This is a genomic window from Kribbella sp. NPDC056345, assembly GCF_042262745.1.
In the GTDB taxonomy this organism is placed as follows: domain Bacteria; phylum Actinomycetota; class Actinomycetes; order Propionibacteriales; family Kribbellaceae; genus Kribbella.
In genome coordinates, this window is record NZ_JBHJQQ010000020.1 from 56893 (window position 1) to 112642 (window position 55750).

54 protein-coding genes and 1 pseudogene (1 of these 55 cut by a window edge) are annotated in these 55750 nt (G+C 66.8%); 23 read left to right on the plus strand and 32 right to left on the minus strand.

What is annotated here, in order from left to right; translation table 11 throughout:
• On the plus strand, positions 1-556 hold the 3' end of the coding sequence (locus tag ACFCV3_RS39490; RefSeq protein ID WP_376039737.1) for a glycoside hydrolase family 43 protein. Its footprint begins 809 nt before the window's first position; 556 of the gene's 1365 nt are visible here — the last part of the coding sequence; its start codon lies off the left edge, out of view; its stop codon occupies positions 554-556.
• 119 nt (positions 557-675) lie between these two features.
• Positions 676-1044: a hypothetical protein gene (locus tag ACFCV3_RS39495; RefSeq protein ID WP_376039739.1), complete on the plus strand. Its 369-nt coding sequence runs from the start codon at positions 676-678 to the stop codon at positions 1042-1044.
• 46 nt (positions 1045-1090) lie between these two features.
• Here the strand turns inward: ACFCV3_RS39495 and ACFCV3_RS39500 are convergent, their stop codons facing one another.
• The gene (locus ACFCV3_RS39500) at positions 1091-2545 is read right to left on the minus strand and encodes a cytochrome bc complex cytochrome b subunit (protein WP_376039742.1); all 1455 of its coding nucleotides are present in this window, start codon (positions 2543-2545) and stop codon (positions 1091-1093) included.
• A gap of 301 nt (positions 2546-2846) precedes the next feature.
• Between ACFCV3_RS39500 and ACFCV3_RS39505 the strand changes: the two genes are divergently transcribed.
• Positions 2847-3278: a hypothetical protein gene (locus tag ACFCV3_RS39505; protein ID WP_376039745.1), complete on the plus strand. Its 432-nt coding sequence runs from the start codon at positions 2847-2849 to the stop codon at positions 3276-3278.
• Here ACFCV3_RS39505 and ACFCV3_RS39510 read toward each other — a convergent pair.
• A complete protein-coding gene (locus tag ACFCV3_RS39510) occupies positions 3258-4826 on the minus strand; it encodes an MFS transporter (protein WP_376039747.1) in 1569 nt (522 codons plus the stop codon). The genes ACFCV3_RS39505 and ACFCV3_RS39510 overlap by 21 nt on opposite strands.
• Positions 4827-5000: 174 nt before the next feature.
• Between ACFCV3_RS39510 and ACFCV3_RS39515 the strand changes: the two are divergent.
• A pseudogene (locus ACFCV3_RS39515) lies at positions 5001-5150 on the plus strand (winged helix-turn-helix transcriptional regulator); the annotation flags it as partial.
• A gap of 246 nt (positions 5151-5396) precedes the next feature.
• Here the strand turns inward: ACFCV3_RS39515 and ACFCV3_RS39520 are convergent.
• Complete coding sequence (locus ACFCV3_RS39520) at positions 5397-8378, minus strand: family 16 glycoside hydrolase (RefSeq protein ID WP_376039749.1); 2982 nt, start codon at positions 8376-8378, stop codon at positions 5397-5399.
• A 159-nt stretch (positions 8379-8537) separates the two neighbouring features.
• Between ACFCV3_RS39520 and ACFCV3_RS39525 the strand changes: the two genes are divergently transcribed.
• Positions 8538-9182: a hypothetical protein gene (locus tag ACFCV3_RS39525; protein ID WP_376039752.1), complete on the plus strand. Its 645-nt coding sequence runs from the start codon at positions 8538-8540 to the stop codon at positions 9180-9182.
• A 55-nt stretch (positions 9183-9237) separates the two neighbouring features.
• Entirely contained in the window at positions 9238-9708 is a 471-nt protein-coding gene (locus ACFCV3_RS39530; protein ID WP_376039754.1) for an ATP-binding protein, read from the plus strand.
• 165 nt (positions 9709-9873) lie between these two features.
• Here ACFCV3_RS39530 and ACFCV3_RS39535 read toward each other — a convergent pair whose 3' ends face one another.
• Positions 9874-11085: an acyl-CoA dehydrogenase family protein gene (locus tag ACFCV3_RS39535; RefSeq protein WP_376039756.1), complete on the minus strand. Its 1212-nt coding sequence runs from the start codon at positions 11083-11085 to the stop codon at positions 9874-9876.
• Complete coding sequence (locus ACFCV3_RS39540) at positions 11085-12389, minus strand: acyl-CoA dehydrogenase family protein (RefSeq protein ID WP_376039759.1); 1305 nt, start codon at positions 12387-12389, stop codon at positions 11085-11087. Before ACFCV3_RS39540 ends, ACFCV3_RS39535 begins: the two co-directional genes overlap by 1 nt.
• Before the next feature lie 168 nt (positions 12390-12557).
• On the opposite strand from ACFCV3_RS39540, the gene ACFCV3_RS39545 reads away from it, so the two are divergent.
• Both ACFCV3_RS39545 and ACFCV3_RS39550 read left to right on the plus strand, forming a co-directional pair.
• Positions 12558-13475: a bacteriocin fulvocin C-related protein gene (locus ACFCV3_RS39545; protein WP_376039761.1), complete on the plus strand. Its 918-nt coding sequence runs from the start codon at positions 12558-12560 to the stop codon at positions 13473-13475.
• A complete protein-coding gene (locus tag ACFCV3_RS39550; protein WP_376039764.1) occupies positions 13476-14744 on the plus strand; it encodes a peroxidase family protein in 1269 nt (422 codons plus the stop codon).
• Here the strand turns inward: ACFCV3_RS39550 and ACFCV3_RS39555 are convergent.
• Complete coding sequence (locus tag ACFCV3_RS39555) at positions 14712-15947, minus strand: RNA polymerase sigma factor (RefSeq protein ID WP_376039767.1); 1236 nt, start codon at positions 15945-15947, stop codon at positions 14712-14714. The genes ACFCV3_RS39550 and ACFCV3_RS39555 overlap by 33 nt on opposite strands.
• A complete protein-coding gene (locus tag ACFCV3_RS39560; protein ID WP_376039769.1) occupies positions 15944-16564 on the minus strand; it encodes a TetR/AcrR family transcriptional regulator in 621 nt (206 codons plus the stop codon). The genes ACFCV3_RS39555 and ACFCV3_RS39560 overlap by 4 nt, the downstream gene beginning before the upstream one ends.
• A gap of 96 nt (positions 16565-16660) precedes the next feature.
• Between ACFCV3_RS39560 and ACFCV3_RS39565 the strand changes: the two genes are divergently transcribed.
• Entirely contained in the window at positions 16661-18403 is a 1743-nt protein-coding gene (locus ACFCV3_RS39565) for an ABC transporter ATP-binding protein (RefSeq protein WP_376039772.1), read from the plus strand.
• On the opposite strand, the gene ACFCV3_RS39570 is transcribed toward ACFCV3_RS39565, so the two are convergent.
• The 7 genes from ACFCV3_RS39570 to ACFCV3_RS39600 form a co-directional block, all read right to left on the minus strand.
• The gene (locus ACFCV3_RS39570; RefSeq protein ID WP_376039775.1) at positions 18391-19395 is read right to left on the minus strand and encodes a DUF4037 domain-containing protein; all 1005 of its coding nucleotides are present in this window, start codon (positions 19393-19395) and stop codon (positions 18391-18393) included. The genes ACFCV3_RS39565 and ACFCV3_RS39570 overlap by 13 nt on opposite strands.
• 58 nt (positions 19396-19453) lie before the next feature.
• Positions 19454-19858 carry a TIGR03668 family PPOX class F420-dependent oxidoreductase gene (locus tag ACFCV3_RS39575; protein WP_376039778.1) on the minus strand — a complete coding sequence of 135 codons (405 nt, stop codon included), beginning with the start codon at positions 19856-19858 and terminating at the stop codon, positions 19454-19456.
• The gene (locus ACFCV3_RS39580) at positions 19855-21450 is read right to left on the minus strand and encodes a phytoene desaturase family protein (RefSeq protein WP_376039781.1); all 1596 of its coding nucleotides are present in this window, start codon (positions 21448-21450) and stop codon (positions 19855-19857) included. The genes ACFCV3_RS39575 and ACFCV3_RS39580 overlap by 4 nt, the downstream gene beginning before the upstream one ends.
• Positions 21451-21942: 492 nt before the next feature.
• Positions 21943-22194, minus strand: coding sequence for a type II toxin-antitoxin system RelE/ParE family toxin (locus tag ACFCV3_RS39585; protein ID WP_376039783.1), 252 nt, complete (start codon positions 22192-22194; stop codon positions 21943-21945).
• Positions 22191-22445 carry a type II toxin-antitoxin system Phd/YefM family antitoxin gene (locus ACFCV3_RS39590; protein ID WP_376039785.1) on the minus strand — a complete coding sequence of 85 codons (255 nt, stop codon included), beginning with the start codon at positions 22443-22445 and terminating at the stop codon, positions 22191-22193. The genes ACFCV3_RS39585 and ACFCV3_RS39590 overlap by 4 nt, the downstream gene beginning before the upstream one ends.
• 36 nt (positions 22446-22481) lie before the next feature.
• Positions 22482-22898 carry a YkvA family protein gene (locus ACFCV3_RS39595; protein ID WP_376039788.1) on the minus strand — a complete coding sequence of 139 codons (417 nt, stop codon included), beginning with the start codon at positions 22896-22898 and terminating at the stop codon, positions 22482-22484.
• Between the two features lie 170 nt (positions 22899-23068).
• Positions 23069-24202 (minus strand): methyltransferase, encoded by a 1134-nt coding sequence (locus ACFCV3_RS39600; protein WP_376039790.1) that lies wholly within the window; start codon positions 24200-24202, stop codon positions 23069-23071.
• A gap of 142 nt (positions 24203-24344) precedes the next feature.
• Between ACFCV3_RS39600 and ACFCV3_RS39605 the strand changes: the two genes are divergently transcribed.
• Both ACFCV3_RS39605 and ACFCV3_RS39610 read left to right on the plus strand, forming a co-directional pair.
• Positions 24345-24542, plus strand: a complete 198-nt coding sequence (locus ACFCV3_RS39605) for a hypothetical protein (protein WP_376039793.1) — start codon at positions 24345-24347, stop codon at positions 24540-24542.
• Entirely contained in the window at positions 24542-24907 is a 366-nt protein-coding gene (locus ACFCV3_RS39610) for a hypothetical protein (RefSeq protein ID WP_376039795.1), read from the plus strand. The genes ACFCV3_RS39605 and ACFCV3_RS39610 overlap by 1 nt, the downstream gene beginning before the upstream one ends.
• Positions 24908-24999: 92 nt before the next feature.
• Here ACFCV3_RS39610 and ACFCV3_RS39615 read toward each other — a convergent pair whose 3' ends face one another.
• The 3 genes from ACFCV3_RS39615 to ACFCV3_RS39625 form a co-directional block, all read right to left on the minus strand.
• Positions 25000-25920 carry an inositol monophosphatase family protein gene (locus tag ACFCV3_RS39615; RefSeq protein ID WP_376039797.1) on the minus strand — a complete coding sequence of 307 codons (921 nt, stop codon included), beginning with the start codon at positions 25918-25920 and terminating at the stop codon, positions 25000-25002.
• Between the two features lie 27 nt (positions 25921-25947).
• Positions 25948-26733 (minus strand): hypothetical protein, encoded by a 786-nt coding sequence (locus tag ACFCV3_RS39620; RefSeq protein WP_376039799.1) that lies wholly within the window; start codon positions 26731-26733, stop codon positions 25948-25950.
• A 709-nt stretch (positions 26734-27442) separates the two neighbouring features.
• A complete protein-coding gene (locus ACFCV3_RS39625; protein WP_376039801.1) occupies positions 27443-27613 on the minus strand; it encodes a hypothetical protein in 171 nt (56 codons plus the stop codon).
• A 297-nt stretch (positions 27614-27910) separates the two neighbouring features.
• Here ACFCV3_RS39625 and ACFCV3_RS39630 point away from each other — a divergent pair, with 297 nt between their 5' ends.
• The 5 genes from ACFCV3_RS39630 to ACFCV3_RS39650 all read left to right on the plus strand — a co-directional run bounded on the left by ACFCV3_RS39630 (position 27911) and on the right by ACFCV3_RS39650 (position 32119).
• On the plus strand, positions 27911-28315 hold the full coding sequence (locus ACFCV3_RS39630; protein WP_376039803.1) for a hypothetical protein: 405 nt from the start codon (positions 27911-27913) through the stop codon (positions 28313-28315).
• Between the two features lie 203 nt (positions 28316-28518).
• Positions 28519-30327, plus strand: a complete 1809-nt coding sequence (locus ACFCV3_RS39635) for an albusnodin/ikarugamycin family macrolactam cyclase (protein ID WP_376039805.1) — start codon at positions 28519-28521, stop codon at positions 30325-30327.
• On the plus strand, positions 30320-30625 hold the full coding sequence (locus ACFCV3_RS39640; RefSeq protein ID WP_376039807.1) for a PqqD family protein: 306 nt from the start codon (positions 30320-30322) through the stop codon (positions 30623-30625). The genes ACFCV3_RS39635 and ACFCV3_RS39640 overlap by 8 nt, the downstream gene beginning before the upstream one ends.
• An 8-nt stretch (positions 30626-30633) precedes the next feature.
• Positions 30634-31044: a lasso peptide biosynthesis B2 protein gene (locus tag ACFCV3_RS39645; RefSeq protein WP_376039860.1), complete on the plus strand. Its 411-nt coding sequence runs from the start codon at positions 30634-30636 to the stop codon at positions 31042-31044.
• Complete coding sequence (locus ACFCV3_RS39650) at positions 30962-32119, plus strand: protein-L-isoaspartate O-methyltransferase (RefSeq protein WP_376039810.1); 1158 nt, start codon at positions 30962-30964, stop codon at positions 32117-32119. Before ACFCV3_RS39645 ends, ACFCV3_RS39650 begins: the two co-directional genes overlap by 83 nt.
• 75 nt (positions 32120-32194) lie before the next feature.
• On the opposite strand, the gene ACFCV3_RS39655 is transcribed toward ACFCV3_RS39650, so the two are convergent.
• Complete coding sequence (locus ACFCV3_RS39655) at positions 32195-33715, minus strand: hypothetical protein (protein ID WP_376039812.1); 1521 nt, start codon at positions 33713-33715, stop codon at positions 32195-32197.
• Positions 33716-33800: 85 nt separating this feature from the next.
• Between ACFCV3_RS39655 and ACFCV3_RS39660 the strand changes: the two genes are divergently transcribed.
• Entirely contained in the window at positions 33801-34316 is a 516-nt protein-coding gene (locus tag ACFCV3_RS39660) for a hypothetical protein (RefSeq protein WP_376039815.1), read from the plus strand.
• A gap of 138 nt (positions 34317-34454) precedes the next feature.
• Positions 34455-34688, plus strand: a complete 234-nt coding sequence (locus ACFCV3_RS39665) for a hypothetical protein (protein ID WP_376039817.1) — start codon at positions 34455-34457, stop codon at positions 34686-34688.
• Positions 34689-35251: 563 nt separating this feature from the next.
• Here the strand turns inward: ACFCV3_RS39665 and ACFCV3_RS39670 are convergent.
• From ACFCV3_RS39670 to ACFCV3_RS39715, 10 genes are read right to left on the minus strand one after another with little or no spacing between them, the layout of a single operon-like run.
• The gene (locus ACFCV3_RS39670; protein WP_376039820.1) at positions 35252-36133 is read right to left on the minus strand and encodes an HpcH/HpaI aldolase/citrate lyase family protein; all 882 of its coding nucleotides are present in this window, start codon (positions 36131-36133) and stop codon (positions 35252-35254) included.
• Positions 36134-36151: 18 nt separating this feature from the next.
• A complete protein-coding gene (locus ACFCV3_RS39675) occupies positions 36152-37339 on the minus strand; it encodes a CaiB/BaiF CoA transferase family protein (protein ID WP_376039822.1) in 1188 nt (395 codons plus the stop codon).
• Positions 37336-39324, minus strand: a complete 1989-nt coding sequence (locus ACFCV3_RS39680) for an SUMF1/EgtB/PvdO family nonheme iron enzyme (RefSeq protein WP_376039825.1) — start codon at positions 39322-39324, stop codon at positions 37336-37338. The genes ACFCV3_RS39675 and ACFCV3_RS39680 overlap by 4 nt, the downstream gene beginning before the upstream one ends.
• A complete protein-coding gene (locus ACFCV3_RS39685; protein WP_376039827.1) occupies positions 39321-40220 on the minus strand; it encodes a ribokinase in 900 nt (299 codons plus the stop codon). Before ACFCV3_RS39685 ends, ACFCV3_RS39680 begins: the two co-directional genes overlap by 4 nt.
• On the minus strand, positions 40210-41499 hold the full coding sequence (locus ACFCV3_RS39690) for an ADP-ribosylglycohydrolase family protein (RefSeq protein ID WP_376039830.1): 1290 nt from the start codon (positions 41497-41499) through the stop codon (positions 40210-40212). The genes ACFCV3_RS39685 and ACFCV3_RS39690 overlap by 11 nt, the downstream gene beginning before the upstream one ends.
• Positions 41496-42626 (minus strand): ADP-ribosylglycohydrolase family protein, encoded by a 1131-nt coding sequence (locus tag ACFCV3_RS39695; RefSeq protein WP_376039833.1) that lies wholly within the window; start codon positions 42624-42626, stop codon positions 41496-41498. The genes ACFCV3_RS39690 and ACFCV3_RS39695 overlap by 4 nt, the downstream gene beginning before the upstream one ends.
• The gene (locus ACFCV3_RS39700) at positions 42626-43903 is read right to left on the minus strand and encodes an ABC transporter substrate-binding protein (protein WP_376039835.1); all 1278 of its coding nucleotides are present in this window, start codon (positions 43901-43903) and stop codon (positions 42626-42628) included. The genes ACFCV3_RS39695 and ACFCV3_RS39700 overlap by 1 nt, the downstream gene beginning before the upstream one ends.
• A 22-nt stretch (positions 43904-43925) precedes the next feature.
• On the minus strand, positions 43926-44759 hold the full coding sequence (locus tag ACFCV3_RS39705) for a carbohydrate ABC transporter permease (protein ID WP_376039837.1): 834 nt from the start codon (positions 44757-44759) through the stop codon (positions 43926-43928).
• 14 nt (positions 44760-44773) lie between these two features.
• The gene (locus ACFCV3_RS39710) at positions 44774-45667 is read right to left on the minus strand and encodes a carbohydrate ABC transporter permease (protein WP_376039839.1); all 894 of its coding nucleotides are present in this window, start codon (positions 45665-45667) and stop codon (positions 44774-44776) included.
• Positions 45664-46728 carry a LacI family DNA-binding transcriptional regulator gene (locus ACFCV3_RS39715; protein WP_376039842.1) on the minus strand — a complete coding sequence of 355 codons (1065 nt, stop codon included), beginning with the start codon at positions 46726-46728 and terminating at the stop codon, positions 45664-45666. The genes ACFCV3_RS39710 and ACFCV3_RS39715 overlap by 4 nt, the downstream gene beginning before the upstream one ends.
• 308 nt (positions 46729-47036) lie before the next feature.
• On the opposite strand from ACFCV3_RS39715, the gene ACFCV3_RS39720 reads away from it, so the two are divergent.
• Complete coding sequence (locus tag ACFCV3_RS39720) at positions 47037-48353, plus strand: MFS transporter (RefSeq protein ID WP_376039844.1); 1317 nt, start codon at positions 47037-47039, stop codon at positions 48351-48353.
• Positions 48350-49489, plus strand: coding sequence for an LLM class flavin-dependent oxidoreductase (locus ACFCV3_RS39725; protein ID WP_376039846.1), 1140 nt, complete (start codon positions 48350-48352; stop codon positions 49487-49489). The genes ACFCV3_RS39720 and ACFCV3_RS39725 overlap by 4 nt, the downstream gene beginning before the upstream one ends.
• Before the next feature lie 217 nt (positions 49490-49706).
• On the opposite strand, the gene ACFCV3_RS39730 is transcribed toward ACFCV3_RS39725, so the two are convergent.
• The 4 genes from ACFCV3_RS39730 to ACFCV3_RS39745 all read right to left on the minus strand — a co-directional run bounded on the left by ACFCV3_RS39730 (position 49707) and on the right by ACFCV3_RS39745 (position 52800).
• The gene (locus tag ACFCV3_RS39730; RefSeq protein ID WP_376039863.1) at positions 49707-50657 is read right to left on the minus strand and encodes a potassium channel family protein; all 951 of its coding nucleotides are present in this window, start codon (positions 50655-50657) and stop codon (positions 49707-49709) included.
• Positions 50629-51741, minus strand: a complete 1113-nt coding sequence (locus ACFCV3_RS39735) for a GNAT family N-acetyltransferase (RefSeq protein ID WP_376039848.1) — start codon at positions 51739-51741, stop codon at positions 50629-50631. Before ACFCV3_RS39735 ends, ACFCV3_RS39730 begins: the two co-directional genes overlap by 29 nt.
• A 143-nt stretch (positions 51742-51884) precedes the next feature.
• Complete coding sequence (locus ACFCV3_RS39740) at positions 51885-52289, minus strand: hypothetical protein (protein WP_376039850.1); 405 nt, start codon at positions 52287-52289, stop codon at positions 51885-51887.
• A gap of 16 nt (positions 52290-52305) precedes the next feature.
• Positions 52306-52800, minus strand: a complete 495-nt coding sequence (locus tag ACFCV3_RS39745; RefSeq protein ID WP_376039853.1) for a MarR family winged helix-turn-helix transcriptional regulator — start codon at positions 52798-52800, stop codon at positions 52306-52308.
• Positions 52801-52882: 82 nt separating this feature from the next.
• Between ACFCV3_RS39745 and ACFCV3_RS39750 the strand changes: the two genes are divergently transcribed.
• The 3 genes from ACFCV3_RS39750 to ACFCV3_RS39760 form a co-directional block, all read left to right on the plus strand.
• The gene (locus ACFCV3_RS39750; protein ID WP_376039856.1) at positions 52883-53332 is read left to right on the plus strand and encodes a pyridoxamine 5'-phosphate oxidase family protein; all 450 of its coding nucleotides are present in this window, start codon (positions 52883-52885) and stop codon (positions 53330-53332) included.
• A 37-nt stretch (positions 53333-53369) separates the two neighbouring features.
• Complete coding sequence (locus tag ACFCV3_RS39755) at positions 53370-53975, plus strand: hypothetical protein (protein WP_132401466.1); 606 nt, start codon at positions 53370-53372, stop codon at positions 53973-53975.
• 1029 nt (positions 53976-55004) lie between these two features.
• Positions 55005-55750 (plus strand): hypothetical protein (locus ACFCV3_RS39760; RefSeq protein WP_376039858.1); only part of this gene is annotated, 746 nt, incomplete at its 3' end.

Here is a 55750-nt window from a genome sequence, read left to right on the forward strand (position 1 = left end):
CTACTACGCCGACAGCGCGAACCTGAACTCCTTCGGCGGCAAGGTCGAGATGCCCGGTCTATCCGGAGTCGCGCGACACTTCACCGTGTTGCGAGAGGACTCCGGCGACAGCACCGCCGTACCGACAGGTAATCGGTCCCTGCGCTCGGTAAGCCACACCGACCGCTACGTCCGGCACCGCGACAACCTCGCCTACGTCGAGCCGGTGAGCTCAGCCAGCAGCCTGACGGTTCGCCAGGACGCGACGTTCACCATCGTGCCAGGACTGGCGAACAGCAACTGCTACTCGTTCCGTTCGCTGAACTTCCCGGACCGCTACCTACGGCACTACGCCTTCCGCGTCCGGCTGGAAGCCAATCCCGGTGACTCGTCATTCGCCCGCGACGCCACCTTCTGCGGTCGCGCCGGTCTGGCCGGCGGTACGTCGTTCGAGTCCTACGCTCATCCCGGCCGCTACTTGCGCCACTACAACTTCGAGGTGCGCGTCGACTGGCGCACCTCCGACGCGGCCTTCGCCCGTGACGCGTCGTTCACCCTTTCCGCACCACTGGCCTGAAAGGACACTGATCGCGCCGCTCCGCGCGAGCCAGGTCAAGGTTCTCCGAAGCTTTTTCGAAGGGCCGGCTGGTTGAGTCGCTCCACCGAGCAGGAAACAACGCCCTGAAGGAGCACATCATGAGCAGGTTGGTACAGATCGGCCGCGTGGTTGCCGGGACAGCCTTGGCTGCCTCGTCACTTGCTGTCATCAACGTCAGTTCGGCGTACGCGATCGACTGCAGTCAGTCCTTCGTCGACAACTCCCCGAACAGCACTCTGATCGCGAAGCCGAATTCGCCCTACCGCAAGGGCCCAGGGGCCGCGTGTGCCGAGGTGCCCGGCAGCCCCCGCTCCGGCCAGGCGAACGTCTACTGCTACAAGCTCAACGAGTTCGGCCACCGCTGGTTCTACGCGAGAGATCTCAGCGAGCCGCAAATCACCGGCTGGATCTGGGAAGGCAACACCGAGGGAATCGCCGGGGTCCAGCCCCGCCGCTGCGGGGCCTAGAGCGCACCTGCCCGGCCGTCGGATCATCGACGGCCGGGCAGTCCCGTCATCGGGGGTCGTCGAAGAGCGTGGCGAGGCGGAAGCGGAGGCGCCGTACCAGTGAGATCTTGAAGCCTGTCGGTGGCTCCGGTACGGCGTGGGTGTGGCCGGCGAGGGCCCAGCGGCGGTAGGGGGTGAGGGTGCGATGGTCCTCGACGTAGCCGCCGTCCGGCAGGCGGACGACCCGGCCGGTCTCCACCCCGTGCTCGGCGAGATCCAGGTCCGCTCGCTCCAGGCCGATGCAGATGCGGCGGGTCACCACCAGCGCGATCGGGGGGCCGATGATCAGCAGCACCTGGAACAGGTGGATGAGCATGTTGAAGGACCGGTGGAACGTGAGCGCGAGGGTGTCGGCGCCGGCGGCCGCCCAGAGGACGCCGTAGAAGACGATGCCGGCCACGCCGATCCCGGTGCGGGTCGGGTTGTTGCGGGGGCGTTCGAGCAGGTTCTGATCCGTGCGATCGCCGAGAATCCAGTCCTCGATGAACGGGTACGCCGCGAACCCGACGAGGAACAGAGTGCACAACGTGACCGGGAGCAGGACGGCCAACGTGAGAGTCCTGCCCCACAGCTCGATCTCCCACCCCGGCGTGAGCCGCAGGGCGCCGTCGAGGAAGGCGAGGTACCAGGCCGGGCCGATGCCCGCCGAGGCGTCCGCCGGGTCGGCCGGGCCGTACATCCAGATCGGGTTGATGGTTGCCGTGGCACCCATCAGCAACGAGATGCCGGCCACGAATGCGAACAGCCCGGCGCCCTTCACCGCGGCCACGATCGCCGGGCGACCGACGATGTTGCCGTTCGTCCGCCCCGGGCCCTCGAACTGCGCGGGCCGGTGTTTGAGCGCGAGGGCCGCGAGGACGATGAAGAGCACGATCATGACGGCGGGCAGTACGTACACGTGCAGCGGGTAGAAGAGCGCGATCACGTCGCCGGGGAACTGGCCACCGAACATCAGCGACGACAGCTCCGAGCCGATGAACGGGATCGACTTCACCACGCCGTCGATCACGGCGAGACTCGATCCCGACAGCATGTCGTCCGGGAGCGACGTACCGGTCAGTGCCGCGCCCAGCATCACGAGGAACAGCGTGAACACGACGACCCAGCTCAGCCGCCGCGGCCGGCGGAACCCACCGGTGAAGAACAGCCGCAAGAGGTGCAGCATGATCGCCGCCACCATCAGCAGTGACGCCCAGTGGTGAACCTGCCGCACCAGCAGTCCGCCGCGAACCTCGAAGCTGATCGCCAACGTCGAGTCCAACGCCCGCGACACGATCACCCCGCGCAGTGGCGCATACGGACCGTCGTACACGACCGGATCGAGCGACGGTTCGTACGGCACCATCAGCACCAAACCGCTGACCGACACCACAACGAAGCTGTAGAACGCGATCTGCCCGAACAACAACGACCAGTGATCGGGGAAAACCCTCCCCCGCAACCCGTCCAACCAGCGGCGCATCAGCTCGACCTCCCGCCACAGAGCCCTCTCAGCCGCAACCCGCGGCCATACACAGGACCCCGCGACCGGCCGCTTTGTGACGCCCTATGAGTCAAGTCACAGACTCGGTCTCGTAGTTTGGGTTCATGTTGATCTGGCTCAACGGCGCATTCGGTGCCGGCAAGACGCAGACGGCCCACGAACTGAACCGTCGTGTCTCCGGCGGGCACGTAGCCGATCCGGAACTGCTCGGCTTCGCGCTGCACAAGATGCTGCCCCCGTCACAGCGAAGCGACAGGACTTGCCACAATGGCGTACCAGTGTGGTCGCTACGCTTCTCCAAGCCGAGGCGGCCCACGAGGGACCGGTGATCGTTCCGATGTCGATCGTGCGCGACGACTACTTCGACGAGATCGTCGGCGGGCTGAGATCTCAGGGTGCCGACGTGAGGCACTACGCGCTGACTGCGTCGGCGGAGACGCTTCGCGCGCGGTTGCGGCATCGGTCCGCCTATGTCGTCGGCCGGCTGCTCAGGCGCGAGGAGACCTGGGCACTGCAGCAGGTCGACCGATGCGTTGCCGCGCTGGCCGAACCGCGTTACGCGACCCAGGTGCCCACCGATCACGCGACCGTCGACGAGGTCGTCGAGACCGTCGCACAGGACGCAGGCCTCACTCTCACAGCTCCCCGCCTGTCACCGCTCCGGCATCAGGTACGCCGCATCGCCGTTGGCCTACGCCACATTCGCCTCTGACCGACGCTCCTGAAGCGGCGGTTCGCCCACCCGCTTGAGGAGGAGCACAGCTACCCCAGCCAGTACAAGCAGGACGGGGATCGCGATAGCGGCGGTGAGCTGCAGCCCATCCGCGAACGCGTTTCGGGCGTGAGCGACAAGCTCATCACCGGCAGAGCCGGGAATGTGCTGGGCGGCCGCGAGAGTTGCCGGGAGTGTGTCTGCGGCTGCAGGGAGATGATCGGGGACCACGGGCGCCATCTGGTGGTGGTAGACCGCGTTGACCAGGCTGCCGATCAAGGCGATACCGAGAGCTCCACCCAGTTCCTGCGTGGTCTCCCCCACGGCCGCCGCCGATCCGGCCTGCTGGGGAGGAGCGGAACTGACGATCATGTCGATCCCGAGTCCGGACACCGGCATCAGCCCGGCGAACAGCAGGACCGAACCGGTCACGACGATCGGAAGACCGGCTGATGCGTCGGCTTGGGTGAGCACGGCGAAACCTGCGGCGGCCACGACCAGCGCGGCTCCGAAGACGTAGGCCCGGTCGATCCTGGTCGCTGCTGCCGACGCGACGAAGATCGCGACAGTGCCCGCGATCACCAGAGGCAGTCCCCACAGACCAGCCGTGAGCGGGGAAAGGCCCAGCACCAGCTGCATGTATTGGGCCATCAGGAACTGAGTGCCGAGCATGAAGATCACCGTGATGGTCAGCGTGCTCAACGAGACGGTGAAGTTCCGGTTGGAGAACAGCGACAGGTCCAGCAGCGGTTGGGTCAGCCGCCGCTGCCGACGGACGAATTGCAGGCCGGTCAACAGCCCGAGGACGATAGCCGCCGCGGGCACCCAGGCGACGCCATCCTTCGCCAATTCCTTGATGCCGTACACCACCGTCAACGCTGCGGTCAGCGACAGCACCGCGCTCGGCAGATCCAGCCGAGCCGGCCGCGGGTCGCGGTACTCCGGCAGCAGGATCGGACCGAGGACCACCAGCAGCACCATGACCGGAACCGCCGCCAGGAACACCGAACCCCACCAGAAGTACTCCAGCATGACGCCACCCACCAGCGGACCAACAGCGCCGCCTGCCATGAAGCTGGCCATCCAGATGGTGATGGCCATCGTGCGCTGCCGCGGATCGTGGAACATAACGCTGATCAACGAGAGCGTGGATGGCCCCAGCGCCGCCCCGGCGAGACCGAGCAGGGCCCGAGCGGCGATCAGTGTCTCGGCACTCGGAGCGTAGGCGGCCAGCACGGAGGCGACTCCGAACGCCGCCGCTCCGATCAGCAGCACCCGCCGCCGACCGACGCGATCGCCCAACGCACCCATCGGGATCAACGCACCGGCGATGAGGAAGCCGTAGATGTCGGTGATCCACAACAACTCGGAGGCACTGGGAAGCAGATCAGCACTGAGCCGAGGTATGGCCAGGTGCAACACGCTCATGTCGATCATCACGAGCATGGCGGGCAGCGCGAGGACCGCAAGCCCGGCCCACTGCCGCCACGTCGCCCGTTCAGCAACATCAGTACGCATCAGGTCTCCTTGACCGTCGGTGATGGGCATGTGCTCACCGTAGGAACCGGGCTTACTTTTGGTAAGGACCCACCTTCAGGTAAGCTCCCGGGCATGCAGGTAGGTGCCCAGGTGGCACGGGATCAGCCCGACCCGATGAGTGACGTGTTCAACAGCGACTGCCCCGGACGAACGGTGTTCACCCACGTGAGCAGCCGCTGGGGCATGCTGATCCTGGCCGCCCTGCGCAACGGGCCGTTGCGCTTCTATCTCCTGCGCGATCAGATCGGCGGGATCAGCGAGAAGATGCTGTCCCAGAACCTCCGCGACCTCGTCCGGGACGGCCTGGTCCATCGTGAGGTCGAGCCCGCCGTACCGCCCAAGGTCTCCTACTCCCTGACACCGCTCGGCGAAGGCCTCGCCGAAGCACTCCAGGGGCCTGCTGTCCTGGATCGGATCGCACACCGCCGACGTCATGGCTGCTCAGATCAACCACGACGAGCTCTCGGCCAAAGCGGGCCTACCGCAACGACCGACCGCCGGCCGAACCTAAGGCTGCTGCGGGCCGTCGAGCCGGTGCCGCTGGCCCGGCTCCCTTACGGGAGCCGGGGACGGGTGGGGTCAGGAGATGGGTTCTATCCAGATGTTGCGGAAGCGGGGGTTGTCGCCTGGGTCGTTGTGGTCTTGGAGGCGGATGCCGGCGGGAGCGGAGGTTTCGGCGATGCCGCCGCCGGTGCCACCGTCGATGGCGACGTCGTTGTGGACGGCGGTGCCGTTCCAGACGACGGTGGCTCGGGCGTTGTCGACCTTGCCCGCGGCGTCGTAGCGGGCGGCGCGGAAGGTGATGTCGTAGGTCTGCCAGGTGCCGGAGGGTGTACCGACGTTGGCGTCTGCGGCCTTCTTGTTGTAGATCGCGCCGGCGATGTTGTTCGCCGTTGGCTGACCTGCGGACTCCAGGACCTGGATCTCGTAGCGTTCCTGGAGATAGACACCGCTGTTACCGCGAGCCTGTCCGGTCTGTTCGGGCGGATAGCTGGGTTCGTACCACTCGACGTGCAGCTTGAAGTCGCCGTACTGCTGCTTGGTGCGGATGTCACCACCCAGGGTCTCCATCGAGCCGCCGCTGATCGGCCAGGTTGCCGCCCCGCCGCCGACCTTCTCCCAGGCATCCAGGTTGGTGCCGTTGAAGAGCTGGATGCGCTGACGGGCGGTGATGGTGAGGTTGTCGAGGTTCACGTGGCCGCCGTCGCCCGCGTCGTACCGGTACGAGATCGTGTTCGTGCCGGCGGCCAGTTGCAGCGGCTCGGCCTCGACTGCCCAGCTGTTCCAGACACCGGTGCTCGCCAGCCGCGTCTGTTTCACCTTGGTGCCGTTCACGTACAGGCTGAGCGTCTTGTTGCCGACCGGGTTCGGTCCGTTCGAGTAACGCAGGCCCGCGTTGTAGACCCCCGCCGACGGAACCGACACGGTGAAGGTCGTCGAGGCCCCCTGGTTCCAGTAGCCGTCGACGAACCCGGTCCCCGTGTATCCCGCGTGGTTGTTGTTCGTTCCGGCGTTGCCGGCCAGAGCAGCCTTCTCTGCCTCGTACGTCGTACTTGCGGCCGGACCGTCCACCAGGGAATTCAGCGTGTACCAGGCCTCGGTACTCCACAACGGCGTACCGGATTCGGAAGCGAACGGGCGCGGCGAACGGAGGTGGACGACGCGACCGGCCTTCAGACCGGCGATCTGCAGGTTGACCTTCTTGCGGTCGGCCGACACGGAGGTCGAGGTCACGTTCAACGTCTCCTCGTCGACCTTCGGGCCGCCGTACTCGATCGTCGGGTGGTAGCGCCACTGTTGCGCCCGGTACTTCGTGGCCAGGTTCGTCGCGGTCTCAGTGGAGATCGGTTGCGTGTACTCGAGTTCGAAACCACCGGCCACCGCACGCATCGCGCGGATGTCGAAGGTGCTGGTGCTGTTCGGCGTCAGCTTCTGCAGACCGAACTGCAGCTTGCCCTCCTGACCCCAGTTGCCTCCGGCACCGATCCCGCCGGTGTAGATCGAGCCGTCGGGACCGAGGCTGATGTGACTGACACCGGACTCGAGTCCCTGGGTCAGGCGGAACACCGCACCCTGGTACTCACCGTTGATCTTCTCCAGGAACACTCGCTGGAGGCCGCCGTACGTGACATCGCCGTACACCATCTGGCCGCTGAACACCCCGCTCGGCAGCAGGACCGGATTGCTCGGCGAGTTGGCGATCTCGTTGTGCGGCAGCCAGACGACGGGCGCGGTGACAGGCCTGGAGTCGAACTGGCCGGACGGATTCGTGTAGTGGTTGAAGAAGCGGTTCTGCTGGATGCGGACCAGTTTGTTCGCCGGCAGCCAGCCACCCTGGTTGTCGGTCACGAAGAGGTCGTTCTCGGGACCCCAACCGAGTCCGTTCGGAGTGCGCAGGCCGCCGGCGACATAGGTGACTGCGCCGGTGGCCTTGTCGACCCGGATGGACGTACCACGGTTGGCCGCGGGTTGCGGATCGGTCGTGGCTCCGCCTTGGTTGATGGCGACGGACAGGTTGATGTAGAACGATCCGTCGCGATACAGGAGGCCGAACGCGAACTCGTGGAAGTTCCCGCCGTACGGCCAGGTCGCGACCGTGCGGTAGTTATCGGTCACCCAGTCGCCATTGGTGTCGTTCAGCTCGACGAGGCGGTTCTTCTCCGAAACGTAAAGCTTGCCGTCGACGTACTTGATGCCCATCGGCTCCCGCAGACCGGTGGCGATGCGCTGGGTCCGGACCTGCGCCGGGTCGGTGTTCCCGGTGACGTTGCTCAGCAGGTGAACCTCCCCCAGTACGACGCCTGAGCCGCCCCAGGTCGTGATCGCGAGCCGCCCGTCAGGCAGCCAGTCCATACCGGTGACCTGTGGTTCGAATCCAGCCGGCCGCAGGTTGGTGAGGGTGTAGCCGGGATTGACGCTGGTGAGCGGCAGACCGTCACCTGGCGAATCCGTCGACGCCTCGCACTCCTTCCGGCCCGGAGAGGTCACGCGGACCACACCCGAGTCGGTGCTGAGCACCGAGTTGGGGACGACGACGAAGTTCTCCACATTGGGCGGCCGCCACTCGAGCTTGACCTCCTGCCCACCACCGTTGTCGAAGTGGTCGATGCGCAGCCCGTGGTACCCGGTCGTCAGCTCGATCGACCCGGTCGCCGGTGTCGACGCATGCAGCCCGTCGTGGTTGATCACCAGTTTGTCGTCGATCAGTAGCCGCGACCCGTCGTCACTGGTGAGCCGGAACTCATGACGCCCAGCGGTCGCGATGTTCACATTGCCAGTCACCTGAGACGCGAACCGGTCGGCGATACCGAAGTCCGCGTCGGCGGTCCAGTTGATGACCGGCATCAGCTTGTCCACGTTCGGTGTCTGACCAGGTTTCAACGTGCACAGCTTGTCGAGACCGGTCTGCAGGTCGAACACCCGCAGAGTCACACCGGGCTCCTGAGGTGGAACGGCGCCTCGCGCCTGCCCGGTCACCAGTCCGGACACGACGATCAGCAGGGCGGCCGACCACGCGGCAGAACGTCGCCACCGCCGGCCAGGCAGAAATGTATGCGGCATCGGTACTCCTTCGATCGGGGCGGAGCGGGGTACCTCGTAGCTCGGACCTTTCCCGCTTTTGTACGCCGCCAATCGAAAGTCCAGCGCCACCGGCCAAAAGTGATGACCGATTCCTGACAGCCCAGCACTCCTCGCCAACGGACCCGTTAGCGTCGGTTCATGACGATCTGGCGGTCGGCCGAAACCTGGCGGCGAGTAGCACAGAAACAGTTACGGCGTAGTCAGGCCGCCGTCGCGACGCGGAACTGGCGGGTCGCCACGGTCGCCAACCAGCGTGCGCAGGCGGCGATCGGGCGTGCTGCCGCGGCGTCGGAGCTGACGCCGAAGGACGAGCAGGTGCTGGCGTCGTTGCACTACGACCTGACCGAGATCCACAGCGTCGGCGGTAACCTGTACGCCGCTCTGGACCAGGCGGAGAAGGCCTGGCAGCTGTACCACCGGCTCGACCCAACCGGTGGTGATCCGGCGAAGGTGAACAACACCCTCAGAGCCGAGGACGAGCAGGCCGTTGCGCACGCGGCGGACGCGCTGGCGCGGCTCGCCCGACTCAGGGCGATGCGGCTTCTGCAATCGCGCCGACTGGCCGACGAGTACAGCCGGTCCTCCGGTCACTACCAGCCGATCGGCGGCCAGCCACTGAGCCCAGCCGATATCCAGGAGCAGGCCTGGGTCCGCGAGCACGCAGAACTGGCCGTCACCCGCTACGAACGGCTGACGTGGATCAGCACCCGGTACGGCGAGCCGGACCTCGCCCGGGTCCGCACCGGCCGCGACCGAGCCCTCGCCGCATTGCGCGAGCTCTGACTACCCCGGCGCTGGCCCGACGGTTCTCCTGGCCAGCCCCTCGATACTCCGGTGTTTGGAGGAGGTCGGTTGTCACACAGTCGACGAGGCAGCGACTACGGTCATCGCACAAGCGCAGGCTCTGGGCGAGTCCGAGCCATGGTCACGCGCATCCTTCATCGACGACATCGTCGCTCTCCAGCGCCGACGCCAGCTGGACGCGTCCGGAGCGGTTCAGGTGTTCGACCGGTCTCCGGTCTGCACTCATGCCCTCGCGACCTATCTGGGCTGGCCAGTGTCTGCAGCCCTGTCGGAGGAGCTCGAACGAGTCACCTCGGAGCGGGTCTACCAGCAGCGAGTGCTCTTCGTTCGAAACCTAGGGTTCGTTCAGCCGTCCGCAGCCCGGCGGATCAGTTTCCAGGACTCGCTGGCCTTCGAGAAGATCCACGAAGAGAGCTACCGCCTCTTCGGCTACGAACTCGTCGACATCCCAGCCGGCGACCTGGCCCACCGCGTCGCCCTGGTGCGCTCACTGGCCGGGGCCTGAGCTTCGCTGAGCAGCCTCGGTGCCAGAGTACCCGTGGCGACGACCTCGGTCGCTCGACGACCACCCTGACCACCGCTCTCGCGCCGGCCGGGCCCCCTGACGTTGGTCCGGGACCGCTTTGAAGGCTCTTCCTTCCAAGCAGCCATCGATCCCTTGTGTACAAGGCTATTTCAGTTCGGCGGAGGTCTTCCCGAGGAGCCTGCGGGCGACGATGAGTTGCTGGATCTGTTGGGTGCCTTCGAAGATGTCGAGGATCTTGCTGTCTCGGGACCACTTTTCGAGGAGGTGGTGCTCGGAGTAGCCGAGGGTGCCGGTCAGTTCTACGCAGCGGAGGGTGATGTCGTTGGCGGTTCGGCCGGCTTTGGCTTTGGCTATGGAGGCTTCGAGGGAGTTGGGGCGGGCGTTGTCGGCCATCCAGGCGGCTTGGAGGGCCAGCAGGTGGGCGGCTTCCCAGTCGGCTTCCAGTTGGAGGTAGGTGGCTGCGGCGGCCGGCTGGAGGTGGGTGGGGCGGTCGTAGTCGATCTCGATGCCGGCTTCGGCCAGGAGGTCTCTGGTGAGTTCCAGGGAGGCTCGGGCTACGCCTACGGCCATGGCGGCGACCAGGGGGCGGGTGTTGTCGAAGGTCTGCATGACGCCGGCGAAGCCTTTGCCGGGGTCGATGTCGGGTGAACCGAGGAGGTTGGCGGCGGGGACCCGGCAGTTCTCGAAGCGGATGGTGGCGGTGTCGGAGGCGCGGATGCCGAGCTTGTGCTCGAGGCGTTCGACGGTGACGCCGGGAGTGTCCTTGGGGACCACGAAGGACTTGATCGCGGCGCGGCCGGCCGACTTGTCGAGGGTGGCCCAGACGACGACGGCGTCGCAGCGGCCGCCGGCGGTGACGAAGATCTTCTCGCCGTCGATGATGTAGTCGTCGCCGTCGCGGCGGGCGGTGGTGCGGATGCCGGCGGAGTCCGAGCCGCACTCCGGTTCGGTGATGGCCATGGCGGCCCAGACACCTTCGAAGCGGCGGAGTTGCTCGTCGGAAGCGACCGAGGCGATCGCGGAGTTGCCGAGGCCCTGGCGTGGCATCGAGAGCAGCAGGCCGACGTCACCCCAGGACATCTCCATGATGGAGAGGACCGAGGACAGGTTCGAGCCGTTCTTCACGCCGGTGTCTTCACTGCCTTCGGTACGGCGGACGCCCGCTGCACCGGCCCCGGAACCGGTGCCCGAGGCCCCTAATCCGTCGACCATCGCGGCGAGCATGTCGAGCTCGACCGGGTACTCGTGCTCGGCGAGGTCGTAGCGGCGGGAGTTCGGCCGGAGCATCTCGGCGGCGACCTGATGAGCTTGGTTGACGAAGGCCCGGAACTTGCGGGGCGTCTCGAGGTTGATCATCAGACCAGCACCGCGCCTTCCATGATGCCGATGGCCCGCAGGTCGCGGTACCAGCGTTCGACCGGATGTTCCTTGACGAACCCGTGCCCACCAAGGAGTTGTACGCCGTCCGTCCCGATCTGCATGCCCTTGTCGGTGCAAAGCCGCCGGGCGAGCGCGACCTCGCGGGCGAACGGGAGCCCTTGCTCGGCACGGGATCCGGCTCGATACGTCACCAGGCGCATCCCTTCGAGCTCGATCGCGATGTTCGCGACCATGAAGGCAACGGACTGGCGGTGACTGATCGGTTCACCGAAGGCGACGCGCTCGTTCACGTACGGCGCGACGTAGTCGAGCACGGCCTTCGCCGTACCGAGGGAGAGCGCACACCAGCCGAGTCGCGAGAGCCGGACGCACTCGCGGTAGTCGTCGAAGGTTCCGAGCTGAACAGCCGGTACGTCGTCCAGGATCACCCGGCTGAGTGAGGCCGCCCGCAGACCCATCGACGGCTCGGCCTCGATCGTGACGCCGGGATGACCGGACTCGACCAGGAAGAGCGCCGGGCCGCGGGCCTCGAGCTGGGCGGCGATGACGAAGAGTTCGGCCTCGGCGCCCCGCGGCACCAGCGACTTCACGCCGGTCAGCTTGCCGCCGACCACGCGAGTTCGGAGGTCGAACGGATCGAAGAGCGGTCGCGGCTCCAGGATCGCGAGCGCTGCGGCCGGGGCTGAGTCGCCGGTGAACGCCGGCAGGTACGTCGCCTGCTGGGTCTCGTCGCCCCACAGGGAGATCGCCGTACTCACAGCGGCCGGCGCCAGGCACGCGACGGCCTCCCCCATGTCCCCGTGCGAGAGCGCTTCCGCGACCAGTACGCCGGTCATCGCGGATCGCTCGGTGACGATGCCGCCGAGCTCCTCCGGGACCTCGATCAGACTCAGCCCGAGCTCCGCCGAAGCGGTCAGCACCTTGGCCTCGGTCGCACAGTCGCTGTCCGCGACCGCGGCAGCCGGGCGCAGCACCTCGGCCGCGAACTCACGCACCACCTCGACGACCGTCTGCTGGTCCTCGGTCGGCGTCAGGTCGAACTTCCCGCTCCCCCGCGCCGACGGCAACCGCGACGGTTTCGCCAGCTTCGAGGCGGCCGAGAAACTCCGGGACAGCGCTCCCGCCGTCCGGAAGCCGCTCTTCGTCGCCTCGAACACCACCCGCTCGGTCTGCTTGCGCCACCCGAACCGGTCGATCGTGCGCGACTTCGCCAGCCGGTTCAGCCAGGCCACCCCGACCCCGATGACGTCCCGCCGCCGCGTCCGCTCCAGAAGGCTCATACCCGCCACTGTAAACCGAAGTTACAACCCGAGTCACGTGACCCAGGCCACAGCCCGCTTCACCCCGAGCCGAAGCCCGGGTACGGCGGTCGTCGAATTCCTTGCCACCTCCCGGACCCTCGCGCACTCTAATCTGGTCTATTCCATAATGAGACCGGATGGAGCCCCATGCCCGACGACCGCTGGATCCTCGCCTTCGACGCCTCGTGCGGAAACTGCCAAGCCATCGCGGCCGCGGTCCAAGAGGCCGCGGCCGGCCGACTCGACGTAGTGCCGCTGCAGAACGACAAGGTGACCCGCTGGCGGCACGAGGCGCTGGGTGCGGATGCGCCATGGCGACCGACGCTGCTCCGAGTACGGGGATCCGTCGCCGCGTGGACCGGCCCCGCCCTGGTGCTCCCACTGGTCCGCACACTCGGCGTCCGTACGACGCTCGCCGTACTCCGCAGCCTGGGCCAGCTGCAGCAGTCGTCGCGGCCCGCGGCCGGGTTGAACCGCAAGCAGTTCCTGCGACTCGGGGCCGGAGCCGGCATGGCTGCCGGCATCCTGCTCACCGGTCGCGCGCCCGCGTTCGCCACCGGCCGGGCCGCCGACATCCCCGCCTGGATCGCCGCGAACAAGGACAAACTCCCGCGCCGGTACGACGAGTTCACGAAGCTGCCGATGGCCTATCGCAAGGCCGTCTACGGCGAACTGTCCGTGGCTGTGCGCCAGGAGCTCTGGCTGGAGCAGACCCGACGCTACCGCGCAGGTGCTCGGGTTGTGACGCGCGAACAGGCGGCAGCCCTGGACGAGTTCGAGGCGTTCGTACGGCGCGGCTTCGAGTACCCGGCCGAGGACTTCGCCGGCCGGGATCAATTCGGTGAGCTGGTGAACTCAGCGTACGAGAAGCGCGAGGGCAAGAAGCTGTTCCGCACCCTCGGTCCGTCCGACAACGCCGGGATGGCGCCGGCCGGTGACTGCTCTTGCTCCACCTGGGACGACTGGTGCGACGGCACATGCTGGTTCCGGGCGAACAACTGCACGCGGACGAGATTCGGCTGCGGGGACGCTTGGTCGTACCACTGCGACGGACACTGCGGCTGAATGACGCCCTACACAAGGGCGTTCGCACTACCGCCGTTCGCGGAGAACACGGCCGAGGTCGTCGCGGCGCTGCTCGAGCTCGGCCGCCCGAACGGCCCGCTCGACGCCCGCGACGACCTCACCGTGAGTCCGGAGGTCCTCGCCGACCAGCCCGGTACCGGCGTACAGGACGCCGTGAACGCGTTCTTCGGACAGTTCGTCAGCCACGATCTGTCCCTCGATCCGCGCTCACGGCTCGGCCGTCCTGCCGATCCGCGTGTGGTCACCAACCAGCGCACCCCCGGCCTGGACCTGGACTCGGTGTACGCGGACGGCCCGCCCGGACTCCACTTCGACGCGGCGGACCCCGCCAAACTGCTCGTCGGCAACGGCGGCCGGTACGAGGATGTGCCGCGCGCCCCGGACGGTACGACGATGACCGTGGATCTGCGGAACGACGACACCATGATTCTCAGCGGGCTGCATGCCGCGATGCTGCGGTTCCACAATCACGTCGTGGATCGGCTCCGGGCCGCGGGTACCGAGAGCTTCGGCGAGTTCCGCCGCGAGGTCGTCCGGCACTACCAGTGGATCGTGCGGCACGAATACCTGCCGGCGTTGATCCAGCCCGGCACCTGGGCTTGGCCCACGCAGCAACCGGCCGATGGACTGCCGATCGAGTTCCAGATCGCTCTCCGCATCGGCCATGCCCAGCTGCGGCCTGCCTATCGGGTGAACGACGACCTGGCCTGCTATCTCTTCCACCCGGATGGGTCAGACCTGCGCGGCGGCCGCCGCGAGCCGCGACGCTTCGTCGACTGGCGGCAACTGCTGACCGCTCGCGGGCAGAAGCTGGACCGCTCCATCTGCACCCCGCTGTTCCAGCTTCCGCGGGAGGCATTGCCGAGCGGCGACGCGCCCGTCTCGCTGCCGCAGCGTGATCTGCTGCGGCACCTCACCTGGCAGGTACCGTCCGGCCAGGCGATCGCCGCGACACTCGATGTACCGGTCCTCGCTCCGGCCGACCTGGCGGAGCTCCAGCCGTACGGCCTCGATCGCTCCACTCCTCTGTGGTACTACCTGCTCGCCGAAGCCGAGGTCGTGACCGCCGGTGCCACCCTCGGGCCGCTGGGCAGCCGCCTGCTCGCCGACGCCCTGCTCGCGCAGGTCACCACGCCGGACGACTGGCGGCCCACGCTGCCTAGTCACGAGACCGGGTCGTTTGCACTGACTGACCTGTTCGACCTTGCCGGAGTACTAGACCGTGCAGGCAGCAGCCTTGGCGGTTAGGTAGCGCTGTTCGGGGAGGCTGGTGGTACGGCGTGCTGCGGCGAGGTAGAGGTCGTGGGCCTCGGTGATATTGCCGGCGCGTTCGTGCAGGTGGGCGCGGACGGCATCCAGGCGGTGTGACTCCGTCAGACTCTTGTTGTCGTCCAAAGTGGCCAGCAGGTCCAGACCCGCTTGCGGGCCCTCGACCTGGGACAGGGCTATCGCTCGGTTGAGCGTGATCATCGGGTTCGGGGTCAGCTTCTCGAGGATCAGGTAGAGCGCGTGGATCTGCGGCCAGTCGGTCTCTTCGGCGCTGGCGGCCTCGGCATGTACGGCGGCGATCGCGGCCTGCAGCTGGTACGGGCCGACTCCCCCACGAGCCATCGTGGACAGGATGAGCGTCGTACCTTCTTCGATCTGATCGCGATCCCAGAGCGCGCGGTCTTGTTCGTCGATCGGGATCAGCGAACCGTCGGCCGAGCTGCGCGCCGTACGGCGGGAGTCGGTCAGCAGCATGAGTGCGAGCAGGCCCGCGACCTCGCCGTCGTCGGGCAACGCCACCCGCAGCATCCGGGTGAGGCGGATCGCCTCGGCCGTCAGCTCGACGCGTTGCAGGGACTCGCCGGAGCTCGCTGTGTAGCCCTCGTTGAAGATCAGGTAGAGCACCTGCCGTACGACGCGCACCCGGTCCGCGAGCTCGTCCGCCGGTGGTAGCTCGAACGAGGAACCGGCCGCCTTGATGCTCTTCTTCGCGCGACTGATCCGCGGCGCCATTGTTGCCTCCGGCACCATAAATGCGTGCGCGATCTCAGCAGTGGTGAGACCGCCTACTGCGCGCAGCGTGAGCGCGACCTGCGAGGCCGGTGTGACAGCCGGATGGCAGCACAGGAGGAGCAGCGTGAGCGTGTCGTCCTCGTCCGGATCCCCGACGGAGTCCGCACCGGGCGCGACCAACTCGTCCGTCCCGGCCATCGCGGCAACCGAGTCCTCGCGCCGGCGCCGCGCGCTCTCGCTGCGGAACTGATCAGTCAGCCGCCGCGTCGCGACCGTGATCAGCCAGCCCCGTGGATTCGCCGGTACGCCGTCGGACGGCCACTGCGTCGCCGCCGCCAGCAGCGCCTCCTGGACAGCGTCCTCACACAGATCGAACTGCCCGTACCGCCGGGTCAGGAACCCGAGCACCTGCGGCGTCAGTTCGCGCAGCAACTCCTCGATGCCGGTCATCTGGGTTCACCAGCCACGCCCGGAGCGAGTATCCCGCTCTCCAAGGTCTGCAGGAGGATCCCGGGAGCGGCGTACCGGGTCATTTCACCTTCGGCGACCGCCTCGCAGGCGATGTAGACCGACCACCAGACCATCCGGCTGATCCAGGCCGGTGGGAGCGACTGCGCGAAGACACCGTCGGCGTGCGCGCGGGCGATCAGGCTCTCCATCGGCTTGCCGACCTGGTCGAGCCGGGCGAAATAGTCCTGCACCCAGGGCGCCGGCTCGGGCGTACCGAAGGTCGGCTCGTTGAAGAGGAAGTACAGCCGCGGGCCCAGCTCGAACCAGCCGGCGATCAGCCGCTGGAAGGCGAGCCGCGGCAGGCCTTCCTCCAGATCGGCCTCCTGGATGGTTCGTTCGACCAGCTCCAGGAGGTCGTCGGCCATCGCCCGGATCAGCGCCTCGCGATCCGGGAAGTACCGGTGCAGCGTGCTCCGGGCGACCTTGGCCTCGGTCGCGATCTCGCCGAGCGACGCGTTCCGCTGCCGCCCGAACACCACCGCCGCGGCCTCCAGGATCGCCCGCCGGGTCCGGCTCCGGGTCCCCGACTCCGGCTCAGATGCAGTGCTTTCCGCCATGAGCAGCACTGTAGCTCGATCAGTCGCCGTTGTTTATTTATAGGACACGCTTGTCCCATTCAGCTACTCTGGTGATTCGGTCGAGGGGAGAACGGGATGAAGTCCGAACGCTGGCAGAACCTGCGGATGTTGTGGTCGTTCGTCCGTCCACATCGGCGGACGCTGATGGCCGGGATGCTGCTCGGGCTCGGTACGACGGCGGCCGCGCTGGCGACGCCGATGGTGTCGAAGTCGGTGCTGGACGGGTTGGCGGCGTCGTCGCCGATCGCACCGCTGGTCGGGCTCCTGGTCGGGCTGCTGGTGATCAGCTCGGGCCTCGGGCTCGTGCAGTGGATCCTGCTGGGGCGGATGGGCGAGCGGGTCGTGCTCGACGCGCGGAGCTCGATGGTACGGCGACTGCTGCGGGTCCGGGTCGGTGAGCTGGCCGGCCGGTCGCCGGGAGAGCTGGTCACGCGGGTCACCTCGGACACTGTGCTGCTGCGAGAAGCAGCCGCCTCGAGCCTGGTGCAGCTGGTGAACGGCGTGATCACGCTGGTCGGTTCGCTGGTCTTGATGGCCCTGCTCGATTGGGTGCTGTTGGCAACGACCTTGGGAGCGTTGGCCATGGTCGGGGTGATCGTGGCGTTGCTCATGCCGCCGATGGCCAAGGCGCAGGAGCAGGCGCAGGGAGCGGTTGGTCGGCTCGGCGGTGCGCTGGAGGGCGCGCTGCGGGCGATCCGGACAGTGAAGGCGAGCCGGGCCGAACATCGTGAGAGTGAGCGCGTCATCGTCGAGGCGACCGAGTCCGCGCGGCAGAGCGTCCGCGCAGTCCGATACGAGGCGGTCGCGATGACGGTGGCCGGCTTCGGGATCGGGCTCGCGACCTTGCTGATCCTCGGGCTCGGTGCCTGGCGGGTCAGTGAGGGGCTGCTGGCCGTCTCCGGTCTCGTCGCGTTCCTGCTGTACACGTTCCAGCTGATGGAGCCAGTGGCGACGCTGACCACGACCGTCAGCTCGCTCCAGTCCGGGATCGCGGCCGCGACGCGGATCCGCGAGGTCGACGCGCTCGAACTCGAACCCGCCGACGTGACCGGCGAACGCCGTACCAATGGGGACCTGAACCGGTCGGCGCTCAGCTTCGAAGGCGTGACCGCGCGCTACGCACCAGGCTCGGCGCCGGCCTTGCACGACGTGACGCTGGAGATCCCGCGGATCGGGCACACCGCGATCGTGGGGCCGTCCGGCGCGGGCAAGACCACGATGTTCTCGCTGCTACTGCGCTTCCTCAACCCGGACAGCGGCCGGCTCGTTCTCGACGGCGTACCGCTGGACGAGTGGTCGCTCGAGGATCTGCGCCGCCGCATCGTCTACGTCGAGCAGGACACCCCGCTGGTTCCAGGGACGCTGCGGGAGAACCTTCTCTACACCCACCAGGACGCCGACGAAGCCACCCTGTGGGAGGCACTGCGCGCAGTCCGGCTCGACGAGCGCGTCCGTCAGCTGCCCGACGGGCTCGACACATCGCTGTCCACGGCCGTCATCTCCGGTGGCGAGCGGCAGCGGATCGCGCTGTCTCGCGCTCTCGTGAGTACGCCGGAGATCCTGCTGCTCGACGAGGCGACCGCTCAGCTCGACGGCCTGACCGAGGCCGCGGTCCACGAGGTGATCGCCCGCGTCGCGCAGACCGGTGCGGTCCTCACGATCGCGCACCGGCTGTCCACGGTCATCGACGCCGACCAGATCGTCGTACTGGAATCCGGCACGATCCGTGCCCGCGGCACCCATCAGGAACTGCTGGCCACCGACAGCCTGTACCGCGACCTGGTCGCCGCGCTTCGGATTGCGACTCAGGTCGCGTAGGCGCCGATCAGTCGCCGGTACGCCGCTGGGTCGCTGAGCAGATCGGTGTTGTCGGCGAACTGATCCACCGTCCCGATCGACGGCAACCGCAGCGTCACCGTCTCCAGGCAAGCAGCGGCGAACCGATCGGCGCCGAGCACCATGGCCGGCCGCTCGTGGAAGGGACGCGGTGTCGGGTCGACGGCCGGTGTGATCGCCAGCGCGTTGTGCCGCTCCCCCAGCAGCCGATATCCGGTCGTCAGCGCCCGCTCCCGCGCCGGGTAGTTGTCGGCGGCAACCACATCGGCCAGCACGCGATCCAGACCATCGTGGTGCTGGAGCCGCGCGAACGCCGTACCCAACCACTTCGAGTACGGCGCGTAGACGCGCGACTGCAGGAGCGCTAGCCGCATCAGGTCCCGGGTCAGCCGGGCCGCCAGCACCCGCGAGCCGAGTTCGTCACCGACCTCGTGGGTGCGCTGGACGAACGTCTCCTCCTGCCCGATCCGCGTCCACTGACACGCCATCGACCAGCGCCAGATCTCCTCCGGATACCACTGCAGCTGGGTACGAACCGCCTCGAGCCGCCCATCATCGGCGTACACCGGACCGGCAACGACACCGAGCAGCAGCTGCTGCGGCGTGATCAGCCAGTCTTCAGCGCGGACTCCAGCAGACGCGTCGAAGCCGAGCAGACCGACGAGCCAGTCGCTGAGCGTCGTGACCGTGATGTGGTGGATCGGCTCCTGCGTGTCCCACCCGAACCGCACCGGATGCCCGTCGTACGAATCAGGCAGCGCTCGCTCAATCGCGTCGCGCACCTTCGCCGGTTCGTCGACGAACACCTGCAGCCGCGGTCCCCACCCGTGATCCATCGACCGGGCGGTGTCATACCCGAGGACATCCGATCCCCACCCGAGCAAACCGGCAGCATGCGGTCCGTCGACCACCGGCCGAATCACGTCGTCGTAGAACGCTGCGCTGAGCTCCCGAGCCGATCTGAATCCAGTCACCCGCGTCATCATTCAATGGTCGTCTGCCGCGTGTACAGGCAATTAGCGGACCGCCGGCTCAGGCGAAGGTCCACCCGCTCCAGCGAGCTACCTGTACGGCGATCACCGGCCCGCGCGGCGGATCCGCGACGTACTGCGGATACTTGGCCAGCAACACCGGGCCAGGCGGCTCGTGCAGGACCCGGGCGGTTCCGTCGGCGCGGACCCACCAGAGTTGGGTCCAGTCGTCATCGTCGTACTCGTCTACCAGCAATGTGACCGCGGGGTTGGCTGCGATGTTGCGCAGGCGCCGCAGGTTCAGGGTGGTCTTCGGCTTGTGGTCGATCGCGATGAACACCTCGTCACCGGCGACCGCGAACGTCACCGGCACCAGGTGTGGCACGCCATCAGCTCCGACCGTCGCGAGCCGGGCCACCCGCGCGGCGGCGAACCGGGCGCGGCAGGCCGACTCGGACAGCTTCACTTCTGCAGGCGGCGCAGTGCGGCTGCTGGGATCGACCGGGTGACCGGGCCGAGCAGGGACGCGTCGCGCAGCGCCGTACGGGCCGCGAGATGACCGCAGGCACCGTGGACGCCGCCACCAGGGTGAATCGCCGAGCTGCCCAGGTACAGACCGCTGACGAAAGTGCGTGGACTGCCGAGACCGATCGTCGGCCGGAAGATCAGCTGCTGCTGGAGCTGCATCGTGCCGCCGCCGAGCGCACCGAAGCCCAGCGCCGCGTTCCCCGCCTCGAGCACACTCGGCCGCTGCAGCTCGCGATCGATGATCAACGAGCCGAAGCCCGGCGCGAACCGCTCGATCGCCCGCTCCATCCGCCCAGCCAGCTTCTCGGCCGCCTCATCATCCGCGACCCCGCGCGGCAGATGCGCATACGCCCAGACCGCCTCGGTACCCTCCGGCGACCGCGACGGATCCGACTTCGTGGTCTGCCCGATCAGCAGGAACGGCTGCGTCGGCACCCGCCCGGTATCCAGGTCGGCCGACAGATGCACGAGCTCATCGGCCGTGCCACCGAGATGGACGACCCCGGCCGACCGGGCCTCGGTCGCCTTCCACGGCACCGGGCCGCTGAGCCGGAAGTTCAGCTTCACGGTCGGGTAGTCCCACTCGAACCGCTCGTCCAGATCCCGCCGCAACCCGGCCGGGATAGTTGCCCCAGACAACAGTCCGTCGTACAGCGCAGGTGCCGAGGTGTCCGCGATCACCGCCCGCTCCACCGCGACCCGCTCCCCCGAAGCAGTCAGTACGGCGGTCGCCCGCCCACCGGTCACCTCGACCGAACTCACCGGCATCGACGAAGCGAACAGCACGCCCGCCCGCTCGGCCCGAGCAACCAACGCACCGGAGAACGCACTCGATCCACCGACTGCGACCGGGTACCCGACGTCCTGCGCGAGCATCGCCAGCAACCAGCCCATCGTGCCGCTGACACTGCCCGACAACGGCGCGTCGGCGTGCAATGCATTCCCAGCCAGCAACGCAGCACCTCGCGGACCGGCGAACAGCTCCTTACCCATCCGATGCATCGGCATCGCCATGAACCGCGCGAACCGCAACAGCTCACCGGCCGACCCGAGCTTGCGAACCAGCTTGATCGCCGGCGACACCGGCGGCCACGTCGTGAGCAACGACTTCAGCAGCGGCTCCCGCACCGCGACGTACTGCTGGTAAAGCCGCAACCACGCTTCGCCATCACCCGGATCCTCGGCCCCGACCGACTTCGCGGTGTCCTCGGGGTCCGGGTGGATCGCCACCGCCGTCCCCTCCTCCGCATCAAGCAGATGCGCAAGCGGTAACGGCGCGTGCCCCCACTTCAGCCCGAACCGCTCGAGCTCAAGCCCCCGGATCACCGGTGACGCGACCCCCAGCGGATAGTTCGAACTGAAACGGTCACTCACCCACCCATCACTGGACGTCGACCGCACAGCACCACCAAAGGTGCCCGCAGCCTCCAGCACCAGCACGTCCCAACCGGCATCGGCGAGCCCGATCGCGCTCACCAGCCCGTTCGGCCCCGAACCGATCACCACAGCATCAACACTGCGCGGCAACATGCCTACGACCTTAACTCGCTCCCCCGCGAAGATGGGTGATCCCCCACCCGTGCACGTGATCGAGAGCCGCGTGTGGTGATGCCCACCCTGCACGTGGTCGACCGCGCAAAGGCAGATCACCCACCCGCAAACGTGGACGAAGGCTGCATATGGTGAGCCCCACCCGTGCACGTGGTCGACGCAAAGGCAGACCGCCCACCCACAAACGTGGACGAAAGCCGCACGTGGTGAGCCCCACCCCTGCACGTGGTGGGTGGCGCGCCGTACCAAGACGACTCCGGTCCCATCGACCGGTAGGTCCCGGGCGCCCTTTGCCCAGACCACAGGTCAGGGAGCGTGTCGAGCACGCGGTTTAGCTGAAGGACCCAACGGCCGTCCGGGCTGGTGACGCTGGTCGTCTCTGGGGTGAACTCGACGGCCAGCTCATCGAGCGGTACACGATCGGCGTACTCAGAAGAGGCCGGAATGACGAACGGGGTCGCTACCGGCGCCCTAGCCGAGCTGGCTGGCGTGGATGACGACGATTACGACGGAATTGGCGTAGATGTCGTAGAGGACGCGGAATCGGCCGATGTCGATGCGGCGGATTCCGGGCGAACCGAACTCCACGGACGAATCCGGCCGTGGTTCATCTGCGAGCGCGTCGATCGCGGTCATGAGTTCTTCGAGGCCGTCGGGATCCTCCTCGAGGTAGCCCGCGGCCTGGTCCAGAGCACGTTCGCTCCAGACGACCTGATAGGTCACGCCTGGCTCATGCCAAGCCGGCGCCTAACCTCGTCGTGCGGGACTGTCTGCACCTGCCCGGTCGCCTTCGCGGCCTGATACAGCGCGACTGCCAGCTGGTCCTCGAGGTCGGCCAGCTCCTGAGCGGAGATGATCACCGCGGCGGCCTCGCCGTGATCGGTGATCGTCGTGCGTTCGCGGCGAGCCGAGGCCCGGCGCACGAGCGACCCGAGCTGGCCGCGAGCCTCGGTGATCGGCAAGGTGTCACTCATGTACAGAACTGTACACTTCATGACCGAGGATGGATATCAGGAGGTCGGCGGGAGTCCGGCGAGGCGGCGAACGGCCGCGAGACCGTCGGATGAGCCGGGCCAGTGCCGATCGAGTGCCGCGGGGCCGGCGCGGCGGGCGACCGACCGGAGCGCGAACGCGACAATCACCGCGTCATCGGCGTACCCGATCACCGGGATGAAGTCGGGCACCAGGTCGAACGGCATGGCGAGGTAGGCCAGCAGGAGCCAGAGCCGGATCCGCACCCCGCGAGGCAATGTCCGGTCACCCGCCAGCCGACGCAGCAGCCGCACCACGTCGGGCAGCAGCCGCAGCGCATCCCGGATCCGCAGCTCATCGGGCCGACCGAACCACAACACGCCGATCAGCGCTATCCACAACAGCAACACGCCACCCACGGCGCCCGCCACGACCGACCACCACGACGTTGTCACCCAGCCCATTGTGTCGTCTCACAGCTCGATCCCCCGAGGGATGGGTGATCCCCCCACCCGTGGACGTGGTGGGTGGCGCGCCGCACCAAGGCGACTCCCGATCCAGCGCGCAGTAGGTCCGGGCCCGCCTTGCCAGACCGCAGGTCAGGAGAGTGTGTCGCGCACGCGGTTTACAGCTGAATGGTCCAACGGCCGTCCGGGCTGGTGACGCTCGTCGTCTCTGGGGTGAACTCGACGGCCAACTCATGGAGCGGGAAACGACCCGCCTCGTCCCATCTCGCGCGGACCCGCTCCAGATCGTCCCAGAGCCGGCGTTCACCACTTTGATGAACCATCCCGGTTGCTTCCTCGGCCCGTGCCCATGATCCGTCCGCGGCCAGAAGCCACGCGATCGCTTGCTCGTCTTCATCCGTAGCCGAGCGGTGCTCGATGCCGGCACTGTCCAGCTCGTAGAGCGCCCGCAGTTCCCAGTCGGTCCAGAGATTCGGCACCGGCTGCGTGAGACTTCGCACCTCGTCGCCGTCCGCGTCCCGAGCCGCCGCATAGACCTCGTTCAGCCGAGCGGGGTAGTCAGCAGTGCTCCGCGTACGCATGAAGCTCGCCGGGTCAGGCTGGACGTGGCCCCGCGCAACACGGTCGCGCCCCAAGTCAGCGCAGACCAACAGCGATGTCTCGGCGATGGTCGTCACGATCCTGCCGCCAGGACGCAAGGCGGACAACCACGAGGCCGGCACAGGACGCACCGAGACCGTGGCAATCATCCGGTCGTAGTCGTCTCCGGGCACCTCGCCCGTTGCGTCGACGGCCGCAATCTCCGGAGCCCGCCGGAAGGTCGCCAAAAGCTCCCGCGCAACCTGGACCAGGTACGGGTCAACATCGACGCTGGTCACCCTGTCGTCGCCGAGCCGATAGCCGAGCAAGGCTGCTGAGTATCCCGAGCCGGTACCAATGTCGAGCACGCGTTGACCAGGCATCGCATCGAGTAGATGGAGCATACGGACGATCAATCCCGGCAGGGTTGACGACGAGGTCGGGGCACCGTGCGCACGTCCCTCCGGCCCTGCGTGGTCCGCGTGCAACGCACCGACCCTGGTAACGAGAGTCTCGTCTGAGTACACCCGTGACCACGGATCTGCGGCATCCGGTGCCACCAACTGCCACTCGAACGGACGCTTCCGGGTCGGCTCCCACCACCTCGGCACCAGGACATGCCGCGGCGTGGCACTCACAGCGTCGCGCCACTCCGGCGCGTCGCTGGTCACCTGCGCAGCGAGCTTGTCTGCGGCTTCAGTCCAGTCGCTCACGCCTACTGGTCCCTTCTCTGCAAGGCGTCAGCCATAGCTTCCACCATCGGGACACCGGCCTTCACCGCGAGCCAGTGCCATTGCCCATTCGGGTTCACCTCGAAGAACACCCACTGACCGTCCGGCGTTACGGCGACGTCGAGTGCACCGAAAACAGACCCATCTCGTCCATCAGAAGACGAACGAAGACCTCCAGCAAGAAGCCCGGATTCTCGTCGCCACCAAGCCCGACCTCCAAGAGTGCGTGCGCGACCTGGCCGACCTCTACAAAACCGAAGCCCGCAGGAAGGACAAGGTCGTCTCCTACGAAGTGCTTCTCGACACCCGTGGAGCCGCCTAGTGACCTACGACCGCGCCCTGGTTGAACACCTACTCCCCACGCTCTGGGCCCCCGACGCCGTGTTCGGCGTACCGGTCCCATCCGCCCCGCCGGCCGACATGCCCCGCGGCTCCGTCAGCCAGAAGGAAGGCAACACCCTCTGGACGCATCTCGCCGACATCCGCACCGGATGGACCGACACCGGGCTCACCGTCAATGAGCGGAGGGCCCTGGTCCTCCGCTACGGGATGGATTGGACCGAGACTGAGATCGCCAAGAACCAGCGCACCTCACAGTCACGGATCTCCGTACGCCTGTACACAGACGTCGGCAAGATCGTTGCCAACCTCAACGGTGGCGAGTTCGTCGTGTCTCTCGTCGCATAGTGACAACGCCCCCAGCCTGGCCAGCTGGGGGGCTTCTTGCGTTGTGGGCCTGAGCATTAGTGCCGCTCGATGGCCATGAATGCGATGAGGGTCTAGAAAGTGAAGGTTTTGCGGATCTCTTCGGCGAGGGCAGGTTCGCTCGTCGCGACGAACATCTGCTTGCGCTCCATGGCCTCTGTGATCTCGCTCAAACTGTTAAACCCGTAGTCGAGGTCGATCGGCGCGCCCTCGAGATCGATGGCTGTGCCACCTGCCGCATGCAAGACGTAGTGTCCTGGCAGGAAGTCCCACGCCGCGAATCCCTTCTGGATTTCGATCGTGGCATCGGTAAATCCTGCGGCGACGTGGCACAGGCAGACAGAACCGTGGCCGACGCCGATCCGGCCCTTGCGCTTGCCTTCTGGGCCTTCTTCGCCCAGCGCCTTGAAGAAGTCTTCTTGCCGAGCGAGGGGCAGGAACCTCTCCTCTGGGCGCATCAGGTAGTTGGTCACTAGCGCCTCTGACAGCGGGACTCTCGGGCGACGCGTCAGCGCGTGCCACTCGTCTGCCCTTGTGACCGCGAAGGCGCGATCGACACCGTCATCGCCGAGAGCAGCTACATACAGCTGAACGTGGTGGAAGATGTCACCGATGACGGAGATGATGGGCCGTCTCGAGGATATCGAGTAGACCATAATGTGCGTATAGCCTTGCAGGGCGCGCACGGCGAGCTCGCTGGTATCCAGGGGATCCACAAGTACACACAGATCTGGCTCCTGATCAGAGCCGATCACCTGAGGATCCGACTCTTCGGAGGCGTAGATAAAGGACGGCACTAATTCGGCGAACTGCTGCTTGTAAAGATCATGCATCAGAAGGTCATAGTCGGACAGGAAGTTGTCCTCATGGCGATTATTCTCGTTCTCGGCGCGGCTACCCGTGAGAGCTGCATTCAAGAGCTTAGGACGCAGATCATCGAGCATAGAGCGAACCATGCTGACAACATTTTTCGCCAGCTCCGGAATTTCACTCATAGACACGTTGCTCACCCTTTATCTTGATTATCTTAGCTCTAGTGGAGGCTCTATCCCTGGCGGACTCATTGTTGCCGCGATAAAGACTGCTTCGAAGTCCGCAGCCCGCATGATCTGAGCGCCAGTCAGATCATCGAAGCTCCCTACTTCCAGATCCGAGCCCTTCGTCATCGCACCAAACACTGCGAAGTAGAGTTCCGCCTTCGGGTAGCGGGTACGCAACTCGCGTGCGATGTAGCCAATCACATCGGCATGCTTGACCTCAAAGTCGCAGATGACGATGGTCGGCGCCTCTTTGGTATCAGGGAAGTACGACGCAGCATCCAGTTCGATCCCATCGCGGACCTTGTTGCACCTCAGGTACCCGATGGGGCATCGCGAAAACCTCGACGACGAGAGAAACGTGGCCATTACAAGCCCGGCCTCGTTGATCCCAAAGCAGGCATCAACATCTAGTCTCCTGCCGAGGTTCTTGATCTGCCGCGAGAGCCGTTCAACGCCATAGCCGAAAGTCGTCCAGGTCAGATCGAGCAGGCGCCCAGGATTGGGATTCGGAAGCGTGAGAACGTCGAGCTCAGAGTTTCCGTATTCGATGGTCGGGGCCGAAAGTATGAATTCACTGCCTACCTGGTCATACTTCGATATCTGAGCGGAGGAAGAGCCTTTTGCGCCCTTCACATCCGGAAGGCCCGTTCCTGGGCGGATTGAATCAGTCGTCTTCTTGTAGGACTTGAGAGCGAGCTGATCCTCAATCGGAAGTCGCTCGTATGACTCGGCGATAAGGTCTGCCGGCGTGATCTCTTCATCCGTCACCCCCGTCGGACCTCTGCCATAAGCCGAGCACAGAATCAATAGGCTGGAGATGGACGGAGGCGACCCACTGCCGCGCTGTCGCGCCCAGGACTCCCATGCGTTGATAGATGTGCCGCCAAGACTGGTCTGATTCCCGGCCACCTCGTTGTAGCGCGCCGCTGCTTGATCCTGCGACAGTCCGGCGGCGTACCGGTAGGCCTGCATACTGGGAACCTCGGGGTATCGCGCCATGAGCTCCAGCGCTGCACCCTTGACCGAACCCTTCTCAGCCCACAGCTTCTTGCCTTGAGATGCAAGCTCCCGACCACGCTTCTGCGGGCTCTGCGCGGATGCCTGCGACGATCTCGACGGACCCATAGAACTGGCTGACCTTTCAACCTCCGGCGGCTCTGTTCGTCAACTCTACCCATCCGAATGGGCAATTGGATGGGACATGCCCACGAATCGGGCTGTGATCGCTCCGCCTATCAGGTGTCAGCGGGCTACTCCGGGTGCCACGGTGGTTGCATCGAGTTAGCAGTCGTACCGCAGGGGAGGAAGCCCGTGACACCGGATGTGGTGCCCCAGAGGCGCCGAGTGAAGGTCTGGTTTGGTGAGCACCCGATCGCCGAGTTCATCGACGAACAGGCAGTCGCTGACCGCTATGCAGACGCCATGCGGCGTCGCTTCCAGAGTCTGCGAGTCACCAGTGAGCCGCTTCCAACTCGGGTCAATGAGTGAGGAGCCGGTCGAATGGAAGGTTCAGTTGTGGCTCGGCAAGCACCTCATCGAAGAACACATCGCGCCAGCCGAACTGGCTGAGCAGTACTACAACGTCTTGCAGCTGAGAATCGCTGGCCTTGCCGGTCGCGAGATACGCACAGAGCGAGTCCAGCCTCAAGACCGTAGATCCGCCCGCGGCGGGTAACCGCCAGGAACGATCGCTGTCGATCGTCCAGCTCGTCCGAGCCTTTCCCTCCCCTGTGGAGGGCTCGGACGAGGACCCAGGTCCGGCTGACGTCGACTGACATGAGGGCGGTCCGCGCCAGCCGTTCCACACCAAGTGGCTGACGGCCCTTGGTAGGGCCGGCCGGATGGTTCTGGGCGATCATGCCCTGGCGAGCACCATCCGGCCGGTTCCGATCGACCATTGGAATCGAACGTGTCGGATGACTTGATGCATATAGGTGAGAGCACCATGGGCTGGCAATACGCGCACGTGAGTTGGCTCGCGCTGGCCACGGAGACTCACAAGATTGGGAAGCCGCCAGAAGGTGACGGCTGGATCCGGAACAAGCTCGCAGGACAGAACGGCTTCGATGTATCCGTTCCGTCTTGGTCGGACGGCTCGATCGTGCATCGCCGGGTGTACTGGCGTCGCAGGATGCCGGGCGTGCGCCGACCACACCCCAAACAATCAATCGTTGTCTCCCGTCGACCGTGGTTCGTCGGCAGCGTCATCCCGTACGAACGCCTCTGCGAGATCGGCGTCATGGCACGCGTAAATGACACGGCGACCCCAGGGGTGCCATACCCATCAAGCCCGGCCAGCGTCGAGCGCTTCGCCGCCGGTCGCACCACTGCCGAAATCGGATCGACGTAGGAGGGAGGTGAATCGCATGACGAACGACGTGGAGCAGTACATCGCGCCTGAGCTGATCGAGCTGGGCGAGACGTCGGAGGTGACGCTCGGCAAGTACGCCGAGGACAGCCAGGACGAGGGCCGGTACTTCGAGTAGCAGCCCAGGTGCTGTGGCGACCCGTTTCCCCTGAGGGCCGCCACAGCACCATCCGAGGGAGGGTGAGATGTGGATCGCTGGGAACATCGTTGATGCTGCGCCGCAAGGCGGCGTGGAAGTCTGGGGCGGCGAGCGCTCTGTTTGGATGGTCGACACTCCGGCTGAGCGCTGGCGAGCTGTCACCGATGACGCGGGCTGTCGGCTGCTGGTCGGCGGGGACTGTTATGCGACTGACGCCGAACTGCACGCCGGCCTGAGCGCTGTCAGCAGGGGTGATTGGTCAGCGCTGACTCTCTGGCCGGGGTCGTACTGGGTCGCCGCAGACGACGGCCATGCCCAAGTGGTCTTGACCGACGTCTCGGGCAGCAGACCGGTGTTCTTCACACCGTGGCAAGGCACGATGGCTTGGGCGACAAAGGCCGGGCCGTTGGCAGAGCTTGTTGGCGCGCCACTGGATCTGATGGCGGTCGTCGCTCGAATGGCCTGCCCAACCATTCCGGAGATCACAGGCACCGAAACGACCTACGAGCGCGTCCAGCGCCTTCCCGGCGGACATGCTTTGGTCATCGCTGCGGGTGAGCTTCCTCGGGTGGTCCGGTACGAGGACGAAGGTCCCATCGCATCGTTCGGCGATGCGGTTCAAGATTTGCGATCCGCGCTGATGACCGCCACTGCCGTTCGAGCGCGATCAGTCGAGCGGATCTCGGCCGACTTCTCCGGCGGCCTGGATTCCACGAGCCTGGCATTGCTCGCGGCGCGAACTGAGAAACGGGTCCTCGCAGCAACGCGCGACGACCCGGCGAGCCGCAACGACGACATCATCTACGCGACTCGAGCTGCGGCCACTACACCCAACATCGAGCACCTCGTGGTGAAGAACCGGACTCACGGGCTGTTCTTCGACCGTCTTCTCGACGGGCCTCGGACCGATCAGCCGTTCAGCGATGCAGCCCGCTGGTCAATGCGGTCCGTCCTGCACCAAAAGGTCCTCGAGGCCGGCACCGACCTTCACCTAACAGGCTCTGGAGGAGACGCAGTCCTCACCGCGCCGTCGACCTACCTGGCCGATCTTGTCCGGCCGGGATGGATTCCCGTCCTTCTTCGACACGCCTCAGCGCGCGCCAGGCTTCGCCACTGGCCGGTCGCAAAGGTCGTCAAAGAGGCCGTCCGGCTGTCGCGCGTCGATCAACGCCAAGGCCTTCACCAGCTCGCCGACGCGATCGAACAAGCGCGCCCGGACGACGACCTCCGTCGGACCTTGGCCCTGAACTGGTACTCGTTGCTCGGCGTTGCGGGCTGGCTTTCACCTGACGCACGGAAAGACCTCGCGGCACGTGCTCGGCTTGGCAGCGAGAAGCAGTACCCCGGCGGATGCAAGCCGAGCGTGCGACGTTCGTGGGACGAACTGCGGGAGTTCGGCACCTACCAGGCCGAGCTGACCGCTCAGTTGCAGGCGACAGGCATTCCCGCCCAGGCACCGATGCTCGACAACGCCGTCGTACGAGCCTGCATGTCAATCGCGCCCCACCAGTTGCAGTCCATCGCCGTGCAAAAGCCACTGCTCGAAGCCGCCCTCCGCGGTCTGGTCCCAGACTTCTTGCTGCGACGACCAACGAAAGGCTCCTACACCGGCAACGCCTACGGCGGCGTACGGCGCAACATCACGACACTGCGCGTTCTCCTCGATCACTCAGTCCTCGCCAGCCACGGCCTCCTCGACCGCGCAGCCGCGCAGCGGCACCTCGCTCGAATCTCCGCCGGCGTACCCGGACGCTTCGCCAGCCTCGAAGCACTGATCGCCACCGAGCTGTGGCTACAAACCACGCCACAAACACGAGCCACCTGGCACCGAGCTCGGGTGAGCACCCGTGCCTGACCTCCGCATCCCGTACGGCTACCACCTGCCGCACTACGTCGCAGCCACCATCACCACCGAAGGAGCCATGCTCCTCGACACCCGCAAGAAGGGCACGTGGTTCGCAGTCAACCCTCCAGGCGCGCACCTGCTCACCGAGCTACTCGACGGCGCCACCCTGGACCTGGCCGTCCAGTCCATCGCGGACCACTACTGCGCCGACCGAGCCGACGTCTGGATCGACATGTCGAAACTGACCGCAGACCTCTGCGACCGCGGCCTGCTCCTCCAGCCGGCTCTCGGGAGGCCCACATGGTGACCGTGAAAATGTCCCTGCCCGCCGCACAGACGCCGACCCCGTTGAGCTACCGCTTGGCTGCCATTCCCATGCTCGGCATAGCGAACTTGCTGGCACGACGAGCCCCGCTGCGGTTGACGCTGGCAATCGTCCGCACACTCAAGGCCGCCACCCGGCGCCGCCCCCTGTCGAGAGAGCGGGCCGAGGCAATCATCGCGGCCCGGGACTGGGCAGCCGACCACTTCCCGGGGCGCTCGGCCTGCATGGAGTCGTCCCTAACCGCAGTTCTCCTCGCCGCAAGCACTGGTCACTGCGTCGAATGGTGCATCGGCTGCCGGTTCAGCCCTGCTGAGTCACATGCTTGGATCGAAGTCGATCAGAGACCTGTCGGCGAGCCGGACACCCCAGACCGCCCGTTCCACGTCACCATCCGAATCTGAACTCAGCACCGAAGGGAACGCTGTGTCCGACCTGATCTCCACCGCTGTCCAGGCCGTCCCCCGGCAGCACTACACGAACCACCCCCAGCTGGGATCCGTACCGCAGTCCACCGCGCAGGCAGCCATCGAGCGAGACCTCGCCAGAGCTGCGGCGAAGCCCGGTATGCGAGTCATGGAGATCGGCACCGGCACGGGCTACACCGGTGCACTCCTGGCTGAGATAGTCGGATCAGATGGGCACGTCGTATCGATCGACATCGACCCGAGCCTCACCGAGCGCGCCGGCAAACTACACGCCGAACGCGGAGTCTCCAACCTGACCCTGGTCACCGCGGACGGGCACCAGGGATCGCCTGAGAACGGCCCGTACGACGTCATCATCGGCTGGGCGACCCCTACCCGCATTCCAGCCGCGTGGGTCGCTCAATGCGCCTCAGGCGCCCGCATCGCAACCCCCGTCTATATCGCACCAGTCGCCCGAACCGTCGGCCACATCACGGCAACGGTGGCGGCAGAAGGTGAACTGACCGACCCGAAACTCGGTCCTGCGGTCTACGTCGATATGGGCGTCGAGATCAACACCACACTCGGCATCCCGCTCTTCTTCGTCGACGCCACCTCCGCGGGCGAAGTACCAGCATGGGTATCGGTCGCCTGGCGCGACGTGACACCAGAACACGACCCAGCGAACACACTCACCATGCTCAGGGACGCCGACTACTCCCAGAGAGTCGTCTTCAGCGATCTGGAAAAAGAACAGGCCGAGCGTTGGCGCGACTTCCGTGCCTACTGCGTCGGCCACGAGGGTAATGAGCGCTCTAACCTCACCGCCTTCGGCACCGGAGCCCCCGAGTGGACCACAGCTATCGGGTTCAGCAGCGGGAACAACGCAGCCGTCCTCACCGCAGAAGGCCAGCTTCTCGGCAATCGCGAGGACTCACCGGCCGTCGCGAAGCTGAAGGATGTGATCCGAGAGTGGTACGACTCGGGCCGCCCTGGACTCGATTCGCTGGAAGCAAACATTAGTGACCACCCGGACGGATGGACCGTCTCCGCATACCTGAGCCGCTACTAGGAAAACGCTGAGCCGCTTTCATGCGTGCGGCGCATCGAGGCGGATGCGCCGCACGACGGCAAGACCGTCTCGTCGTTAAGTCCGCTCATGGAGATCACCGGAGTCGTCTCGCGCAACATGCCAGACCGCCGGCGCCGGACGATCGAGTGCGGCACTGGCCCCGAAGCCTTGCAGCGTACGACGGCACGATGCCCGCCATAGATCGGCCGTTTCCGGCGACGCCAGGCTCGCGTCTACTCCAGCATCATTACCCAGGGGCCACATCGTGCTGCCTTCCGCAGCGAGGCAGAGTCTTACCAGGATGCTCCTGCGGACTAGGTCCCTCAGACGGTCAACCGCGTGGCTGATCGCGGTGCCAAATGCCTCATCCTCGGAAACTGTCGAGACCGTGTAGATGAGTTTCTTCAGCTCCTTCTCTGTCAGACTGCCGCCATGTACAAGCTTTGACCGAAGGCCGTACAGCTGCCCGACGTCTTTGAAGATGTTTCCAGGCGGGTCGTTCGTCGCGCTCAGGAGAGACGCTGCCCGGAACTTGAGGCGCATCGTCACGTCGGCGGCCGACACCCCAGCTAGCATCGCTTCGAAGGCGGTCGCCAGGTCGACTACCTGCTCGTACCAAGCATGGGCGTGGAACGAAACCTGGAACTTCTGTACCCCCATCCTGAACGACGAAATGAGCACTCCCTGCGGGTAGGGCACTGCATCTAGCAGCGTCGACAAGCCCTCAAAACGAGGGACGTCGTGCTCGTCAAGAAGTGCCGTACGTCGCAGCAGATCGGCGCCACTGAGGACCCCCGGAGTGGGTCCTCGTGGGTGAAGGAAATAAGGATCAAGCTGGCGAACCTCTGCCCCTTCTCCCTCAATGCCGAATGCGGTTGCGCATGTACTCGACTTCAGAAGCCTGACCAGCAGAAGGAAGCGATCGATCTTCGCACCCACTTTGCGATCGGCTTCGTATCCCCGCGATTCGGAGTCCCTAGCAACCACGACGCTCTCGGGTGGACCGTAAACCTGTGGGTCGACGCGCTGATAGACACCTGCTGAACGTGGAATCTCAGCCTCGAAGATCCGCACCGCACGGCGTTGTCCGTCGCGCGCCGGCACGACCTTCACACCGCCAATCTCCAGAGGGCTACCGCCGCGCACGTTCAGATGCACAACGAGCCGGCAACTGACCATCTCGCGGACGTCAGAGGCGAGTGCGGCTTCCAAGTCTCTGATGGATTCATCCATCTCCGGACCAGCCGTCGCCTCGCCCATTCCCGCGCGTAGTGCCTTTGCAACGAAGCACTCCAGGAAGCTGTAGATATAGCTGGCTGCGAAGTCCCGCTGCCCCAGCGGCTGCTCGTCTTGAAATCGAGCGTGCGATCTACAGATCGTTGCCTCAAGGGCTGCGTACTCCGGCAGGTCCGACACGGTCGCGCCCTCGTAGTCTTGCCCGACCTGGATGAAGCTGTCGAACCGCGGGCGAGGGATGATGCGCTCTTCCCGCAGGGCCGACCACGCAGCGCTAAGGAACGAACGCGCTAGCGCCGCCAAGTTCGGATCATCTGATGACACCAGCCTAGATTGCCGCATGTCCTTCACGTCTGCCACCAGATTGTCTCCAGCCGAACAGCTTACGCAGCTGGGTGAACGTTGCACGCCTGTACTTGGATCAGCACGGTCGTACGCTGTGGCAGTGGACGAACCGACCGACGACAGCTGGCTGTCACCGCCGTCCTTAGCCACAACCGCAGCAGAGAGAGCCGAGTACGTCGCCAGATCCAACGAAGCCGGCGAGAAGCTTCGCAGGTTGAACGATCGCGCGCATCGAAGCCTGCGAACGCTGGTGATCCGATGTCCAGTCCGGGGGTGTCTGCTGGCCCCTGTTTACAAGTTCGATCTGACTGGTGGCGGCGCGCGCTGTCTTGCAGTCTTCCGTACGGCGTCCGGTCGGGACCTTCCGCGATTCTTGAACTGGGGGTTCAGCGATGATTGGAACGGTCCGCCTGTGTGGTTCGCAGTCGGCTGTCGTCACGGCCATGCACGTATCGAACGCGCCTGGCTCCTCGACGTCGTCGGCTTGGTAGAAGGCTGGAAGCACGCGCTCCAGACCTGGGACGAGGTACTGCAGAACACGCCGGCAGAGCTCCGGCAGGGAATCTCGCGGCGGACGTTCCACCCTGATGCGCGTCATTGGCGACCGAAGCAGTGAAGTTTGGTAGCCTGAGCGTCAAGTTCGTATCGATACCCGAGCTGCACAAGGCGTGTGAGACGTTGGCCAGATCGCAACGACCCCGCTGCAGCCACCCGGAGTTGGGTACCGGGAACGCCCCTCGGAGGGGAACGTCCCATGCCCACCTGGCTTCTTCTGTTCACGGTTGTCGGAATCATCTCTGGCCATCTGTTTAACTACCTCCGCTACTTCCACTACCTCCGCACGGTGCGTCACCTCGCGGATAAGTTCGGGCTTGAAGCGTTGCAGGTCAGCTCTGCCTTCGCCCCGACCAGCCCGGAACGCTCGACCAATGTGCTGGACCTGATCGGTCAGTACCGGCAGCCGGATCCCGGCGAAGCCGAGCACTGATAGCCGTACCGCGATCTTCGGGTTCGTGAGCCATCCTGAATAGTCATGCATTCAATTGCATTACTGGGAATTACCGGTGGAGTTACCGGTGATGGGGGTTATTGGTGGTGAATCGGTCTGAAGGGCGATGAAGTCGAGCACGGCTGAAGCAGCGCGAAAGCCCAGGTCATCTGAGGGTTGGTGTACTCAGATGACCTGGGCTGATGGTCGCGACTTCTAATCCATTGTTCGCAGGTTCGAAGTGCACGCTTCCTTTCACCCAGCGCAGATTCGCGAGCGGACAGCGCGCGGTGGCCGGACGACTGCAGCGCCAGATCCAAGAGCCCAGCACCCAACTCCTGAGGTGTGCCCGCGGGCACCCTTTCCTGCATCACTCCCCTGGTCGCCAACCCCAGCCGCCATGCGCGGGCAACATCACATCTGCCCCTCACCACGGCCCCGGGTGGGGGCAACCACACCCACACCCCCACCACAGCCACGGGTGGGGCTAACCACGCCCGCCCTCACCACGGCCCCGGGTGGGGGCAACCACACCCACACCTCCACCACAGCCACGGGTGGGGTTAACCACGCCCGCCTCGGCGGCTCCTCTCGATGTCGGTGGCGAGGGTTGTGATCTCTTGGGCGCGGCCGATCATGGCGGGGTCGGCCATTCGGCCGTCTGGGAGGACGATGACGCCGCCTGCGGAGACTCCGGCCTTCTCGACTGCGGCGAGCAGGTCAGTGGCCTCGGCGAGCTGGATGGCGGTGGGGGTGAAGGACTCCAGGATTGTTGGCAGCTGGCGAGGGTGGATGGCCATCCGGCCGACGAAACCGAGGGATCGGCCCTCGATGCTTGTGCGGCGGAGGCCGTCGGGGTCGTCGACTCGGGGGTGGACGGACATCATCGGGGCGCCGAGGCCGGCGGCTCGGGATGCCGAGACCAGGCGTCCGCGGGCCCAGGCCAAGCCCTCCGGACCGTCTACACCGAGGGAACTGCGTAGGTCGGCTTCGCCCAGGCCGATCGCGACCACTCGGGGATCGGCTGTGGCGATCGCGAAGGCTCGCTCCAGCCCGAGCGGTGACTCGATCAGAGCCGTGATTCTTGCCGATGGCACCTGTTCGAGCACGCGCAGGACGTCTGCGGCGCTCTCCACCTTCGGCAAACGCAAGCGGATCTCCGGTACGGCGGCCACCGCGGCCAGGTCGTCCGCGAGCCATGGCGTGTCCGGCGAATTCACCCGCAGCTCCAGGCGCGGGCCGGTGCGCTCGGCGTCCGAGGCGTGTCCGAGCGGCACGGGATCGTGGTGAGCTGCAACCCAGGCGACGGCCCACTCGCGCGCCGAGACCTTCGCGTCGACCGGTACGGCGTCCTCCAGATCGAAGACGACCAGATCCGGGCCGGCAGCAACTGCCTTCGCGAATCGATCCGGCCGATTGGCCGGCACGTACAACCCTGTCAGCACCACGTTCCCCCAAAGACTTCAGACCACGCCGGCTGCCCTCAGTGCAGCAAGCTGTTCCGCAGTAACACCAACCTCGGCGAGCACCTCGTCGGTGTTCGCACCGTGCGGCCGCCCCGCCCAGCGGATCGCGCCCGGTGACTCCGACAGCCGGAACAGTACGTTCTGCATCTGCACCGGCCCGCCCAGCTCTTCGTCGTCGACGGCAACGATCGTCTGCAGAGCGGCGTACTGCGGATCCGTCACGATCCCGCGGATGTCGTGCACCGGAGCGACCGCGGCCTCGGCCTTCTCGAAGGCGTCCATCACCTCGTCAAGCGAATGCGAACCAATCCACGACCCGACCGCGCCATCCAATTCGTCCGCATGCTCAGCACGCTCACGGCCGGTCGCGAACCACGGCTCGGCCACCAGGTCAGCCCGCCCCACCAGGGTGAGCACTCGCTCGGCGATGCTCTGGGAGCTGGTCGACACGGCCACCCACCGCCCGTCCGCGGTCCGGTACACGTTGCGTGGTGCGTTGTTCGACGAGCGGTTCCCCAGCCGCGGCTGCACGTACCCGGTCTGCTGGTACGCCGTGATCCCACCACCCAGCATCATCAGAATCGGCTCGATGATCGCCATGTCGATCACCTGCCCGGAGCCGGACCGATCCCGCTCGCGCAGTGCCACCAGTACGGCGTACGCCGTGGCCAGCGCGGTGATCCCATCCGCCAGCCCGAACGGCGGCAGCGTCGGTGGACCGTCCGGCTCACCGGTCACGGCCGCGAACCCACTCATTGCCTCGGCCAACGATCCGAATCCAGGCCGCGCCGCCCACGGACCCACCTGACCGAACGCCGTCACCCGCGCGATCACGAGCCGCGGATTGGCCTCCAGCAGCACCTCCGGCCCGAGCCCCCAGCGCTCCAACGTCCCCGGCCGGAAGTTCTCCACCAGTACGTCGTTCCGCCGGACCAGCTCGAGGAAGACCTCAGAGCCCACAGACAGGTCGAGCGTCGCGAGCCGCTTGTTCCGGCCGAGCGTCTTGAACCACAGCCCGACGCCATCCTTCGAGGCACCATGTGTGCGCGCCGCATCCGGTCGTGCCGGGTGCTCGATCTTGGTCACGTCCGCCCCGAAGTCACCCAGGAACGTCGCTGCCAGCGGGCCTGCGAACAGCGTCGCCGCCTCGAGCACCTTCACCCCGTCGAGAGGAGCAGGCCTCATCCCGCACACCTGAAGCCGATGGTCTCCGAGCGGTCGAGACCTCCACCGGTCAGCACCAACTTGAAGCTCACTTCCGGTTCCTGCGGCCCACCGTCGGCGTACCAATCGGAGCCCTGGGCAACATAGTGCGAGCCGCCCTTCAGGATGCAGAACCTGCTGCGGCCGTCGCGGTGTTCGCTCTCGGTCAGATTCCAGACCAGCGGCTCGGCCCGAACGAATCCGTCCAGCCCGGCCGCGACCTGCCACTCGTCCTCGGTCGGCAACCGCCCACCGCGCCAGGCCGCATAGGCCCGCGCATCCGGCAGATCGACGTACGTCACCGGCTGATCGAGAGTCTCGGCCACCGGCGCACCGTCGACCCAGTGCGCGAGGAAGCGGTTCGCGATCAGCGGCCGATACCCGGTCGCGGTCAGGAACTCGAAGTACTGCGCGTTGGTCACTTCCGAGACCGCCACCGAAACCCCCGTCAGCGAGACCTCGCGCGTCACCGTGCGAATGTCATGCAGGCGAGGCGGCAGCGGCTTCCATTCGTCCACGTACGGCGCCTGGTCGTACAGCCCGGTTTCCCGCCGCCGGTGGCGCACGGTCAGCACGCAGGGCCCAGCCGGTACGTCGACCGTCGGCCCGATCGACGCCGTACCGGAGACTGTTGGCACCGGCAACCGTTCCGCCGGCCGCATCGGGAAGGCGGAGTCGGGATCGTGCAGCCGGGGCATCGTGCCCAGCTTGCGCGCGGTCGTCCGGCAACTCGCTCCCGCGGTGGCGCCGACCCGGACGATCCCGGTCACCCCACGACCCGGCACGACGAGGTGCACCCCGTCGTCGGTCGCCGTGATCGGCACGCCCGACGTCACGTCGTACCAGTCACCGACCTGATCCTCGGATCGCAGCACGATGCCTTCGAAGTCGTCCTCGTGACGGTTGATCAGCGTCCAGAACGTGATGTCCTGCAGGTCGAACCGCGAACCGTAGACGCCGTGCACCCGCGCCTTGTCCGGGATCTCCGGGGTCAGCTGGATCCAGTCACCGTCGATCAGCACCGGCGCGAACGCGCGTTGCGCGGCCACCATCCGGCGCAGGGTCGCGCGGTCGCGGGCGCTCCAGCCGACCCAGCTGGAGAACACCGACTCCCAGACCAGGATGCCGACGCCGTTGATCCACGCGGACTGCAGCTCGGCGCTGTGATCGCGATGCCAGCGGCGGGTGTGGTGCATCATGTGCCGGCGCTCGAACATGTGCGCCCGCAGCACACCGGGCGCATGCGTATCGGCGAACCACTGCGCCCACGACAACGCGTGATCGCTGATCCTTGCCATCGGCAACCGCGACTCCCCCTCGAGCGCGATCGCCGGATTGGCCGCCCGCAATGCCCGGGTGAGGACCGGGTCGCCTTCCTTCAACGTGTCCAGGAAGACGCCGTCGACGGCGTAGTCCTTGACCAGTGCAGCGAACTCCTCGGCATCCGAACGGGCAGCGCGCCGTGTCCCGACGTCCCAGGGGTTGTAGTCGAAGAAGACCTTCACACCAAGGCGATGCAGCTCGTCGATCAGCTCCCGCAGCCCGGGCACGTCACGGTAGAAGTCGAACTGGTTCCGCGAGTCAATCCCGATCACCGGGTACGCGTGCCACAACACGATCGCGTCATGCCCGCCGAACTGCTCGATCCCGTGCCGGACGAATTTCTCCGGGGTGAACCGCCCGGTCGAAACGTCGTACAGCAGGTCGTCCCAGAGCCAGACGAGCGCCACCGAGTACGCCGTCTGGGTCCACTCCCGACCGGGCACGTCGTACTGCGACCCGTCGTACGGCGTCCGGTCGTAGGACCCGATCAGCCACTCGGCCAGTTTGGCGCGCCAGCGCGGCAGATCCGCCGGATCGTCGGGCGCACCGATGATCTTGGCGTCGTCGAGGAAGGACAGATCGGCCCGGAGCCCCAGATCCACCCGGCCGGGCAGGTCGATGGGCCGCGGTTCGTGCGGACTCACAGATACACCTCCGCGTAACGCGCGTCGATCGCATCCCCGTGAGGCACCGAGGCAATTGCTCCCGCGGTCTGAACACTCAGTGAAGCAGCAACGGTAGCGCGTCGGACCGCGTTCGTCAGGTCGCTGGGCGTAATCGGCTCGATAGCTGACACCGAAGACAAGGTTGCCGCGAGCACCCCGCAGAAGGTGTCCCCCGCGGCCGTGGTGTCGACGACGTCGACCGGTACGCCGGGGACGGTGATCTCGTCGTTGCCGCGGGTCAGGATCACCGCGCCGGCCGCGCCGAGCGTGACCACCGCGGCCGGGACCAGCTTCAGCAACGCGGCCCGGTCCGGACCGGCGATCACCTCGGCCTCACTCTCGTTCACCACGAGCAGGTCGATGTCGGCGAGCAGCGCACTCGGCAGCTCGGCCGCCGGGGCCGCGTTCAGGATGAAGTACGAGCTGGTCGCCGCGGCCTCCTGAACGGTCTCCATCGGGATCTCGAGCTGAGCCAGCACGATCTTTGCGCCACCGATGACGTGGGCGGATTCCGGGGTCAGCGCCAGCTCGCCGTTGGCACCTGGGGCGACGACGATCGAGTTCTCACCACTCTCGTCGACCGTGATGATCGCCGTACCGGTCGGGGCGTCGGAGGTCGTCGCCAGCGACAGGTCGACGCCCGCGCCGGTCAGTGTGTCCCGGAGCAGCGCGCCGCCGTCGTCGGCTCCGAGCGACACGACCATGGCCGTCTGCGCGCCGGCCCGCGCGCTCGCAGCCGCCTGGTTGGCGCCTTTGCCGCCGGGGCCCCGGGTCATCACGCCCGCGAGCACGGTCTCGCCGGGGCGCGGGATGCGCTGCACGGGGAGCACCAGGTCCACGTTCGCACTGCCCACGACGACAACGTCAGGCTCCACCCCGGGCCACCTCCACAGTCCTGTCCGCCAGTTCGTCGAATGCGATTCGGTCCATCCCCGGCAGGCTGGTGGCCAGCCGGTTCCTCAGTGGTACAGACCACTCTGCCGGAACTCCCCGGACGGCACCAAACACGGCACCGACCGTCGCACCCACGGAGTCCGTGTCCCACCCTGCCATGACCGAGCGGCCAACTGCCGCCGTGAAGTCGGGCGCCGTGAGGGCATATCCGGTCAGTGCCGAATTATTCACGGCATGTACCCAGTGCAGGCCCCCGTACTCCTCGTGCAGCGCATCGAGGGCGTCGTCCAGCGGGTGATCCGCCAGAGCGAGGCCGAACCGGACCGCGCGGGAGATCGCACCGTCCACCGGGATCACCTCGAGCCCCGCCAGCGCAACCTCGATCGGCGAGTCGAGCACCATCGCCGCGGCCGACATCGCGGCCACCCACAACGCGCCGTCGACGCCCGCCCCGGTATGACTCAACCGGGCGTCGACCAGCGCGAGCCGGGCGGCCGCCGTACGGTCGCCGGGGTGCGTCCAGCCGTAGACATCGGTCCGGATCTGCGCACCGATCCACTCGCGGAACGGGTTGCCGACAACGGCGGCCCGGGCCGGCTCGACGCCGTTCAGCAGGTTGCGGTAGGCAACGCGTTCGGCGGTGAAGACGCGGGCGGCGGGGAGATCGCGCAACCAGGTCTGGGCGACATCTTCGGTCGTCAGGGCATCGCCGTACTGCTCGAGCATCCGGAGCGCGAGGAGGGCGAAGTTGAGGTCGTCGTCCTCCGGCATCCCGTCGATGACCTCGCGGAGGCTGGTCGGGGCGGACGTCCGGTTCCACGGCCAGCGTTTCAGGACTTCGTCCGGTACGCCGACGGCCGTCACGTACTGGGTCAGCGGCCACTGGCCGGACGACTGCAGGATCTCGCGGATCCCCTCGCGCGGGATCTTCTCCACCGGCTTGCCGAGCAGGTTCCCGGCGGCCCGCCCGAGCCAGGCGCCGGCGATGCGATCGGTCGATCCTTCGAGCCGCGGCAACTCCGGGATCTTGGGCTCGATCCACTCCGGGGTCCGCGCGTCCAGCTCGGCGATGAGCTCACGCGCCAAGGCTCGCAGTTCCGAACTGGCGGGCTTGTCGGATGCGCCCGAGACCGGGGCCTCGGTCGCCCCGCCAGCCTTGCGCCAGCGGGCCTCGACGTCTGCGACCTCGACGCCTTCCGACCGGGACTGAACCAGCTGATGCGGCAGCAGGTCCTCCGGCTGCACCCAGGTCAATCTCATTGCGTCAGATTCTCCAGTATTTCGGTCCGCCGCGCCCACCGACGCGCATCAGCTTCATGCAGGTCACGAGCCACCGACGCCATCAGCACGCCCGGTCGAACGAGGTCGGTCCGGCTCGCCTCGGCGATCTCACTCGCCCAATCCGCCGGTACGCCGCTCAGCCCGCCGAGGGCACCCGTGATCGCTCCGGCCATCGACGCGATCGAGTCCGCGTCCCGGCCGTAGTTCGTGCCGCCGAGGACAGCCCGCCGTACGTCGCCCTCGGAGACCAGCACGAAGCCGAGGGCAACCGGAAGCTCCTCGATCGCCTTCGTCCGGCTCGGCCGGCGGGCGTCCAGGGACTGGTCACGGTAGTCCGGACCGACGCTGTCGAACGGCTCGATCGCCTGCCGGAGCAAGGGAATCGCTTCTTCCCAATCGGTCACGCCGCTTGCTGCCTCGGCCACGGCGTGGATGGCCTTCCTGGTGCCGTCCTTGGCGCTGTGCAGAGCAGCCTCGATCACCTCGGATGTCGTTGCCCCAGGCACCATTGCGGCGGCGACGGCGGCCGCGAACACGCCGGCCGCCTCCCGCCCGTAGCTCGACTGGTGCGCGCCGGCGATGTCGATCGCTTCGGCATAGGCACCCTGCGGGTCGCCGGCGTTCGCGATCCCGACCGGTGCCATGTACATGGCGGCACCACAGTTGACGATGTTGCCGACGCCGGCCTCACGTGGGTCGACATGTCCGTAATGCAGGCGGGTAACGAGCCACTTCTCGGCCAGGAAGACGCGCTGCAGCAACAACGCGTCCGCCTCCAGCTCAGGTACCCATCGACGACCGGTGATCATCTTCGGCACCAGCGACTCCGCGATCGCGTACGCATCCAGGTGAGTACGGCGCTCGTCGTACACCTCGACCAGTGCGTGCGTCATCAAGGTGTCGTCGGTGATGTGCCCATCGCCCTTGTGGTACGGCGCAATCGGCCGCGCGGTGCGCCAGTCGTCGAACCAGGGACCGACAATGCCGGTCACCCAGCCGCCGTGCCGCTCCCGGATCGCGGCCGGCGTCCAGCCCTCGACGGCACCGCCGATCGCGTCACCGACGGCGGAACCGACAAGGGCACCTGTCGACTTGTCTTCGAGCATCAGCTGTTGACCTGACCCCATCCGTCGTTCAATTTCTTGCCCAAGGCACCCAGGTCGGTCTTGTTCGCCAAGTACTCCTGGAGTGCGGGCGTCGCGATCTGGTCCTTCCACTTCGGGTAGTTCTCCACGCTCTGGAACGGCGCCTTGGTCAGCTCGGCACCGCTGGCCAGCGTCTGCTGCCAGCCGTCCTTGCCGCCGGTCGTCTTCAGGATCGCGTCCCGGGCCGCCTGCGTGGTCGGGATCAGCCAGTCGCCTTGCCCGACGGCGGCCAGGTTCTCCGCCTTCATGAAGTAGTCGATGAACTGCGCGGCCTGCTTGACGTTCTTGCTCTCTGCGGGCACTGACAGCGTCTGCGGGTTGGCGGCCTGCTTGGCGCTGGTGCCCTTCAGCGGCGGGAGCACCTCCCACTGGAAGCCCTTGGGTGCTTCGGCAACGATCTGCTGCGCGGCGTAGTTGCCGCCGACAACCATCGCGTACTTGCCGGCGTAGAACCCCGGCAGCACGTCCGATCCGCTCTGCGTCAACGAGGTCGGCTCGATCGATTTGTCGGTATAGGCCATCGCGTGGATCCGCTTCGGCACCTCGAGTTCCGCGTCGCCGATCGCGGCCTTGGCATCGCGTCCGGTGCCTTCGAAGAACTTTCCGTCGAAGTTCATCCCGAGGTTGAGCACGGTCGCGGTCGGGCTCTTCAATCCCCAGCCGAGGCCGTACTTCGACCCGGCTGTGAGCTTCTTCGCGTTGGCCGCGAGGTCGTCCCAGCTGAGCGAGTCGCCGGTCGCGGTGATCCCGGCCTGCTTCAGGGCCGCAGTGTTCGCGAACACGACGTACGACTGCAGGAGCGTCGGGGCGGCGTACACCTTGCCGTCGCTGGAGACGGTGTCCCACACCCCTTGCGGTACGGCGTCCTTGGTCGCCTGACTCAGGTACGGCGAAAGGTCCGCGAGGTAACCCTGGTTGATGAACCCGGTGATGTCAGCGGACTCGTCGTGGATGATGTCCGGCGCGGTCCCGCCCTGGAACTGGGTGACGAGCTGGTCGTGGACCGAGTCCCAGCTGCCCTGGACGTACTCGACCTGGATGTTCGGGTTGGCGGCGTTCCAGTCCGCGACGATCTTCTTGGTCGCGGCGACGGTGGTCTTCTGGAAGGCGAGACTCTGGAACTTCAGCGTCACCTTCTCCGTCGATCCGCCGTCGTCGCCGCTGTCGCTGTTGCCGCCACACGCCGCAAGCGTCACCAGCGCGCTTGCCGCGAGTAATGCGGTCACTACTTTCCTCATGATGTTTCTCCTCAGGGGATCGTCAGCCCTTGACTGCACCGCTCAGCAGGCCGGAGGTCAGCCGGCGTTGCAGGAAGGCGAAGAAGACCAGGCTGGGTACCGTCGCGAGCACCGACGCGGCGGCGAGTGGGCCGAACTGCACCTGTCCCTCGGCACCGACGAAGCGGGCGAGGACCAGCGGCAGGGTTTTGAGCTCCGGGTCCTGCAGGAGGACCAGAGCGAAGAAGAACTCGTTCCACGCGGAGATGAAGGTGAACATCGCCGTTGCAATCAAGCCAGGCCGAAGCAACGGCATCACGATTGCGATGATCGTCCGGATCCGGCTCGCGCCGTCCACCGCGGCTGCCTCTTCGAGCTCGCGCGGGACAGCGGCGACGTACCCCTGGAGCATCCACAGCGCGAACGGCAGGGACCAGACCAGGTACACCAGCACCACGCCCGGGATCGTGTTCGTGAGATGCAGTGGTCTCAAGATCATGAACAGCGGGATCACGATCAGGATCACCGGGAACACCTGGCTGACCAGGATCCAGCCGTTCGTGATCGGCCGGAGCCGGCTGCGGAACCGGGCCAGCGCGTACGAGACCGGGAGCGCGACGATCAGCACCAGGATCGTGGTCAAGATCGAGATCTGCAGGCTGTTCCCGAGAGAACGGACCAGACCCTGTTCCTCGAGAGCATTGGTGTAGTTCGAGAAATCGACGTTCTTGGGCAGCAGCGTCGGTGAGATCGCGGCGAACTCGCGCGGCGACTTCAGCGAGCTGGAGATCAGCCAGAGCAGCGGGAAGGCCAGGAATACCAGGTACCCGAGAACGGCGACGTACTGGAGAACGCGGGTCACCGGACGTGTTCTCATGCCTTCGCCCTCGCTCATGCCTGGCTCCGGAGCCGGTTCCGCAGGTAGAAGGCGAGGAACACGATGATCACCACGACCATCACGTCACCCATCGCCGCGGCCATTCCGAAGTTTCCGTACCGGAAGGCCTCGTTGTAGGCGAACAGCATCGGCAGCATGGTCTTGCCACCCGGCCCACCGGCCGTCAGCACGTAGACCAGGCCGAACGAGTTGAAGTTCCAGATCAGGTCCAGGCTGGTGATCGCGACGATCACGGTCTTGAGCTGCGGCAGCGTGATGTACCAGAACTGGCGCCAGGCGCTCGCGCCGTCGACCGCGGCCGCCTCGTAGAGCGAGCGGTCGATCCCTTGCAGGCCGGCCAGCAGCGTCACGGTCGTCATCGGCATGCCGACCCAGATTCCGACCACGATCACCGCGGGGAGCGCCGTACTGAAGTCGCCGAGGAAGTTGATCGGGTGATCGGTGAGCTGCAGGTCCTGGAGAACCTTGTTCACGGGGCCGTTGGTCGGGTGCAGCAGCAGCCGCCACATGATCGCGACCACCACCGGCGGCATCGCCCACGGGATCAGCGCGAGCGTCCGGGCCACGCCGCGGAACTTGAGATCGGTGTTCAGCAGCAACGCGAGACCGAGCGCGGCCACGAACTGCAGGATCGTCACCGAGAGAGTCCAGATCACGCCGATCCGGAACGAGTCCCAGAACAGGTCGTTCTGCAGCAGCTTCTCGAAGTTGCCGAAACCGATGAAGTCGGTGTCGACCCGCAACCCGGCGCGCGCGTTGGTGAACCCGAGCGCGATCCCCCGGACCAGCGGGTAGACGCTCAGCAGCAGGACCGGCAGCAGTGCGGGCAGGAAGAGGAAGATCGCCTCGCGGTTCTGCTTCGGTCGGGTGGCGGTCGTTGTGCTCACGTCGACCGCCGGACACTCAGCGACGGGTGAACGACGATCCGGCGCGGGGAGCGCTCTCCGTCCTCGATCCGGGCCAGCAGCAATTCAGCCGCCCGCCGACCACGCTCAGCCGATCCGAGGTTCACGCTAGTCAGTGTCGGGAAGCACTGCTCAGCCAGCTCGCTGTCGTCCATCCCGACCAGAGCAACGTCATCCGGTACGCCGAGCCCGGCCGCCGCCAGCTCGTGCATCAACCCGACCGCAAGCAAGTCGTTCGCCGCGATCACCGCATCAAACGTCGGCCGACCCGCTCCCGAGCCCGTCCCCGAGACAGCGCGATCACGCTCATCCGCCCCCTCACGGGCGCTCCCGCCGCGCCCCAACTCCAGCAGCTCGCGGCCCCCAGCACGCCCAGCCGCGAAGGTGAAATCCGCCGCCTCCACCTGCGCGACGGGCTGCAGTTTGTGCGCCCGCAGCGCATCCGCGAAACCTTTCGCCCGGGCCTCCCCCGGCACCGTGTCGGCCGGCCCGTTCAGGAACGCGATCCGCCGCCGCCCCCGCGACACCAGATGCTCGACCGCCAGCGCCATCCCCTTCGGCGAGTTCGCCCGCACCGTATCCACCCCGGCCTTGGCCGGCACGTTTCCGGCCACGACCACCGGTACGTCGCACTCCTGGATCGACTTGATCAGGTCGTCGTCGACCCGCAACGGGCTGATCACCAGCCCGTCGGCGTACCCCCGGGCCATCCCGCGCACCAGCGCGACCTCGTCGACGATCTCCGGCCCGGTCGTCGTCACCACCAACCGGTATCCGGCCGCCGACACGACCTCCTCGACGGCCCGCATCATCGTCACGTAGACCGGGTTACCGACATCGGCCACGGCCAGGGTCAGCTGAAACGTCCGTCCCACCTTGAGCGACCGGGCTCGCGAGTCCGGCACGTACCCGAGCTCGTCGACAGCACGCCGTACCCGCTCGGCCATCTCCTCGGTCGCCGGCAGCCCGTTCAGCACCCGGGACACCGACGCGACCGAAACCCCCGCTGCCCGGGCCACCCCAGCGATCGTCGGACGACTCACGGCGTACTCCTGTAATCGTTCTTGTAATCGTTTACAGCGCGACCCTAAAACGTGCCGTCGACCGCGTCAACACCCCAGCTCCCCCAGCACCGAACCGCCGCGCGCGACCAACACCGGTGGGCTTGAACAAGAAACGGTGGGCGTGAACAAGGCATTACCTGTTCAAGCCCACCGCAGAGTGACCAGACCCGCCGGAGTTGCACGGCGCCGACCCGAGCGGCGACCACATGGTGGGATCGCGCCGACCGGGGCTCAAATTCAACTAACCTCATCGACTTAGTTGCCTAATCAGCCGCCCGGGAGATTCGATGACCGACCGACCACCGCCCTCGCCGCGCAAGGTTGCGATCGCGGCCTGCGTCGGCGCGACCATCGAGTGGTACGACTTCTTCCTCTACGGCACCGCGGCCGGACTGGTTTTCAACAAGCTGTTCTTCACCGGACTGAGCGGCTCGGCCGCCACGTTCGCGTCGTTCGCGACCTTCGCCGTCGGGTTCTTGGCGCGGCCAATCGGCGGGCTGGTGTTCGGGCACTTCGGCGACCGGATCGGCCGCAAGCAGATGTTGCTGCTGACGCTGGTGATCATGGGCGTCGGCACCACGCTGATCGGTGTCCTGCCGAGCTACGACAGCATCGGGGTCTGGGCACCGATCCTGCTGGTGGTGCTGCGGATCCTGCAAGGCATTGGTGTCGGCGGTGAGTACGGCGGCGCTGTGCTGCTCGCGGTCGAGTACGCACCGCCAGGCCGGCGCGGATTCTTCGGCAGCTTCGCGCATATCGGCGTACCGGGTGGGTTGTTCCTGGCGTCGGCCGCGTTCTCGCTGGCCGGCCTGCTGCCGGAGGACGCGTTCCTGGCCTGGGGCTGGCGGATCTGCTTCCTGGTCAGCGCGGGATTACTTGCCATCGGCGCCTATATCCGGCTGTCGGTGCTCGAGACACCGGCGTTCGCGAAGGTGCGTGAGCGTAAAGAGGTATCCAGCGTCCCGCTGTTCGACCTGCTGAAGGAACACCCCCGGTCGCTGCTGCTCGGGATGGGCACGCGCTACATCGAGGGCTTCACCTTCAACCTGTTCTCGGTGTACCTGCTCTCGTACGTCGCCAACGATCTGAACCTGCCCCGCAGTTACGCGCTCAACGGCATCGTGGTCGGCGCGTTGATCGGCGTCGCGCTGATCCCGATCGCGGGCGCGCTCTCGGACCGCGTCGGCCGCAAACCCGTGTACCGGGCCGGGACCTGGGCCGCGTTGCTGTTCGCGTTCCCGGCGGCGGCACTGGTCCAGCACGGTACGTCGGTCACCGTGTTCATCGCGCTCGCGGTCGGCGTCGGCGTACTGGACGGGGTGATCTACGGACCGCTCGCGGCGTTCTGGGCCGAGCTGTTCAGCACGCGGGTGCGCTACACGGCACTGGGGGCGCTCTATCAGCTCTCCGGGATCGTCGCGTCCGGGCTGACGCCGTTGATCGCCGCGTGGCTGGTGAGTCTCGGCGGTGGCGATCTGTGGTGGCTGGCGACGTACAACGTGCTGATCGCGATCATCAGCTTGCTTTCGGCGAGAGCGCTCCCGGAAACGCTCGGCCGTTCTCTTGACTCTGACAACCGCGCACTGGATGGAGCAGTTCGATGACTCTGACCTTCCACTGGTTCCTGCCGACGTCGGGTGACTCGCGCAACATCGTCGGCGGCGGCCACGGGGCGGACGTCGTACATCGGGATCGACCGGTGACGACGCGCTACCTGCGGCAGATCGTCACGGCGGCCGAGGAGCTCGGGTTCGTCGGCGCGCTGACACCGACCGGGCTGTGGTGCGACGACGCATGGTTGTCGACGGCATCTTTGCTCGACTCGACCGATCGGTTGAAGTTCCTGGTCGCGTTCCGGCCCGGGCTGCTCTCCCCCACTCTCGCTGCGCAGATGGCGACGACGTTCCAGAACCAGTCCGGTGGGCGGCTGCTGCTCAATGTGGTGACCGGTGGTGAGCCGACCGAGCAGAAGGCGTTCGGTGATTTCCTGAGCAAGGACGAGCGGTACGCGCGGACGGACGAGTTCCTGGCGATCGTTCGGAAGCTGTGGGAGCACGGCGAACCGTTCGACTATGCAGGTAAGCATTTGCGGGTCGAGCAAGCCCGGCTGGTATCAGTCCCCGACCCGACACCGCCCATCTACTTCGGCGGTTCCTCCGCAGCCGCGGGACCAGTGGCCGCCGCCCACAGCGACGTCTACCTGACCTGGGGCGAACCACCGGCCGCCGTCGCGGAGAAGCTCGCCTGGATCCGCAAGCTCGCCGCCGACGCCGGGCGCACGGTCCGCTTCGGTATCCGGTTGCACGTCATCACGCGGGACACGTCCGAGGATGCCTGGCGAGAGGCCCGGCGGTTGCTCGACGCACTACCGCCGGAGACGATCGCCCGGGTCCAGGAAGGCTTGCGGCGCAGCGAATCCGAGGGCCAGAAGCGCATGCTCGCCCTGCACGAAGGCCGCCCCGAAGACCTCGAGATCTATCCGAACCTCTGGGCCGGCGTCGGCCTCGCCCGCGGCGGTGCCGGTACGGCGCTCGTCGGCAGCCACCGCGAAGTCGCCGACCGCATCAAGGAGTACGCCGGCCTCGGTATCGACGAGTTCATCCTCTCCGGCTACCCCCACCTCGAAGAGGCCTACTGGTTCGGCGAATCCGTCCTCCCCCTGCTGGCCCGCGAAGGCCTCTGGCAGCACCCCACCGGCACCGCGAGCACCCCCACCCCCGCCGTACCCTTCGCAACCTAACCCCACCTACCACCTCCGCCCACACGAACGGATATCAGCTCGTATTGCCCCTCCTCAGCCCGCACACAGGGGGCAGAACGATCAACACGGACGGATATCAGCTCATGTTGCCCGTTCTCCGCCGGTACACCGCGGGTAGAAGGGGCAACGCGGACTGATATCCCCTCGCGTTGTCGCCGGCCGGGCGGGGAACGCGGTCAGCGGCGTACGAGGTGGGTCAGTCGTCGTTGTCGTCGGCGCCGGGGCGTTCGGCCCAGGGGGTTTCCTTGGCGGGGCGGACGACGATGAGTTTGTCGCCGGCGGCCAGGACGGAGACGTTGGCGTCGTAGTAGCGGTGGACCTTGCCGTCGCGGACGACGGAGACGACGCGGTCCGGCAGGGCCGACGGGGGCTTGCCGACTTCGCGGCCGAGGACCGGGCGCTCGGCGACCTCGAGGCCTTCGCCGTAGGTGAGCAGGTCCTCCATCACCTCGCCGAGGTTCGGGCTGACCGCGGACAGGCCGAGCAGGCGGCCGACGGCCTCGGACGAGGTGACGACCGCGTCGGCGCCGCTCTGGCGCAGCAGCGGCACGTTGTCCTCTTCGCGGACCGCGACCACGATGTGTGCGGTCGGGTTCAGCTGCCGGACGGCGAGGGTGACCAGGACCGCGGAGTCGTCGCGGTCCGTGGTCACGATCACCTCGCGGGCCGTCATCACCTCGGCCCGGCGCAGCACCGTGCGGTTCGTGGCGTCGCCGTGGAACGCGGCCATCTGATCGTTGCCCGCGTCACCGACCGCCTGCGCCCGCGGGTCGATCACGACGATGGTGTCGCGCTTGACCCCGTTGCTGAGCAGGGTCTGCACCGCCGCCCGCCCCTTGGTGCCGTACCCGACGACAACGACGTGGTCCTTCATCCGCTTCCTCCATCGGGTGTCGCGCATGATGCGGCGACCTTCATTGGCCAGGACTTCCAGTGTCGTGCCGACCAGTACCACCAGGAAGGAGATCCGCAGTGGCGTGACGATGAAGGCGTTCACCAGCCGGGCCGTCGGCGTCACCGGAGTGATGTCGCCGTACCCGGTGGTGGTGAGGGTGACGGTGGCGTAGTAGATGCTGTCGATCAGGTCGACGGATCCGTCGTAACTGTCCTTGTAGCCGTCACGGTCGATCACCACGATCAGCACCATCAAGGTCAGCAGTCCCAGCGCGATCAGCAACCGGCTGAAGAGCTGAAAGAGCGGCGAGCGTGTGCTCGCGGGCAGGTTGACCAGTAGGCCGTGCGGATTGCGACCGGGCAGGGATGGCACGGGATCGACCATATTGCACGGACGCCCGATCCACTGCATGCGACAGGCTTTCGGGCGACAGGGCGACGGTGACCATCAGGTTGTCGCCGTCGTGGACGACCCTGGTTCGCATCCGCAGGCCCTCGATCGTGCGCAGCATGGCCGCGTTCTCCGGCTGGACCACGCAGACGGCTCGGTCGGCGCCCAGATCGCGCGCCGCGCCGATCACCTGACGCAGCAGCTGCGCACCCAGGCCACGGCCCTGCCAGCCGTCCTCGACCAGTACGGCGACCTCCATCGTCGTACCGCCGAGCTCTTCCCACGGCGCGGCCGTCGCCATCCCGACCACGGCCTCACCGATGCCCGCGATGATCGAGACGCCACCGGCCGGGGCCGACAGGTGCCTCGCGGTACGGGTGGTCAGCTTCGGCATCGGTACGTGATAGCGCCGGGTGCGGCTCTCGTGCGAGCACCGCTCGTGCATCGCGACAACAGCCTCGGCATCCGCGACGGATGCACGACGCAACTCCGGTACGCCGCTCCCCGGCCGCGGGCCGTCGATCACCGGCTCCTGCAACCGCTCAGCCAGCCGGCCCGCGATCTCGACCAGGACATCGGCCCGCGCCCACTCGGCCGGCGTGTACTCACCGAACCCCTGCAATGCTTCCAGCACGTCGTCCACCGCGAGCGGGTCCTCGACGAGCCGCAGAACAGCCCGCAGATACCGGGTCGGGGCATCACTCAGTACGTCGGCCTGACACGGCCGGACCGTGGTGCGGACGCAGCCGGCCTCGGCGACCAGGGCGGTCAGGTCCTCGGCGGACCAGCCCACTCCGGTGGACACGACCAGCTCGTCGACAGCACCGGTTTCGGCGGTGAAGACTTCCAGGCTCAGGATGTTGATGTCGTCCGCACCACACCGTGCAGCGAGTTCGGCCAGAGCACCGGGCCGGTCGGCGAGTTCGGTCCTGATTTTCCAGAGCATGCGGACGCCCTCCCTCGTGGAGCTTCGTCCTTCTACTCTGCGGGCGACCTGTTGCCTCACCGGGTCGCGAATGTTACGCCCGCGTCAACCTTCACCCGCCTACTTGCGGCCCAGCCACTTGCGGCGCAGCACTTGCGGCGCAGCTACTTGCGGCGGATCACCTTCGGCAGCCGGGCGCCGATCCGCGGCCTGCGCGCCGCCCGGGCTGCGGCCAACTGCTCGGCCGACTCCCGCTTGTCCAGATCCGCATGCCGCAACAGCTCCGGATAGGTCGCCTGCGGCACCGGCGGGTAGGTCGTCACGATCGCGTCCCCGGAGAACACGAAGAAGATCGACTGACCGTCCTTGATCACCTTGAGCAGCGACCCCTCGCGCACGGTCAGCGCATGCTCGAGCGCCTTCTTCCGCGCCGTCCGCCGGGCCATGGCCGCCTGAACCGCCTGCTGGGCCGGTTCGCGCCCGTGCTTGACCGCTTCGACGACGAGCGGTCCGTAGCGCACGCCGTACTTGATCAAGTTCTTGGCCAATTGGCCTCGCCCAGCCACCATGTCTTGAGCCTACTGGTCAGGTGGTGGCCTCCACATGGGTCAACACCCGTCTGAGGAGGTCGTTGAGCGTCTCGCGGTCCTTGGGCGGTAGCGCGCCGGCGATCATCTCGTGGTGGATCTCGACCATCTGGTCGGCGAACCGGTGGTGCAGCACCTTCCCCTTGCCGGTGAGCTCGACCTGGATCTGCGCGCGATTCTCCGGCTGGACCGTCCGGGTCAGGTAGCCGCCGGACTCCAGCCGGCCGAGGCGGGCGGTCATGCTGCCCGCGGTGATGTGGAAGATCCGGGCCAGCTGACTGGGCGTGGACTCGGCGGGCTCGAGGTGGGCCAACCGCAGGATCACCTCGCAGTCGGCCAGGCTCAGGCCCGACTCCGCGGCGACCGCCCGCTGCCACTCCCGGTGCCGCCGCGCGAGCTCGACGATCCGGTGGAGCGCGGCCTCGATCACCCGATCGGCCTGGTCGTGCCCGGCCAGGTGGTGGTCGATCTCGACCTCGACGGAATCCACCACGATTGTCTCCTTGACAGCCATAGACTTTGAGAGTCAAACTCTTGGACAAGCAAAGTGTATGCCACCCGTGAGGAGTAGTCGAATGCCTGGACCGATGAGCAGTGCCGGCCGCGAGGCCTTCCTGGCCGCGTCCCATGTCGCGATCCTGGCGATCGCCCAGCCCGACGGGCGGCCACCCCTGGCATCGCCGGTCTTCTACCACTACGAGCCCGGCGGTGAGCTGACGTTCTTCACCAACACCCTCGGCCGCAAGACCCGCAAGGCCGAGCTGCTCACCTCCGCCGAGGCACTGACCGTGACCGTGCAGACCGAGGAGATGCCGTACAAGTACGTCACCATCGAGGGTGCCGTCGTGAAGTCAGGCCCGGCCACCCCAGCGGAGATGGAGAAGATCGCCCAGCGCTACATGCCGGCCGAGTATGCGCAGGGTTTCGTGGCGAACGAGTTCGCCCATCCGGAGTCCGCGCCCGTCCTCTACAGAGTGCAGCCGAAGCGTTGGTTCAGCAGCGACTTATCGGACGAGCCTGCTTGAGATGCGAGGGCTTCCCGCGTCAGGCACCATGGAGGCCGTGAGCTCCACGAATCCGCGCCGCCCGATCATGCCGGGCAACAAGCTGTTCGAGTCGCTGCCGGGTGCTGCCGACCCGGCGGCCGTGACCGAAGTCGCGCATCGGACGGCCGAGCTGCTGGTTCGCGGGGTGCGGTCGTCCGAGGACGCCGAGGTCCATGCGCGGGTCGTGAAGCTGGCCGACGACTACGGTCTCGACGAGCTCGCCGAGCTGTGGTCCGACGCGCCGGCGGATTCGTTGCCCGGCGCACTGTGGCGGCTGTACCTGCTGCGTTCCTGGGTGCATTCGAATGCGGATCAGGTCTCCCGCGAGTTCAGCACCGGCCGCAAGTATGCGGAGGTGCACGCGGTCGTCGCCGGAGTCGCCGAGCCACCAGGACCGGCCGAGGTGCGCGACATGGTCGACGCCGTACTGCGGGGTGTCGCGACCGGTGACTTCGCCACCACGCTGGATCGGGCGGCCGCGTTCGCGCGGATCATCGCGACCGGCCGGGCGCATCTGGCCGACGACGGTCACGACGAGGTGCTGTCCGCCTCGAAGCTGGTCGAGATGGCCGACCAGTTGCAGACCGCGGCACGCTCCGAACGCGCCGGGCAACTCTGGTAGTTGCGTGCGGCCGGACAAGGTGTTATACGGTCCGGCACCCCGGGATCTCAACAGGACAAGGGATTTGGGCACCGGTTACACTGTTCGAGGTGTCGGGCCGGTGCAAGCCCCGGGTCCCAAATAAAGCCGCTACGAGCGGCCACGCGCCGTGAGGCGCTTCCCGGTCCGGCACCCCTAATTCTCTCCCGCTGGCGGGCACCGCCGGCAACCCCCAAGGCCGGTGAGTCAACGTCCGCCTCTGCGGCCCCCACTCGCCGCCCGCAACGTCCGAAGAACCCGCAGACGTGGTCTCCGGATCGTCGGACGTTAGGTGTGGCTGACGTCGCGGTAGCCGGCAACTTCTGGGTGCCATACGTGAAAGAAGTACCGGCTAACGCCCGATCGGCAGCACGGGCGTGTGTGAGGGAGCGGGTCAACCGTCGGCCGGTCTTTCCCGCACGGCGACCACAGTCCGGCAACCCAGACAACGTGGAGCCGCGGTCACCGGACCTCGCCATCCACCCCGGCCATAGCCCGTCAGCCCCAGACAACGCAGAGCCGCGGTCACCGGCGCACCATCCACCCCAGCCACCGCGGCGACCAGCCACGCTGTCTTTCAGATCGGCCGGACGCGGCGATCAGCCACAGCGCACGTCTCCGGCCGAGTCCTTTCGGACCTCAGCCCACTCGACCGCCAAAGGCGGCCGACAAAACCAGAGGGCGCGCCACCCCAGATGGCTGAGCCGGATGGCGAGGCCGGCTACCGCGGCTTCACGTCGCCTGGGGCTGACGGGCTGTGGCTGGGGTGCGTGAGGCTCGAGATCTGCGCTATCCGAAGGATTTTGGGGACTCGGTGACGAAAATCCATCGGCTAACGCGCGCGACAGCCTGCGAACCCGAGATCGCAGGACCGCAGCCACCTTGAGCAGCCATCGACCGCCGTTCGGGCGCGCGGATGGTTGAACCGTGCTCAACGTCGTGCCGGCTCGTGTGGAGGGCCCTTGATCGGCCGGTCTTGGGGTGAGCTTTCGCGGTGCTAGCTTCCTGCGGGTGAGGCTCATCGCAGGTGTGGTCGTCGCCGGTCTGATCGTGACGGGCTGTTCGACGGCTGACTCCAAGGACATCCGCACGAGCGGAATCAGGGCCGACTTCCGGGTCACGGTCAAGGACAACGAGCAGCGCGCCGACGTCCTCGCGACGCTGCGCGCCGGCACGCTGACCTACGTCGAACTCGGCAACGACGAGGCGATCAACGTCGCGGGAACCAACACGATGAGCGAGCAGGACCCGACGCTCATCCAGACGAAGTTGCGCCGCAACAAGTCCCTCGGCGTGACTAACTATTCCGGCCGCCTCGAAGGCGAGCTGCGAGCCGTCACCCACGTCACCTTCATCCTGCACCGCGACAGCGACAACGAGTCCGCTGCGCAGTCGACCGTCACCTTGCCCGAGCGCCTTCAGCTGACCGCGCCGGCCGTGGGTACGACGGCGTCGCGGCAGTCGCCGCTCACCGTCCGGTTCGAGTCGGGGCCGACCGATCTGCCGACGACTGTGAACTGGACCGGTTCGTGCATCCAGGAGGGTGAACTCCGCTTGCCGGCCGGTGGGGTCGTCGCGCACATCCCGGCCGGCCGGATCAAGCAGAGCCCGGTGTCACCGTCGGCCGGGCAGACCGCCACCACGTCGTGCACGGTCACGATCAAGGTCTTCCGTCGGGCGACCGGCGCCCTCGACCCGGCCTTCAAGGACGGGTCGGTCGTCGCCGAGGCGCAGTCGGTCCGGGAGATCACCTCGAT

Bases quoted from the DNA above. Each gene is read 5' to 3' on its own strand.
- ACFCV3_RS39535 (WP_376039756.1), bottom strand. From the start codon at position 11,085: ATGATCAACCTCGAGACGCCCCGCAAGTTCCGGGCCTTCGTCAACCAA.
- ACFCV3_RS39725 (WP_376039846.1), top strand. From the start codon at position 48,350: ATGACTCTGACCTTCCACTGGTTCCTGCCGACGTCGGGTGACTCGCGC.
- ACFCV3_RS39510 (WP_376039747.1), bottom strand. From the start codon at position 4,826: ATGCCCATCACCGACGGTCAAGGAGACCTGATGCGTACTGATGTTGCT.
- ACFCV3_RS39690 (WP_376039830.1), bottom strand. From the start codon at position 41,499: ATGAGATTGACCTGGGTGCAGCCGGAGGACCTGCTGCCGCATCAGCTG.
- ACFCV3_RS39565 (WP_376039772.1), top strand. From the start codon at position 16,661: ATGAAGTCCGAACGCTGGCAGAACCTGCGGATGTTGTGGTCGTTCGTC.
- ACFCV3_RS39750 (WP_376039856.1), top strand. From the start codon at position 52,883: ATGCCTGGACCGATGAGCAGTGCCGGCCGCGAGGCCTTCCTGGCCGCG.
- ACFCV3_RS39735 (WP_376039848.1), bottom strand. From the start codon at position 51,741: ATGCTCTGGAAAATCAGGACCGAACTCGCCGACCGGCCCGGTGCTCTG.
- ACFCV3_RS39580 (WP_376039781.1), bottom strand. From the start codon at position 21,450: ATGTTGCCGCGCAGTGTTGATGCTGTGGTGATCGGTTCGGGGCCGAAC.
- ACFCV3_RS39740 (WP_376039850.1), bottom strand. From the start codon at position 52,289: ATGGTGGCTGGGCGAGGCCAATTGGCCAAGAACTTGATCAAGTACGGC.
- ACFCV3_RS39675 (WP_376039822.1), bottom strand. From the start codon at position 37,339: ATGAGGCCTGCTCCTCTCGACGGGGTGAAGGTGCTCGAGGCGGCGACG.
- ACFCV3_RS39555 (WP_376039767.1), bottom strand. From the start codon at position 15,947: ATGACCGGCATCGAGGAGTTGCTGCGCGAACTGACGCCGCAGGTGCTC.
- ACFCV3_RS39695 (WP_376039833.1), bottom strand. From the start codon at position 42,626: ATGCTCGAAGACAAGTCGACAGGTGCCCTTGTCGGTTCCGCCGTCGGT.
- ACFCV3_RS39545 (WP_376039761.1), top strand. From the start codon at position 12,558: ATGCCCGACGACCGCTGGATCCTCGCCTTCGACGCCTCGTGCGGAAAC.
- ACFCV3_RS39590 (WP_376039785.1), bottom strand. From the start codon at position 22,445: ATGAGTGACACCTTGCCGATCACCGAGGCTCGCGGCCAGCTCGGGTCG.
- ACFCV3_RS39540 (WP_376039759.1), bottom strand. From the start codon at position 12,389: ATGAGCCTTCTGGAGCGGACGCGGCGGCGGGACGTCATCGGGGTCGGG.
- ACFCV3_RS39720 (WP_376039844.1), top strand. From the start codon at position 47,037: ATGACCGACCGACCACCGCCCTCGCCGCGCAAGGTTGCGATCGCGGCC.
- ACFCV3_RS39665 (WP_376039817.1), top strand. From the start codon at position 34,455: ATGCCCACCTGGCTTCTTCTGTTCACGGTTGTCGGAATCATCTCTGGC.
- ACFCV3_RS39705 (WP_376039837.1), bottom strand. From the start codon at position 44,759: ATGAGAACACGTCCGGTGACCCGCGTTCTCCAGTACGTCGCCGTTCTC.
- ACFCV3_RS39645 (WP_376039860.1), top strand. From the start codon at position 30,634: ATGTCCCTGCCCGCCGCACAGACGCCGACCCCGTTGAGCTACCGCTTG.
- ACFCV3_RS39700 (WP_376039835.1), bottom strand. From the start codon at position 43,903: ATGAGGAAAGTAGTGACCGCATTACTCGCGGCAAGCGCGCTGGTGACG.
- ACFCV3_RS39635 (WP_376039805.1), top strand. From the start codon at position 28,519: ATGTGGATCGCTGGGAACATCGTTGATGCTGCGCCGCAAGGCGGCGTG.
- ACFCV3_RS39520 (WP_376039749.1), bottom strand. From the start codon at position 8,378: ATGCCGCATACATTTCTGCCTGGCCGGCGGTGGCGACGTTCTGCCGCG.
- ACFCV3_RS39550 (WP_376039764.1), top strand. From the start codon at position 13,476: ATGACGCCCTACACAAGGGCGTTCGCACTACCGCCGTTCGCGGAGAAC.
- ACFCV3_RS39630 (WP_376039803.1), top strand. From the start codon at position 27,911: ATGGGCTGGCAATACGCGCACGTGAGTTGGCTCGCGCTGGCCACGGAG.
- ACFCV3_RS39730 (WP_376039863.1), bottom strand. From the start codon at position 50,657: ATGGTGCTGATCGTGGTGATCGACCGTGACGGCTACAAGGACAGTTAC.
- ACFCV3_RS39615 (WP_376039797.1), bottom strand. From the start codon at position 25,920: ATGAGTGAAATTCCGGAGCTGGCGAAAAATGTTGTCAGCATGGTTCGC.
- ACFCV3_RS39500 (WP_376039742.1), bottom strand. From the start codon at position 2,545: ATGCGCCGCTGGTTGGACGGGTTGCGGGGGAGGGTTTTCCCCGATCAC.
- ACFCV3_RS39525 (WP_376039752.1), top strand. From the start codon at position 8,538: ATGACGATCTGGCGGTCGGCCGAAACCTGGCGGCGAGTAGCACAGAAA.
- ACFCV3_RS39560 (WP_376039769.1), bottom strand. From the start codon at position 16,564: ATGGCGGAAAGCACTGCATCTGAGCCGGAGTCGGGGACCCGGAGCCGG.
- ACFCV3_RS39650 (WP_376039810.1), top strand. From the start codon at position 30,962: ATGCTTGGATCGAAGTCGATCAGAGACCTGTCGGCGAGCCGGACACCC.
- ACFCV3_RS39495 (WP_376039739.1), top strand. From the start codon at position 676: ATGAGCAGGTTGGTACAGATCGGCCGCGTGGTTGCCGGGACAGCCTTG.